The organism is Paraburkholderia sp. MM5496-R1, assembly GCF_050436205.1.
GTDB classification, from domain to species: domain Bacteria; phylum Pseudomonadota; class Gammaproteobacteria; order Burkholderiales; family Burkholderiaceae; genus Paraburkholderia; species Paraburkholderia tuberum.
The window spans coordinates 2744486-2800770 of the sequence record NZ_JBNDLT010000002.1 but is presented as its reverse complement, the minus strand read 5'-3'; the positions used below and the strand labels follow the sequence as shown (position 1 = coordinate 2800770).

Annotated in this window: 51 protein-coding genes, 2 tRNA genes, 1 rRNA gene and 2 pseudogenes (1 of these 56 cut by a window edge); 27 read left to right on the top strand and 29 right to left on the bottom strand. The window is 64.5% G+C overall.

Annotation, left to right across the window (positions count from 1 at the left end):
* Nucleotides 1-124 precede the first annotated feature (124 nt).
* The 5 genes from OKW38_RS19865 to OKW38_RS19845 all read right to left on the bottom strand — a co-directional run bounded on the left by OKW38_RS19865 (nt 125) and on the right by OKW38_RS19845 (nt 5307).
* A tRNA-Ala gene (locus OKW38_RS19865) sits at nt 125-200 on the bottom strand.
* 53 nt (nt 201-253) lie between these two features.
* Nucleotides 254-330, bottom strand: a tRNA-Ile gene (locus tag OKW38_RS19860).
* 75 nt (nt 331-405) lie between these two features.
* Nucleotides 406-1938 (bottom strand): 16S ribosomal RNA (locus tag OKW38_RS19855).
* A 352-nt stretch (nt 1939-2290) separates the two neighbouring features.
* Entirely contained in the window at nt 2291-3571 is a 1281-nt protein-coding gene (locus tag OKW38_RS19850; protein WP_429362803.1) for an SGNH/GDSL hydrolase family protein, read from the bottom strand.
* A 113-nt stretch (nt 3572-3684) separates the two neighbouring features.
* Complete coding sequence (locus tag OKW38_RS19845; protein WP_429362802.1) at nt 3685-5307, bottom strand: NAD(P)/FAD-dependent oxidoreductase; 1623 nt, start codon at nt 5305-5307, stop codon at nt 3685-3687.
* A 247-nt stretch (nt 5308-5554) separates the two neighbouring features.
* Between OKW38_RS19845 and paaA the strand changes: the two genes are divergently transcribed.
* From paaA to OKW38_RS19805, 8 genes are all read left to right on the top strand, one after another.
* Nucleotides 5555-6556: a 1,2-phenylacetyl-CoA epoxidase subunit PaaA gene (paaA, locus tag OKW38_RS19840; RefSeq protein WP_184056337.1), complete on the top strand. Its 1002-nt coding sequence runs from the start codon at nt 5555-5557 to the stop codon at nt 6554-6556.
* A 36-nt stretch (nt 6557-6592) separates the two neighbouring features.
* Entirely contained in the window at nt 6593-6877 is a 285-nt protein-coding gene (gene paaB, locus OKW38_RS19835) for a 1,2-phenylacetyl-CoA epoxidase subunit PaaB (RefSeq protein WP_018418671.1), read from the top strand.
* An 8-nt stretch (nt 6878-6885) separates the two neighbouring features.
* A complete protein-coding gene (paaC, locus tag OKW38_RS19830) occupies nt 6886-7716 on the top strand; it encodes a 1,2-phenylacetyl-CoA epoxidase subunit PaaC (protein WP_429362801.1) in 831 nt (276 codons plus the stop codon).
* A 7-nt stretch (nt 7717-7723) separates the two neighbouring features.
* A complete protein-coding gene (gene paaD, locus OKW38_RS19825) occupies nt 7724-8293 on the top strand; it encodes a 1,2-phenylacetyl-CoA epoxidase subunit PaaD (protein ID WP_429335419.1) in 570 nt (189 codons plus the stop codon).
* Between the two features lies 1 nt (nt 8294).
* Nucleotides 8295-9383, top strand: a complete 1089-nt coding sequence (gene paaE / locus OKW38_RS19820) for a 1,2-phenylacetyl-CoA epoxidase subunit PaaE (protein ID WP_184034674.1) — start codon at nt 8295-8297, stop codon at nt 9381-9383.
* Nucleotides 9384-9558: 175 nt separating this feature from the next.
* Entirely contained in the window at nt 9559-10374 is an 816-nt protein-coding gene (locus OKW38_RS19815) for a DUF1835 domain-containing protein (protein WP_090802187.1), read from the top strand.
* A 17-nt stretch (nt 10375-10391) separates the two neighbouring features.
* A complete protein-coding gene (locus tag OKW38_RS19810) occupies nt 10392-11003 on the top strand; it encodes a TetR/AcrR family transcriptional regulator (RefSeq protein WP_429335420.1) in 612 nt (203 codons plus the stop codon).
* 278 nt (nt 11004-11281) lie between these two features.
* Nucleotides 11282-11950, top strand: a complete 669-nt coding sequence (locus tag OKW38_RS19805; RefSeq protein ID WP_090802188.1) for a GNAT family N-acetyltransferase — start codon at nt 11282-11284, stop codon at nt 11948-11950.
* A 97-nt stretch (nt 11951-12047) separates the two neighbouring features.
* Here OKW38_RS19805 and OKW38_RS19800 read toward each other — a convergent pair whose 3' ends face one another.
* A complete protein-coding gene (locus tag OKW38_RS19800; RefSeq protein ID WP_090802190.1) occupies nt 12048-12545 on the bottom strand; it encodes an Lrp/AsnC family transcriptional regulator in 498 nt (165 codons plus the stop codon).
* A gap of 189 nt (nt 12546-12734) precedes the next feature.
* On the opposite strand from OKW38_RS19800, the gene hppD reads away from it, so the two are divergent.
* A complete protein-coding gene (gene hppD / locus OKW38_RS19795; RefSeq protein WP_429362799.1) occupies nt 12735-13832 on the top strand; it encodes a 4-hydroxyphenylpyruvate dioxygenase in 1098 nt (365 codons plus the stop codon).
* 138 nt (nt 13833-13970) lie between these two features.
* Here hppD and OKW38_RS19790 read toward each other — a convergent pair whose 3' ends face one another.
* The gene (locus OKW38_RS19790) at nt 13971-14156 is read right to left on the bottom strand and encodes a hypothetical protein (RefSeq protein WP_187612701.1); all 186 of its coding nucleotides are present in this window, start codon (nt 14154-14156) and stop codon (nt 13971-13973) included.
* Between the two features lie 386 nt (nt 14157-14542).
* Here OKW38_RS19790 and OKW38_RS19785 point away from each other — a divergent pair, with 386 nt between their 5' ends.
* On the top strand, nt 14543-18133 hold the full coding sequence (locus OKW38_RS19785) for an indolepyruvate ferredoxin oxidoreductase family protein (RefSeq protein ID WP_429362797.1): 3591 nt from the start codon (nt 14543-14545) through the stop codon (nt 18131-18133).
* 71 nt (nt 18134-18204) lie between these two features.
* On the opposite strand, the gene OKW38_RS19780 is transcribed toward OKW38_RS19785, so the two are convergent.
* Together OKW38_RS19780 and OKW38_RS19775 are read right to left on the bottom strand one after the other, a co-directional pair.
* Nucleotides 18205-20487 (bottom strand): NADP-dependent malic enzyme, encoded by a 2283-nt coding sequence (locus OKW38_RS19780; protein WP_090802617.1) that lies wholly within the window; start codon nt 20485-20487, stop codon nt 18205-18207.
* 360 nt (nt 20488-20847) lie between these two features.
* Nucleotides 20848-22092: an MFS transporter gene (locus OKW38_RS19775; protein ID WP_429362796.1), complete on the bottom strand. Its 1245-nt coding sequence runs from the start codon at nt 22090-22092 to the stop codon at nt 20848-20850.
* Between the two features lie 312 nt (nt 22093-22404).
* Between OKW38_RS19775 and OKW38_RS19770 the strand changes: the two genes are divergently transcribed.
* Nucleotides 22405-23091 carry an orotate phosphoribosyltransferase gene (locus OKW38_RS19770; RefSeq protein WP_018418686.1) on the top strand — a complete coding sequence of 229 codons (687 nt, stop codon included), beginning with the start codon at nt 22405-22407 and terminating at the stop codon, nt 23089-23091.
* A gap of 141 nt (nt 23092-23232) precedes the next feature.
* Here OKW38_RS19770 and OKW38_RS19765 read toward each other — a convergent pair whose 3' ends face one another.
* A complete protein-coding gene (locus tag OKW38_RS19765) occupies nt 23233-23922 on the bottom strand; it encodes a response regulator (protein ID WP_429362794.1) in 690 nt (229 codons plus the stop codon).
* A gap of 269 nt (nt 23923-24191) precedes the next feature.
* Here OKW38_RS19765 and OKW38_RS19760 point away from each other — a divergent pair, with 269 nt between their 5' ends.
* The 6 genes and pseudogenes from OKW38_RS19760 to OKW38_RS19735 all read left to right on the top strand — a co-directional run.
* Nucleotides 24192-24788 (top strand): YbhB/YbcL family Raf kinase inhibitor-like protein, encoded by a 597-nt coding sequence (locus OKW38_RS19760; protein WP_429362792.1) that lies wholly within the window; start codon nt 24192-24194, stop codon nt 24786-24788.
* A 91-nt stretch (nt 24789-24879) separates the two neighbouring features.
* Entirely contained in the window at nt 24880-25452 is a 573-nt protein-coding gene (locus OKW38_RS19755) for a flavodoxin family protein (RefSeq protein WP_429362791.1), read from the top strand.
* Between the two features lie 235 nt (nt 25453-25687).
* Complete coding sequence (argC, locus tag OKW38_RS19750; RefSeq protein ID WP_090802609.1) at nt 25688-26635, top strand: N-acetyl-gamma-glutamyl-phosphate reductase; 948 nt, start codon at nt 25688-25690, stop codon at nt 26633-26635.
* 113 nt (nt 26636-26748) lie between these two features.
* A complete protein-coding gene (locus tag OKW38_RS19745) occupies nt 26749-28092 on the top strand; it encodes a DUF2957 domain-containing protein (protein WP_429362789.1) in 1344 nt (447 codons plus the stop codon).
* Between the two features lie 61 nt (nt 28093-28153).
* Nucleotides 28154-28537 (top strand): annotated as a pseudogene (locus tag OKW38_RS19740) (DUF2957 domain-containing protein); the annotation flags it as partial.
* Nucleotides 28497-28715 (top strand): annotated as a pseudogene (locus OKW38_RS19735) (OmpW family outer membrane protein); the annotation flags it as partial. The pseudogenes OKW38_RS19740 and OKW38_RS19735, both read left to right, overlap by 41 nt.
* A 377-nt stretch (nt 28716-29092) precedes the next feature.
* Here OKW38_RS19735 and OKW38_RS19730 read toward each other — a convergent pair.
* Nucleotides 29093-29962 (bottom strand): NAD(P)-dependent oxidoreductase, encoded by an 870-nt coding sequence (locus OKW38_RS19730; protein WP_429362787.1) that lies wholly within the window; start codon nt 29960-29962, stop codon nt 29093-29095.
* A 93-nt stretch (nt 29963-30055) separates the two neighbouring features.
* On the opposite strand from OKW38_RS19730, the gene OKW38_RS19725 reads away from it, so the two are divergent.
* Both OKW38_RS19725 and OKW38_RS19720 read left to right on the top strand, forming a co-directional pair.
* A complete protein-coding gene (locus OKW38_RS19725) occupies nt 30056-30814 on the top strand; it encodes a Mut7-C RNAse domain-containing protein (RefSeq protein WP_184056392.1) in 759 nt (252 codons plus the stop codon).
* Between the two features lie 53 nt (nt 30815-30867).
* Complete coding sequence (locus tag OKW38_RS19720) at nt 30868-31143, top strand: hypothetical protein (protein ID WP_018418694.1); 276 nt, start codon at nt 30868-30870, stop codon at nt 31141-31143.
* A 151-nt stretch (nt 31144-31294) separates the two neighbouring features.
* Here OKW38_RS19720 and OKW38_RS19715 read toward each other — a convergent pair whose 3' ends face one another.
* Both OKW38_RS19715 and OKW38_RS19710 read right to left on the bottom strand, forming a co-directional pair.
* On the bottom strand, nt 31295-31504 hold the full coding sequence (locus OKW38_RS19715) for a hypothetical protein (protein ID WP_429335429.1): 210 nt from the start codon (nt 31502-31504) through the stop codon (nt 31295-31297).
* Nucleotides 31505-31769: 265 nt separating this feature from the next.
* On the bottom strand, nt 31770-32522 hold the full coding sequence (locus OKW38_RS19710) for an IclR family transcriptional regulator domain-containing protein (protein WP_018418696.1): 753 nt from the start codon (nt 32520-32522) through the stop codon (nt 31770-31772).
* A gap of 236 nt (nt 32523-32758) precedes the next feature.
* Here OKW38_RS19710 and OKW38_RS19705 point away from each other — a divergent pair, with 236 nt between their 5' ends.
* Nucleotides 32759-33688 (top strand): DMT family transporter, encoded by a 930-nt coding sequence (locus tag OKW38_RS19705; RefSeq protein WP_429362785.1) that lies wholly within the window; start codon nt 32759-32761, stop codon nt 33686-33688.
* A gap of 81 nt (nt 33689-33769) precedes the next feature.
* Here OKW38_RS19705 and OKW38_RS19700 read toward each other — a convergent pair whose 3' ends face one another.
* From OKW38_RS19700 to OKW38_RS19680, 5 genes are all read right to left on the bottom strand, one after another.
* The gene (locus OKW38_RS19700; protein ID WP_184056386.1) at nt 33770-34021 is read right to left on the bottom strand and encodes a hypothetical protein; all 252 of its coding nucleotides are present in this window, start codon (nt 34019-34021) and stop codon (nt 33770-33772) included.
* Nucleotides 34022-34811: 790 nt separating this feature from the next.
* Nucleotides 34812-35729: a DUF2242 domain-containing protein gene (locus OKW38_RS19695; RefSeq protein WP_429362783.1), complete on the bottom strand. Its 918-nt coding sequence runs from the start codon at nt 35727-35729 to the stop codon at nt 34812-34814.
* A 192-nt stretch (nt 35730-35921) separates the two neighbouring features.
* On the bottom strand, nt 35922-36614 hold the full coding sequence (locus OKW38_RS19690; RefSeq protein WP_429362782.1) for a lytic transglycosylase domain-containing protein: 693 nt from the start codon (nt 36612-36614) through the stop codon (nt 35922-35924).
* A gap of 125 nt (nt 36615-36739) precedes the next feature.
* Nucleotides 36740-38011 (bottom strand): cytochrome-c peroxidase, encoded by a 1272-nt coding sequence (locus OKW38_RS19685; RefSeq protein ID WP_429362780.1) that lies wholly within the window; start codon nt 38009-38011, stop codon nt 36740-36742.
* 23 nt (nt 38012-38034) lie between these two features.
* The gene (locus OKW38_RS19680) at nt 38035-39270 is read right to left on the bottom strand and encodes an alkaline phosphatase family protein (RefSeq protein WP_429362779.1); all 1236 of its coding nucleotides are present in this window, start codon (nt 39268-39270) and stop codon (nt 38035-38037) included.
* Between the two features lie 240 nt (nt 39271-39510).
* On the opposite strand from OKW38_RS19680, the gene OKW38_RS19675 reads away from it, so the two are divergent.
* On the top strand, nt 39511-39771 hold the full coding sequence (locus OKW38_RS19675) for a DUF6723 family protein (RefSeq protein ID WP_090805534.1): 261 nt from the start codon (nt 39511-39513) through the stop codon (nt 39769-39771).
* 51 nt (nt 39772-39822) lie between these two features.
* Here OKW38_RS19675 and OKW38_RS19670 read toward each other — a convergent pair whose 3' ends face one another.
* From OKW38_RS19670 to OKW38_RS19645, 6 genes are all read right to left on the bottom strand, one after another.
* On the bottom strand, nt 39823-40422 hold the full coding sequence (locus OKW38_RS19670; RefSeq protein WP_429362777.1) for a rhomboid family intramembrane serine protease: 600 nt from the start codon (nt 40420-40422) through the stop codon (nt 39823-39825).
* Nucleotides 40423-40583: 161 nt separating this feature from the next.
* Nucleotides 40584-42401, bottom strand: a complete 1818-nt coding sequence (gene glmS, locus OKW38_RS19665; protein ID WP_429362775.1) for a glutamine--fructose-6-phosphate transaminase (isomerizing) — start codon at nt 42399-42401, stop codon at nt 40584-40586.
* Between the two features lie 59 nt (nt 42402-42460).
* Entirely contained in the window at nt 42461-43822 is a 1362-nt protein-coding gene (gene glmU / locus OKW38_RS19660; protein WP_090802592.1) for a bifunctional UDP-N-acetylglucosamine diphosphorylase/glucosamine-1-phosphate N-acetyltransferase GlmU, read from the bottom strand.
* A 141-nt stretch (nt 43823-43963) separates the two neighbouring features.
* The gene (gene ttcA / locus OKW38_RS19655; protein WP_429362773.1) at nt 43964-44965 is read right to left on the bottom strand and encodes a tRNA 2-thiocytidine(32) synthetase TtcA; all 1002 of its coding nucleotides are present in this window, start codon (nt 44963-44965) and stop codon (nt 43964-43966) included.
* A gap of 3 nt (nt 44966-44968) precedes the next feature.
* Complete coding sequence (locus tag OKW38_RS19650; RefSeq protein WP_090802589.1) at nt 44969-45364, bottom strand: dihydroneopterin aldolase; 396 nt, start codon at nt 45362-45364, stop codon at nt 44969-44971.
* A gap of 91 nt (nt 45365-45455) precedes the next feature.
* The gene (locus tag OKW38_RS19645; RefSeq protein WP_429362771.1) at nt 45456-46283 is read right to left on the bottom strand and encodes an SDR family oxidoreductase; all 828 of its coding nucleotides are present in this window, start codon (nt 46281-46283) and stop codon (nt 45456-45458) included.
* Between the two features lie 13 nt (nt 46284-46296).
* Here OKW38_RS19645 and OKW38_RS19640 point away from each other — a divergent pair, with 13 nt between their 5' ends.
* Together OKW38_RS19640 and OKW38_RS19635 are read left to right on the top strand one after the other, a co-directional pair.
* Entirely contained in the window at nt 46297-47499 is a 1203-nt protein-coding gene (locus OKW38_RS19640; protein ID WP_090805533.1) for a class I SAM-dependent methyltransferase, read from the top strand.
* Nucleotides 47500-47530: 31 nt separating this feature from the next.
* Nucleotides 47531-47725 (top strand): DUF2905 domain-containing protein, encoded by a 195-nt coding sequence (locus OKW38_RS19635; RefSeq protein WP_018418711.1) that lies wholly within the window; start codon nt 47531-47533, stop codon nt 47723-47725.
* 32 nt (nt 47726-47757) lie between these two features.
* Here OKW38_RS19635 and OKW38_RS19630 read toward each other — a convergent pair whose 3' ends face one another.
* The 4 genes from OKW38_RS19630 to OKW38_RS19615 all read right to left on the bottom strand — a co-directional run bounded on the left by OKW38_RS19630 (nt 47758) and on the right by OKW38_RS19615 (nt 52671).
* The gene (locus tag OKW38_RS19630) at nt 47758-48990 is read right to left on the bottom strand and encodes a multifunctional CCA addition/repair protein (protein ID WP_429362769.1); all 1233 of its coding nucleotides are present in this window, start codon (nt 48988-48990) and stop codon (nt 47758-47760) included.
* On the bottom strand, nt 48987-49640 hold the full coding sequence (locus OKW38_RS19625) for a glutathione S-transferase family protein (protein WP_429362767.1): 654 nt from the start codon (nt 49638-49640) through the stop codon (nt 48987-48989). Before OKW38_RS19625 ends, OKW38_RS19630 begins: the two co-directional genes overlap by 4 nt.
* A 27-nt stretch (nt 49641-49667) precedes the next feature.
* Entirely contained in the window at nt 49668-50621 is a 954-nt protein-coding gene (locus tag OKW38_RS19620) for a complex I NDUFA9 subunit family protein (protein ID WP_090802583.1), read from the bottom strand.
* Nucleotides 50622-50703: 82 nt separating this feature from the next.
* A complete protein-coding gene (locus OKW38_RS19615; RefSeq protein WP_187612720.1) occupies nt 50704-52671 on the bottom strand; it encodes a lytic transglycosylase domain-containing protein in 1968 nt (655 codons plus the stop codon).
* Between the two features lie 77 nt (nt 52672-52748).
* Here OKW38_RS19615 and OKW38_RS19610 point away from each other — a divergent pair, with 77 nt between their 5' ends.
* Entirely contained in the window at nt 52749-53291 is a 543-nt protein-coding gene (locus OKW38_RS19610; protein WP_429335441.1) for a 5-formyltetrahydrofolate cyclo-ligase, read from the top strand.
* A gap of 51 nt (nt 53292-53342) precedes the next feature.
* On the opposite strand, the gene OKW38_RS19605 is transcribed toward OKW38_RS19610, so the two are convergent.
* Nucleotides 53343-53855, bottom strand: coding sequence for a winged helix DNA-binding protein (locus tag OKW38_RS19605; RefSeq protein ID WP_018418717.1), 513 nt, complete (start codon nt 53853-53855; stop codon nt 53343-53345).
* A gap of 210 nt (nt 53856-54065) precedes the next feature.
* On the opposite strand from OKW38_RS19605, the gene pxpB reads away from it, so the two are divergent.
* The 3 genes in view from pxpB to pxpA are tightly spaced (at most 20 nt apart) and all read left to right on the top strand, a layout consistent with a single transcriptional unit that may run on beyond the window.
* On the top strand, nt 54066-54719 hold the full coding sequence (gene pxpB / locus OKW38_RS19600; protein ID WP_429362765.1) for a 5-oxoprolinase subunit PxpB: 654 nt from the start codon (nt 54066-54068) through the stop codon (nt 54717-54719).
* Nucleotides 54716-55768, top strand: coding sequence for a biotin-dependent carboxyltransferase family protein (locus OKW38_RS19595; RefSeq protein ID WP_090802578.1), 1053 nt, complete (start codon nt 54716-54718; stop codon nt 55766-55768). Before pxpB ends, OKW38_RS19595 begins: the two co-directional genes overlap by 4 nt.
* A gap of 20 nt (nt 55769-55788) precedes the next feature.
* A protein-coding gene (gene pxpA, locus OKW38_RS19590; RefSeq protein WP_090802577.1) for a 5-oxoprolinase subunit PxpA crosses the window boundary here: on the top strand, nt 55789-56285 show its 5' portion. It continues 256 nt past the right edge of the window; only the first 497 of its 753 coding nucleotides appear in the window; it begins with the start codon at nt 55789-55791; its stop codon lies beyond the right edge, outside the window.

Below are 56285 nucleotides of genomic sequence, written 5' to 3'. Positions count from 1 at the left end.
CTACTTCTTCCTGATTGTTAAAGAACGGCAGCCGGTATGAAGCCTGTGCCTCATACCGCTCTGACTGGCTCAATCGCCAATGCGCAACGCTCTGCCTTCATGCAGAACCCTGCGCATTGAGGATTGGTGGAGGATGACGGGATCGAACCGACGACCCCCTGCTTGCAAAGCAGGTGCTCTCCCAGCTGAGCTAATCCCCCAGTCCCACAGATAGTCCAGCGGCCCCAGCCCTTCAGCTCACCAGACAAGACACTGGTGGGTCTGGATGGATTCGAACCATCGACCCCCGCCTTATCAAGACGGTGCTCTAACCGGCTGAGCTACAGACCCCTGAGCCTGTCTGCGTTTCTTCTAACCACAGCCGATAAGCGTGAGCACTTGAGTGCAGGGAATGCACAGCTCTGGAAAGGAGGTGATCCAGCCGCACCTTCCGATACGGCTACCTTGTTACGACTTCACCCCAGTCATGAATCCTACCGTGGTGACCGTCCTCCTTGCGGTTAGACTAGCCACTTCTGGTAAAACCCACTCCCATGGTGTGACGGGCGGTGTGTACAAGACCCGGGAACGTATTCACCGCGGCATGCTGATCCGCGATTACTAGCGATTCCAGCTTCACGCACCCGAGTTGCAGAGTGCGATCCGGACTACGATCGGTTTTCTGGGATTGGCTCCACCTCGCGGCTTGGCAACCCTCTGTTCCGACCATTGTATGACGTGTGAAGCCCTACCCATAAGGGCCATGAGGACTTGACGTCATCCCCACCTTCCTCCGGTTTGTCACCGGCAGTCTCCCTGGAGTGCTCTTGCGTAGCAACTAGGGACAAGGGTTGCGCTCGTTGCGGGACTTAACCCAACATCTCACGACACGAGCTGACGACAGCCATGCAGCACCTGTGTTATGGCTCCCTTTCGGGCACTCCCGCCTCTCGGCAGGATTCCATACATGTCAAGGGTAGGTAAGGTTTTTCGCGTTGCATCGAATTAATCCACATCATCCACCGCTTGTGCGGGTCCCCGTCAATTCCTTTGAGTTTTAATCTTGCGACCGTACTCCCCAGGCGGTCAACTTCACGCGTTAGCTACGTTACCAAGCCAATGAAGGCCCGACAACCAGTTGACATCGTTTAGGGCGTGGACTACCAGGGTATCTAATCCTGTTTGCTCCCCACGCTTTCGTGCATGAGCGTCAGTATTGGCCCAGGGGGCTGCCTTCGCCATCGGTGTTCCTCCACATCTCTACGCATTTCACTGCTACACGTGGAATTCCACCCCCCTCTGCCATACTCCAGCGCTGCAGTCACCAATGCAGTTCCCAGGTTAAGCCCGGGGATTTCACATCGGTCTTACAGCACCGCCTGCGCACGCTTTACGCCCAGTAATTCCGATTAACGCTCGCACCCTACGTATTACCGCGGCTGCTGGCACGTAGTTAGCCGGTGCTTATTCTTCCGGTACCGTCATCCCTCACGGATATTAGCCACAAGGTTTTCTTTCCGGACAAAAGTGCTTTACAACCCGAAGGCCTTCTTCACACACGCGGCATTGCTGGATCAGGCTTGCGCCCATTGTCCAAAATTCCCCACTGCTGCCTCCCGTAGGAGTCTGGGCCGTGTCTCAGTCCCAGTGTGGCTGGTCGTCCTCTCAGACCAGCTACAGATCGTCGGCTTGGTAGGCCTTTACCCCACCAACTACCTAATCTGCCATCGGCCGCCCCTTGAGCGCGAGGTCCCGAAAGATCCCCCGCTTTCCTCTCCCGAGCGTATGCGGTATTAATCCGGCTTTCGCCGGGCTATCCCCCACTCCAGGACACGTTCCGATGTATTACTCACCCGTTCGCCACTCGCCACCAGACCGAAGTCCGTGCTGCCGTTCGACTTGCATGTGTAAGGCATGCCGCCAGCGTTCAATCTGAGCCAGGATCAAACTCTTCAGTTCAAACCTGTTACTGTGTTCGGGCTCTCTCGAACCCGGTCGCTCACTCAACGTACTGACGATGATTGATCCGTCTTTCGACAGACAAACCTTCCTCTAATACTGTGTGAGGCTTCTGATACTTCTGCCTGACAGCAGACTCCGGAGAATCCGCCGCCGCATTCCGCATCAAGCGCCCACACTTATCGACTGTTAGTTTTTAAAGATCGGTCCGCCAAACCCGCCGCGCCTGAACCACCACTACCCGGCACTGCTTCGTTTGCGTCGCTGCGTCTGCAGCAGAGAAACGGGATTATGGAGACTCTTTCGCGTCTCGTCAATACCCGTTTTTGCTTTCGCTTAAAAAAGTTGCCGCTCACTTCCGGGTCGCATCCACCACGACCTCGACAGGAACTGCAGCGGCCATAGCCGCGTAGCCCGCGTCGCTCGGATGGATGTGATCGCCGCTATCGAAAGCGCGCTGCAGACGCTCCGGCTGCGCCCGATCGCGCAACGCCGCGTCGAAGTCGACGACGCCATCGAAAGCCCGACTAGTTCGGATCCACTGATTAACCGCGAGTCGGATGTTTTCCCGCTCCGGTGGCAGCGACGCCGGCGTCAGCGTCGCGCCGAACATCTTGACACCGTTGCGCCGCGCGGCCGCGATCACTCGCTGGTAACCGGCGATCAGATCGGCAGCCGTGACCGACGTATGAGGAAAATCGCAGTCGAGCCCGCCATGAGGCGGCATTGCCGCAAAGTTGATGTCGTTGATGCCAATCAGCAGGATCGCCGCTTTGACGCCTGGACGTCGCAAAACGTCGCGCTCGAAGCGGCTCGCAAGCGCGTCGCCATAGCAAGGCGAGTCGCTCAGGAGCCGGTTGCCGCTGATGCCGAGATTCACGATCGCGGTCGACTGCGTGCCGCTCGCCGCCAGCCGCCGAGCCAGCGCATCCGGCCAGCGACGGTTCTGGTTGAGGGTGGAGCGCATGCCGTCGGTGATCGAGTCGCCGATCGCGGCCACGGCAAGCGACGGTGCCGCCGCCTCCACCGACAAACCCGTGACCCACACATATTGCGTGAAGCGTCCGGGAAACGCCGTGGCGGACGAGTCGGTGGTGTGATTGCCGGGCCCGGACACATAATTCACCTGATTCGACACTCGGTGCCATGCGACGATCCGCTGCTCCGGTCCCACGAACGCACTGATCGCATATGGCGCGCCCTCGACGACATCGATCGCGACCGGATCGCTGTCCACCTCGCCGCCAGGCGGAACGCTGACCGCGCCCTTACCGCCAAACGTCACCCGACTGCCGGCGCCCTCGACTGCTGCCGCGCCACCGGCGGAGCGCGCGATGCGCAGTTCCTCGATGACGAGAGGCGTCTTGCCGTACGCATTACTCAGATGAATTCGCGCCACCCTCCCCGACAACGTCGGATACACGATTTGCCGAACGGTGCGCCCGGCGACTTCCGGCGCGCGATACAGCGGTGGCAACTCGGCCCGCTGTGGAATCGGTTGCAGCGCGGTCGCCCAAACGGCGACCCAATGTTCGGACGCTTCGGCAGCGAACGCACTCGAGGAAACGACAAACGGGGCAAATTGGGCAAGCAGCGCCGCGCCGCATGCGGCAGCCAGGGTGCGAATAGTCATTCGGAGGATCGGTTCGAGGCGAAACGCGCATTGTGCCCGAACGACGCGGCAAGCGCCGGCAATCGCAGGCAGGTCCGCTGACCCCGGCGCCCGGCGGCTGTGCCGGTTCGGTCTCACGCCGTTTGCCGACTCATGATCTTCAGCGCGACCGCTTCGGCGACCTCGATTCCGTCGATTGCCGCGGAGTAGATCCCGCCCGCATACCCCGCACCCTCGCCCGCCGGATACAGCCCGTTGACGTTGACACTCTGGTAGTCGTCGCCGCGACGCACGCGTACCGGCGACGAAGTTCGCGTTTCAACGCCGGTCAGCACCGCATCATGCATCGCGAAACCTGCGATTTTCTTCTCCATCTGTGGCAGCGCTTCGCGAATCGCTTCGATCGCGTAGTCGGGCAGCGCGGTGCTGAGATCGGTTGGCCGCACGCCCGGCTTGTACGACGGAACGACCGAGCCGAGTGAAGTGGACGGCCGCCCCGCGATGAAGTCGCCGACCAACTGCCCTGGAGCCATATAGTTACCGCCACCGAGCTCGAACGCCCGCTCCTCCCACTTGCGCTGGAACGCGATGCCGGCGAGCGGCCCGCCCGGGTAGTCGTCTGGCGTAATGCCGACCACGATGCCCGCGTTCGCGTTGCGCTCCGCGCGCGAGTACTGGCTCATGCCGTTCGTGACGACGCGCCCCAGCTCGGACGTGGCCGCCACCACGGTGCCGCCGGGACACATGCAGAAGCTATAAACCGCTCGCCCGTTGCTGCAGTGGTGCACCACCTTGTAGTCGGCTGCGCCGAGCTGTTTGTGACCGGCAAATTTCCCAAAACGGCTCCGATCAATGATCCCTTGCGGATGCTCGATCCGAAAACCGAGCGAAAACGGCTTCGCCTCGACGTGAACGCCGCGGTCGTACAGCATCTGGAAGGTATCGCGTGCGCTATGGCCGACCGCCAGCACAACGTGGTCGCAGCGCAGCGTCTCGCCGCTCGACAGCTTCAGCCCGCGCACCTGGCCGTTGTCGATGTCGATGTCCTCGACACGCGTTTCGAAGCGCACTTCGCCGCCCAACTCGTGGATGCTCGCGCGCATCTTCTCGACCATGCTGACGAGACGAAACGTGCCGATATGCGGCCGGCTCAGGTACAGGATGTCCTCCGGCGCACCGGCCCGCACGAATTCGTCGAGCACCTTGCGGCCGTAGTGTTTCGGGTCCTTGATCTGGCTGTAGAGCTTGCCGTCCGAAAAGGTGCCCGCGCCGCCTTCGCCGAACTGCACGTTCGACTCGGGATTCAGCACCGATTTGCGCCACAGGCCAAACGTGTCCTTGGTGCGCTCACGTACGGCCTTGCCGCGCTCGAGGATGATCGGCCGGAAGCCCATCTGCGCGAGGATCAGGCCCGCGAACAGTCCGCACGGCCCCATGCCGATGACGACCGGACGCGGCGTGCTCAGTTGGGCGGGCGCTTCGGCGACGAACTTGTAGCTCATGTCGGGCGTCACGCCGCAATGCGGCACGTCGGCGAGCCGTTTCAGCGCGGCCCCTTCATCCTTGACCTCGACATCGACGATGTAGGTGAGCTTGATGTCGGCGCGCTTGCGCGCGTCGTGCGCGCGGCGAAACACGGTGTATCGGATGAGCCCGTCCCGCGCCACGCCGAGTTCCGTGAGGCGCGCACGGATGGCGGCTTCGAGGGCGCTTTCGGGATGATCGAGCGGGAGTTTGATTTCGCTTAGACGTAACATGAGTGCCGGAGATGCAAGTGGGCCGCAAATCGCGGCCAATTCGCAATTTTACCGGTAAGTGTCGGCGCGGGGTGACGGCCGGTCATGAAGCGCCGGCCCTTCGAAACCGGGCAAACCGGCATGCATGCTTCGACGCACTCAATGAGCTATCGGCCCCAACGTCTCTGCACAAAAAATTTATTAACCGACCGGTCGGTTGGTTTATACTACGCCGACACAGACCACTCCTCCAGAGAGAGCGTCCCTCATGTACACCCAATCCCTCGATATCCCCGGCAACGTCGCCCCGCTGGACGCGGACGCGAATTCGCCCGAACAACAGGCTCGCTTCGACGCGGTCATGAGCGCCGACGGCAAGATCGAGCCGCAGGACTGGATGCCCGACGCGTACCGCAAAACGCTGGTGCGGCAGATCTCGCAGCATGCGCACTCGGAGATCGTCGGCATGCTGCCCGAGGGCAACTGGATCACGCGCGCGCCGAGCCTCAAGCGCAAGGCGATCCTGATCGCCAAGGTGCAGGACGAAGCCGGCCACGGCCTCTATCTGTATAGCGCCGCCGAAACGCTCGGTGTCTCGCGCGAGCAGCTGATCGACGCTCTGCACGCGGGCAAGGCCAAGTATTCGAGCATCTTCAACTACCCGACACCCACCTGGGCCGACGTCGGCGTGATCGGCTGGCTCGTCGACGGCGCGGCGATCATGAACCAGATCCCGCTGTGCCGCTGCACGTACGGCCCGTACGCCCGCGCGATGATCCGCATCTGCAAGGAAGAGTCGTTCCATCAGCGCCAGGGCTTCGACGCGCTGCTCGCGATGATGGCCGGCACCGAGGCGCAGCGCGAGCTGGTCCAGCAGGCGGTGAACCGCTGGTGGTGGCCGGTGCTGATGATGTTCGGCCCGAGCGACAAGGATTCGGTCCACAGCAACCAGTCGGCCAGATGGGGCATCAAGCGCATCACCAACGACGACCTGCGCCAGAAATTCGTCGATGCGACCGTCGAGCAGGCGAAGGTGCTCGGCGTCACGCTGCCCGACGCGGACCTCAAATGGAACGAGGCGCGCGGTCACTACGACTACGGCGACATCGACTGGGAAGAGTTCTGGCGCGTCGTCAATGGCGACGGCCCGTGCAACCGCGAGCGCCTCGCGACCCGCGTGAAGGCCCATGAAGACGGCGCCTGGGTACGCGAAGCCGCGCTCGCTCACGCGGAAAAGCAGCGCCAGCGCGCGCAACAGCACGCCGCCTGAGTGGCACCGCACATCAAAGGAATCAGGAGATCAGCAATGAACAAGGAATGGCCGATTTGGGAAGTGTTCGTGCGCAGCAAGCAGGGACTCGACCATAAACACTGCGGCAGTCTGCATGCCGCCGACGCGCCGATGGCGCTGCGCATGGCGCGCGACGTCTACACGCGCCGCCAGGAAGGCGTGAGCATCTGGGTGGTGCCGTCCTCGGCGATCACGGCCTCGGCGCCGCACGAGAAGGCCGAGCTGTTCGAACCGGCGGGCGACAAGATCTATCGCCACCCGACGTTCTACACGCTCCCCGACGAAGTCAACCACATGTAAGCGCGGCCATGACCACTACGTCCACTACGTCCACTACGTCCACTACGCCCGAACATCTCCAGTACGTGCTGCGCCTCGCGGATACCGCGCTGATCCTCGGTCAGCGCAACACCGAGTGGTGCGGCCACGGCCCGATCCTCGAAGAGGACATCGCGCTGTCGAACATGAGCCTCGACCTGATCGGCCAGGCGCGCCTGCTGTACACGCACGCGGCCACGCTCGAAGCGCCGCTCGCCGGCCGTCAGCGCAGCGAAGACGACTACGCGTACTTCCGCGCCGAGCGCGAATTCGCGAACTACACGCTCGCCGAGCTGCCGCATTACGGGCCGCTCGCCAGCACCGCGCAGGCCGGGAAGGATTACGCGGTCACGATCGTGCGCAACTTCCTGTACGCGACGCTGATGATGCATCTGTGGGGTGCGCTGACGGGCTCCACCGACGCGCAGCTCGCCGCGATCGCCGCGAAGTCGATCAAGGAAACGCAGTACCACGTGCATCACGCGAGCGAGTGGCTGATCCGTTTCGGCGACGGCACCGACGAATCGCACCGTCGCGCGCAGGCCGCGCTCGACTATCTGATGCCGTACACGTACGAGTTCTTCAGCGCGGACGCGGTGGAAGACGCGGTCGCCGCGGCCGGCATCGGCCCGCGCACCTCGGCGCTGGAAGCCGCGTGGCTCGACGACGTGCGCGCCACCCTCGACCAGGCCACGCTGACGCTGCCCGCGGCGCTGCGGCACGTGAGCACGGGCAAGCACGGCGAGCATTCGGAGCACATGGGTTTCGTGCTCGCCCAAATGCAGAGCCTCGCGCGCCAGCATCCGGGCGCCAGCTGGTGAGTACGCGATGACGACCTCGACCGCCCCGCAGCCCGCGAACGCCGCCGCTGCCACCACCGATGCCGCGCTCACCCGCGCATGGACCGTGCTCGAAGCGGTACCCGACCCGGAGATCCCGGTGGTGTCGATCCGCGAGCTCGGCATCCTGCGCGACGTGCGACGCGCCGCCGACGGCGCGCTCGAAGTCGCGATCACGCCGACCTACTCGGGCTGCCCGGCGATGTCGCAGATTGCCGAAGACATCGGCCGTGCGCTCGAGGCCGCGCAGCTCACGCCATACCGCGTCGCCACCGTGCTCGCGCCGGCGTGGACCACCGACTGGATCACGGCCGAAGCCCGCGAAAAACTGCGCGTCTACGGCATCGCGCCGCCAACGGGCAACTGCGGTTCAGCCGCGACGTCAGCGCCGCAGGAGAAAGTGCTGCGCTTCGTGCCGCGCGCGCTGCCGGCCCCAGGCTGCCCACGCTGCGGCTCGGCGCACACCGAGCGGCTCGCGCAATTCGGCTCGACCGCCTGCAAGGCCCTGTATCGCTGCCTCGACTGCCGCGAACCCTTCGACTACTTCAAACCGTACTGATATGGCCACCCCGCAATTCCATCCGCTGCGTATCCGCGAAGTGCGCCCCGAAACCGCCGATGCGGTCTCGGTCGCCTTCGAAGTCCCGCCCGAACTGCGCGACCACTATCGCTTCACGCAGGGGCAGTTCGTCACGCTGAAGACGCATATCGACGGTGAGGAAACGCGCCGTTCGTATTCGATCTGCGTGGGCGTCACCGACTACGATCGCGACGGCGAGTTGCGCATCGGCATCAAGCGCGTGCGCGGCGGGCGTTTCTCGAACTTCGCGTTCGACACGCTGCAGCCGGGCCACACGATCGACGTGATGACGCCCGACGGCCGTTTCTTCACGCACCTGAACGCGGAACAGGGGCAGCAGTACCTCGCGTTCTCGGGCGGCTCGGGCATCACGCCGGTGCTCGCGATCATCAAGACGACGCTCGAAGTCGAGCCGCGCAGCACCTTCACGCTCGTCTACGGCAACCGCAGCGTCGACCAGATCATGTTCGCCGAGGAGCTCGAGGATCTGAAGAACCGCTTCATGAACCGCTTCGTGCTGTATCACGTGCTGTCGGACGACCTGCAGGACGTCGAGCTGTTTAACGGCGTGCTCGACCAGGAAAAATGCGCGGCGTTCATCGAGCAGCTGCTGCCGGCCGACGCGATCGACGAAGCGTTCATCTGCGGCCCCGCGCCGATGATGGATGCGGCCGAGGCCGCGCTCAAGGCAGCCGGCGTGCCGCCCGCGAAGGTGCACGTCGAGCGCTTCGGTACGCCGCTGCCGCAGGCGGGCGTGCCGCCCGTCGAGATCACCGCGGACACCCCCGCGGCCGAGCTCGAAATCGTGCTCGACGGCAAGCGCCGCAAGCTGCGCCTGCCGTATCAGGGCACGAGCGTGCTCGACGTCGGGCTGCGCGCCGGTCTCGCGCTGCCGTATGCGTGCAAGGGCGGCGTGTGCTGCACCTGTCGCGCGAAGGTGCTCGAGGGCGAAGTGAAGATGGAAAAGAACTACACGCTCGAAGAACACGAGGTCCGCGACGGGTTCGTGCTGACGTGTCAGTGTCATCCGGTTAGCGACAAGGTCGTCGTCAGTTACGACGAACGTTGAGTCGAGTGCTTTCGTGACCTAGGTACGGACTGCCCTCCCGTGACGTCCGCCACCGCTTTCGGCCGTTTCGCGATCCGCTTAAACTAGGGGCCGCTCATCGATCGGGACATCGGGTTCCAGTCGGCGAGCGGCCTCTTTTTGTTACAGCTGCTGGCGTCACTGCAAGCCCTTGCCCATGAGCACGATTCACCTCACCAACGGCGACGTCGCCGCCGAGTCGCTGCGTACCGCGCTGGACCAGGCGGGCCGCGACGATCGCGTGCAGCCGCTGCGGGACGATCTGGCGGTCGGCCCGTTACGCGGCGTCGACGACGCTCCGCACGTGCGCGCCGACTTCTGGGAACGCGTCAGCGCCGACACGCAACGCGACTTCGTGCGCGAGTTCCGCGAACAGGCCGCGGTGCTCGACGGCCTCGCCAACAGCACCGCGAATCTCGTGGTGTGGCACGCCGAAAGCGCGTCCGATCAACTGATGCTGCGCCGCGTCTGCTACCTGGTGCGCAACAGCCCGCAGCGTTTGAACGAAGTGCGTCTGTCGATCGCCGACCTCACGGATCCGCAAGCGTGGGCGCATACCCGCAAGGATCGCGCGACATCGGTCGGCATGTTTGCGCCGGACGTATTGCAGACACACCTGCCGGACGCCGCGCCGATTTCCGTGCTGCGCATCAGCCGGCTCGCGCTCGAATGGCAGGAGGTCAAACAGGCGAACGGCGAGACGCGGCGCTGGCGTGACAACACCTTCACGAGCGGCAGCGTTGCCGAAATCGACGCGCTGATCCTCGAACGGGCAACCGACGCCTGGCAGCCCGCCGCGCGCGTCGCCGCCTACGTGATGACCGCCGAGTTGTGGTTCCTCGTCAGCGACAGCATCGTGCTGTGGCGCATGCGCGAACTCGCGGCGCTGCGGCGCATCCGCCTGCGCGGCGACGCGAACGAATGGCGCTCGCTCGAACTGCGCGCGGCATCCGCCCCCTGCTCACCCCAATAAGATAAGAACAGACGAATATGGCCCGCACCCGAGCCCCCGACCACGAAACCCAACGCGAGCAGATTCTCGAACTGGCCGCCGCGAAGTTCGCGCAGACCAGCTATCCAAGCACGTCGATGGCCGATCTTGCCGCGGCGAGCGGCACCTCGAAAGCGCGCCTCTATCACTATTACGACAGCAAGGAAGCAATCCTGTTCGATCTGCTCGATCGCTACACGAAGCGCCTGATGCTGATCATCGCCGAGGTGGAAGGATCGAGCCAGCGGCGCGAACTGAGCGAGCGAGAAACCTTCGCGGAGCTGATCCGCGCGTTCCTGTCCGAGTATGAGACGTCGCACAGCCGGCACGTCGCGCTGCTGAACGATGTCAAGTATCTGGTCGATTCGCAGCGCGAGATCATCCTGAACCGTCAGCGCGACGTAGTCGCCGCCTTCGCGCGGCAGCTCGTGCGCGCCTATCCCGAACGCGCGACTCGCGACAACCAGACCGCGCTGACGATGATGGTGTTCGGCATGATCAACTGGACCTTCACGTGGCTCAAGCCGGACGGCCGGATGGGCTATCGCGAGTTCGCCGAGCAGGTGGTCGGCATGGTCGAGCATGGTCTCGGCAGCGCGCCGGCCAGGTAGACGATGGTCTGAACAGATCGCAACCCGCACACCGGATGTTGCAAAGCAACAACATGCAGACCACATAAATCGGCGCAGGGAATCCATGCGGCATCGTGTCACGAACGTGCGATCACTTTTAACTTCTGTTTAAAATCAAATAATTAAATTTAGGGTTCCAGCGCTCCAGGTATTCACCTCGACTTTTGATACGGGTTTTCCCTAGTGAATGGCTTAGGTTTCCGCTAAAATCGGTTTTGCGGTGCACAACGCCGCCTGATTAAAAGGAGAACCCGACCATGAACATGCTGACCCATCGCAACACCGAGCCGATCGCGCCGAACGATCGCGCGTCGCTGCCTGCTGAACGCGCGCACGTTCTGGTCCGTGAACTCACCGCCGCCGATCGCGAACGCCTGCTTGCTCACTTCCTCGCACTCGACGAAGAAGACCGTCTGCTGCGCTTCGGCCAGGTCGTGCCGAACCATGTGATCGAAAACTACGTGCGCGCGATCGACTTTACGCGCGACACCGTATTCGGCGTGTTCAACAGCAAGCTGGAACTGAGCGGCGTCGGCCATCTGGCCTACCTGCCGGCCGAAGGCAACAAGCGCACCGCCGAATTCGGCGTCTCCGTGCTCGAAAGCGCACGCGGCATCGGTATCGGCTCGAGGCTATTCGAGCGCGCCGCGATCCGCAGCCGCAACACGCATGTGACGACGCTGTACATCCACTGCCTGGCGCGCAATTCGACCATGATGCACATCGCCAGGAAGGCCGGCATGAAGATCGAGTACGCGTACGGCGAGGCCGACGCCTATCTGACGCTGTCGCCGGCCGATCAGTCGAGCATCCTCGCGGAAATGCTGCAGGAGCAGGCCGCCGTGTTCGATTACGCGCTCAAGCGCCACGCCCGCCAGGCATCGCGACTGTTCGAGTCGTTCATGCCGGTGGCTGTCGCTGCCTGAATAATCGCTACGGGGAAATGAGATTGGGGCGGCCGCAAGGTCGCCCTTTTTCTATCTGTACCCGATCAACGCCACGCGTAGGACCGTGCGCGGAAGCCTACAAAATGGGCAGCGCTGTCGTTTCCTTGATCTTTTCTAGCGAAAAGCTCGATTTCACATCGATCACCGATGGATGCCGCAGCAATTGATCCTGCACGAAGCGCGAAAAGTGCGCCATGTCCTCCACCTGGACGCGCAGCAGGTAATCCATCTCACCCGTCATCGCGTGACATGCGACAACTTCGGGCCACGTCTGCACGGCCGCGCCGAACAGATCGGCGTGCGTGGCCTCGCCATGCGGACTGAACGCGCGACCGCCACCCTTCTCCAGCCGCACGCTGACATACGCGAGCAGGTCAAGCCCGAGACGTTGGGCGTCGAGCAGCGCGACATAGCCGCGAATCACGCCGCTTTCCTCGAGTCGGCGAATCCGCCGCAGGCACGGACTCGGCGACAGATTGATCCGTTCCGCTATCTCCTGATTCGACAGCCGGCCATTCTCCTGAAGGATCGCCAGAATGCGTCGATCGATCGCGTCTATCTCGTTACTAGCCATGTTCTGCCGCGTATCCGTTGAATAAAGCCATAAACTGGCTCAAGCGTAGCGACGCGCGATTAAGTTCGCAAGTATTTGCCTTCATCGCGGCTCTACACTTGCCCCATCCGGTCGCGCTCAGCCGACCGTCCCGCGCGCTCACCGCCAGCGCGCCTTGGCAACCCTCTTGCATGGGATTGGAGACAGACGATGCAGGTTTCAACTTGGGAAAATCCTGTCGGCACTGACGGCTTCGAATTCATCGAATACACGGCGCCGGACCCGAAAGCGCTCGGCAAGCTGTTCGAACAGATGGGCTTCACGGCCGTCGCGCGGCATCGTCATAAGGACGTGACGCTGTATCGTCAGGGCGACATCAACTTCATCGTCAACGCGGAGAAGCATTCGTTTGCGCAGCGCTTCGCGCGCTTGCATGGCCCGTCGATCTGTGCGATTGCGTTTCGCGTACAGGACGCCGCGAAGGCCTACGCCCAAGCGCTCGAAAAAGGCGCATGGGGTTTCGACAACAAGACCGGCCCGATGGAGCTGAACATCCCGGCGATCAAGGGCATTGGCGATTCGCTGATCTATTTCGTCGACCGCTGGCGCGGCAAGAACGGCGCGACGCCGAACAGCATCGGTGACATCGACATTTACGACGTCGACTTCGAGCCGATTCCGGGCGCGAACCCGAACCCGGTCGGCCACGGCCTGACCTATATCGATCACCTGACGCACAACGTGCATCGCGGCCGCATGCAGGAATGGGCGGAGTTCTACGAGCGCCTGTTCAACTTCCGCGAGGTGCGCTACTTCGACATCGAGGGCAAGGTGACGGGCGTCAAGTCGAAAGCGATGACCTCGCCGTGCGGCAAGATTCGCATTCCGATCAACGAGGAAGGCTCGGACACCGCCGGTCAGATCCAGGAATACCTGGACGCGTACCACGGCGAAGGCATCCAGCACATCGCGCTCGGCACCAGCGACATCTACCGCACCGTCGACGGCCTGCGCGCATCGGAGATTTCACTGCTCGACACGATCGACACGTACTACGAACTCGTCGACCGACGCGTGCCGAATCATGGCGAGCCGCTCGAGGAACTGCGCAAGCGCAAGATCCTGATCGACGGCGCACCGGACGATCTGCTGCTGCAGATCTTCACCGAAAACCAGATCGGCCCGATCTTCTTCGAGATCATTCAGCGCAAGGGCAACCAGGGCTTTGGCGAAGGCAACTTCAAGGCGCTGTTCGAATCGATCGAGCTCGATCAGATTCGCCGCGGCGTCGTGCAGGACAAGACCTGACCACGGAGACTCGCGCCTGATCGGCGCGCACAAGAAAAAAGGGCGAGGATCGCAGGATCCTCGCCCTTTTACGTTGCAACGCCGCCGCTCTCTTCGGAACGGCGGCCGGTCGTCATAAGACGCGCGCGATGCGGTGCGTCATGAATTCTGCCTGTACCGATCGCTGCCGATCGCACTGTCGACCCGCGCCGGCGCCACCTGCGCCGTGCGGATGATCGCGTTCGACAGTGCCCCCGTGCTGCCCGGATTCGAGCGCACCGGCGCGCTCATCGCGAAGAAAGCGGCGGAAACCATCAGGAAGGTCTGGATGTTTCTTGTGTTCATGCGTACTCCTTTTCTAACTGCCCTGCTGTCCAGAAGCTGCACAGAATGCGCGGCGTTCGGCATCGCTCGCAGGTCGGGGTTAGACAGTCGTTTTCACTGCGGTTCCGCAAATTTGTAGGTTTTACAGCTTGTTACACGCGCAGGCGCAATACAACTCCATTCCGGCGGAAATCCGCGACAACTGCTGACAACACGTAGGCAACTCGTCGCGAAACCGGCCGAAATCAGACCGTGCGCGGGCGATTTTTGATCCGCTGCGGCGGGTTTCCACCAGTGCTACCATCGCTTAAAACCCGTCAATATGACGACCCCGGCCCCAGCATTCACGAGATGCCGGGGCCAGAAAAGTTTTGGTGATCCCAAGCTGAAGTGGAGGAGTACACATAATGAATGCCCCGCTAGACGCAGGTCAGCGAGCCTCGCTCGAAGCCGCGTTGTCTTCCGTCACGCTCGACGACAAATACACCCTCGATCGCGGCCGCGCGTACATGAGCGGCATCCAGGCGCTGGTGCGTCTGCCGATGCTGCAGCAGGAACGCGACCGCGCCGCCGGCCTCAACACGGCCGGCTTCATCTCCGGCTACCGCGGATCGCCGCTCGGCGGGCTCGACCAGTCGCTGTGGAAAGCGAAAAAGCATCTGGCCGCGCATCAGGTGGTGTTCCAGCCCGGCGTCAACGAAGACCTCGCGGCCACCGCCGTGTGGGGTTCGCAGCAGGTCAATCTGTACCCGAGCGCCAAATACGACGGCGTGTTTTCGATGTGGTACGGCAAGGGCCCCGGCGTCGACCGGTCCGGTGACGTCTTCAAGCACGGCAACTCGGCCGGCTCGTCGCGGCACGGCGGCGTTCTCGTGCTCGCCGGCGACGATCACGCCGCCAAATCCTCGACACTCGCGCATCAGTCCGAACACATCTTCAAGGCATGCGGGCTTCCGGTGCTGTTTCCGTCGAACGTGCAGGAATATCTGGACTTCGGCCTGCACGGCTGGGCGATGAGCCGCTACTCGGGCCTCTGGGTCGCGATGAAGTGCGTGACCGACGTGGTCGAATCGTCCGCATCGGTCGATATCGATCCGCACCGCACCAACATCATCCTGCCGGAAGACTTCGTGATGCCCGACGGTGGGCTGAACATCCGCTGGCCCGATCCGCCGCTCGTGCAGGAAGCGCGTCTGCTCGACTACAAGTGGTACGCGGGCCTCGCCTACGTGCGAGCGAACAAACTCGACCGCGTCGAAATCGATTCGCCGCATGCGCGCTTCGGCATCATGACCGGCGGCAAAGCTTATCTCGACGTGCGCCAGGCGCTGACCGACCTCGGTCTCGACGACGAAACCTGCTCGCGCATCGGCATCCGGCTGTACAAGGTCGGCTGCGTGTGGCCGCTCGAAGCGCAAGGTGCGCAGGCCTTCGCACGCGGTCTCGACGAAATTCTGGTGGTCGAGGAAAAGCGCCAGATCCTCGAATACGCGATCAAGGAAGAGCTGTACAACTGGCCCGACGCGCAGCGCCCGCGCGTATTCGGCAAGTTCGACGAGAAGGACGGCGCGGGCGGCGAATGGTCGGTGCCGATGGGCAACTGGCTGCTGCCGGCGCACTACGAGCTGTCGCCCGCGATCATCGCGAAGGCGATCGCCACGCGGCTCGACAAGTTCGATCTGCCGTCGGATGTGCGCGCCCGCATCGCCGCGCGCATCGCGGTGATCGAGGCGAAGGAAAAGGCGCTCGCGCGGCCGCGCGTCGAAGTCGAGCGCAAGCCGTGGTTCTGCTCGGGCTGCCCGCACAACACGTCGACCAACGTGCCGGAAGGCTCGCGCGCGATGGCCGGCATCGGCTGTCATTACATGACGGTCTGGATGGATCGCAGCACCAGCACGTTCAGCCAGATGGGCGGCGAAGGTGTCGCGTGGATCGGCCAGGCGCCGTTCACGAACGACAAGCACGTGTTCGCCAATCTCGGCGACGGCACCTACTTCCACTCGGGGCTGCTCGCGATTCGCGCGGCGATCGCGTCGAAGGCGAACATCACCTACAAGCTGCTGTACAACGACGCGGTCGCGATGACGGGCGGCCAGCCGGTCGACGGCGTGCTGAGCGTGCCGCAGATCACGCATCAGCTCGCCGCCGAAGGCGCGGCGAAGATCGTCATCGTCACCGATGAGCCGGAGAAGTACGCGGCAAACGTCGGCCTTGCGCCCGGCGTCGACATTCACCACCGCGACCAGCTCGACGACGTGCAGCGTCAGCTACGCGAGGTTCCGGGCACCACGATCCTGATCTACGACCAGACCTGCGCGACCGAAAAGCGCCGTCGCAGGAAACGCGGCGCGTATCCAGATCCGGCACGACGCGTCGTGATCAACGAAGCGGTGTGCGAAGGCTGCGGCGACTGCTCGGTGAAGTCGAACTGCCTGTCGGTCGAACCGCTCGACACTGAGTACGGCACGAAGCGCCAGATCAACCAGTCGACCTGCAACAAGGACTTCTCGTGCGTGAACGGCTTCTGCCCGAGCTTCGTCTCCGTTGAAGGCGGCCAGTTGCGCAAGCCGAAGGCGGCGTCGGGCGCCGAAATGCCGCCGGTGCCGGATCCCGAGTTGCCGTCCATCGACCGTCCGTACGGCGTTCTGGTGACGGGCGTGGGCGGCACGGGCGTCGTCACGATCGGCGCGCTGCTCGGCATGGCCGCGCATCTCGAGAACAAGGGCGTCACGGTGCTCGACGTCACCGGCCTCGCGCAGAAAGGCGGCGCCGTGATGAGCCACGTGCAGATCGCGAAGCAGCCCGCCGACATCCACGCGACCCGCATCGCAATGGGCGAAGCGAGCCTCGTGATCGGCTGCGACGCGATCGTCACTGCCAGCGACGAATGCGTGTCGCGGATGCACGCGGATTGCACGCGCGTCGTGCTGAACAGCGCGCACACGCCGACGGCCGAGCTGATCAAGAACCCGAACTGGCGCTTCCCCGGCAGCAGCACCGAAGCCGACGTGCGCGCAGCGGCCGGCGATGACAACGTTTCGACCGTCGACGCGAATCACTTCGCCGTCGCGCTGCTCGGCGACGCGATCTACACGAACCCGTTCGTGCTCGGCTATGCGTGGCAGCGCGGCTGGGTGCCGCTCACGCACGAGTCGCTGATTCGCGCGATCGAGCTGAACAACGTGCAGGTGGACAAGAACCGCGCGGCGTTCGAATGGGGCCGGCGCGCCGCGCACGACCTGGCTGCGGTACGCAAGCTCGCGCAAACGCAGGGACGCGGCGACCCGGCCGACAGCGCGGGCGGCAAGATCATCGCGCTGCATACGCCGAAGGCGCTCGACACGCTGATCGACAAGCGCGCCGACTATCTGACCGCCTGGCAGAACCGTGCGTACGCGGAGCGCTATCGCGCGCTGGTGTCGCAGGTGCGGGCCGCGGAAGAAGCGCTCGATTCCGCCGACGGCCAAATGCCGCTGACCGAGGCGGTCGCGAAGAACCTGCACAAGCTGATGGCGTACAAGGACGAATACGAAGTCGCGCGTCTGTACAGCAACCCGGCGTTCATCGAAAAACTGAACGCGACGTTCGAAGGCGACTGGAAGCTGCACCTGCATCTCGCGCCGCCGACGCTATCGAAGAAGGACGCGCACGGCCATCTGGTGAAGAAGAAGTACGGCCCGTGGATGTTCCGCGCGATGCACGTGCTCGCGAAGCTCAAGTTCCTGCGCGGCACCGCGTTCGACGTGTTCGGCAACACCGGGGAGCGTCGCACCGAGCGCGCGCTGATCGGCGAATACGAGGCATTGGTGCGTGAGCTGATCGGCGGGCTGACTTCTCAGAAACGCGATCTCGCGGTCGAGCTCGCGAATCTGCCCGACGGCATCCGCGGCTATGGGCATGTGAAGGAAAACAACCTGAAAGGCGTGCGCATCAAGTGGAACGAGCTGCTCGCGCGTTGGCGTTCGCCGGATGCGGGCAAGACGCAGCACGCGGCTTGATCGACTCTCCCAATGAACCGAAAAGCGGCGGTCTGCACGGACCGCCGCTTTTTTTTCAGGCGTGATGCACGTTACTTCGCGTTCACCGACTTGCGCGCGTTCGCCGAAGCGACCGCCGTCATGTTGATGATACGGCGCACGGTCGCGGCCGGCGTCAGGATATGCACCGGCTTTTCCGCACCCAGCAGGAACGGCCCGACCGTCACGCCCTCGCCGCCCACGACCTTCAGCAGGTTGTACGCGATGTTCGCCGCTTCGACGTTCGGCATGATCAGCAGATTCGCTTCGCCGGCGAGCGTCGTGCCCGGGAACGCGGCCTTGCGGACCGTCTCCGACAGCGCCGCGTCGCCGTGCATTTCACCGTCGATTTCGAGCGACGGCGCGCGTTGCGTGATCAGCTTGCGCGCCGCGGCCATGCGCTGCGACGACGACGACGGCGCGCTGCCGAAGTTCGAGTTCGACAGCAGCGCGACCTTCGGCGTGATGCCGAACTTCTCGATTTCGCGCGTGGCGAGCATCGTCATGTCGGCAAGCTGCTCGGCGGTCGGCACTTCGTTGACGTACGTGTCGCAGATGAACATGTTGCGGCCCGGCAGCATCAGCAGATTCATCGCGGCGAAGTTCTCGACGTCGTCGGCCTTGCCGAGCACCTGCTCGATGAAGTTCAGATGCATGTGGAACTGGCCGATCATGCCGCAGATCATGCCGTCCGCTTCGCCAAGGCGCACGAGGATCGCGCCGATCAGCGTGTTGAACTTGCGCATCGCGGCCTTCGCGACGTCCGGCGTCACGCCTTCGCGCGCGCCGAGTTCGTGATACGCCTGCCAGCACTTGTGATAGCGCGGATCGTCTTCCGGATCGACGATCTCGACGTCTTCGCCGCACTTGAGCTTCGAGCCCATCTTCTTCAGACGCATCTCGATCACCGACGGACGGCCGACCAGGATCGGCTTGGCGATCTTTTCGAGCAGCACGAACTGCGCGGCGCGCAGCACGCGCTCGTCTTCGCCCTCCGCGAACACGATGCGCGCCGGTGCCGACTTCGCCGCCGCGAACACCGGCCGCATCACCATGCCCGAGCGATAGACGGTCGCGCCGAGCTGTTCGCGGTACGCATCCATGTCCTGGATCGGGCGCGTCGCGACGCCCGAATCCATTGCGGCCTGCGCGACGGCCGGCGCGATCTTGATGATCAGGCGCGGATCGAACGGCTTCGGAATCAGGTATTCGGGACCGAATTCGAGCGAGTGGCCTTCGTAGGCCTTCGCGACTTCATCGCCCTGGTCGGTTTCCTCGGCCAGTTCGGCAATCGCGCGCACGCACGCGAGCTTCATTTCTTCGGTGATCGTCGTCGCGCCGACGTCGAGCGCGCCGCGGAAGATGAACGGGAAACACAGCACGTTGTTGACCTGGTTCGGATAGTCCGACCGGCCGGTCGCGATGATGCAGTCCGGGCGCACCTTGCGCGCTTCTTCCGGACGGATTTCCGGCTCGGGGTTCGCGAGCGCGAGAATCAGCGGCTGCGAACCCATTTCGGCGACCATCTCCGGCTTTAGCACGCCGGCGCTCGAGCAGCCGAGGAACACGTCCGCGCCGCGGATTGCATCGGCGAGCGAGCGCGCTTCGGTGTGCGCCGAATAGCGCTCCTTCGACGGATCGAGGTTGCCGCGCCCTTCGTAGATCACGCCCTTCGAGTCGGCGACGAGAATGTTCTGCTTCGACAGACCGAGATTGACGAGCAGATCCAGACACGCAATGGCCGCCGCGCCCGCGCCCGAACAGACCAGCTTCACTTCGTCGAGCCTCTTGCCGACCACCTTGAGGCCGTTCAGGATCGCCGCCGACGCGATGATCGCGGTGCCGTGCTGATCGTCGTGGAAGACCGGAATCTTCATACGTTCGCGCAGCTTCTTCTCGATGTAGAAGCACTCGGGCGCCTTGATGTCCTCGAGGTTGATGCCGCCTAGCGTGGGCTCGAGCATCGCGATCGCCTCGACGAGCTTGTCCGGATCGGATTCGCTCAGCTCGATGTCGAACACGTCGATGTCCGCGAACTTCTTGAACAGACACCCCTTGCCTTCCATCACCGGCTTCGCGGCAAGCGGGCCGATATTGCCGAGGCCGAGCACCGCGGTGCCGTTCGTGATCACGCCGACGAGGTTGCCGCGCGACGTGTACTTCTGCGCGTCGAGCGGTTCCTCGTGAATTGCCATACAGGCTGCCGCCACACCCGGCGAATACGCGAGCGACAAATCCAGCTGGTTCGACAGCGCCTTGGTAGGCGTCACCGAAATCTTGCCAGGTTTCGGATTCTGGTGATATGCGAGAGCGCTTTGCTTGAGTTGTTCGTCCATTTCTAGGCCTGCGAGACGTAAGTGATTGGGCCCGGCGACACACATCGTTGCAGCGCTTTCATCTGTCGGACCGATAGCCGACCGAGGCGGTTTTCGCGCGCGCCCGGTCAGGCGCGACGGCTTACCTCGACGAACACGGGACGATGTGGAGTGCTTCGCGGGTCGATTAGTGTACACCCCGGACGTGTCGATGCACTGCGTGGTTAACAGGACTCGCCATTAGCGAAACAGGCGCTCAGGACGCTGCGTCGCCACGACCCGGCCGTGCTTTTCCGCCACGCGGCGGGGCGCCATGCGGGCCGCACGGTCCACGCATTCGCAGTATTCGAAGCGATTGAAGGACGCGCTTCGTCGACGCGGTCAGTCGAGTTCGGCGCCGCGTCGCTCAGGAATCAGAAACAGGGTCGCGAGGATGTCCAGCAGGTAAATCGACGCCAGTAGCGCGAGCGCCGCGCCGAACGAGTAGCGCGCCGCCAGCGCGCCCACGACGACCGGCCCAAAGCCGCCCACCGCGCGACCCGCGTTGAACAGCACGTTTTGCGCGGTGGCGCGCGCATCGGTTGGATAGAGCTCCGAAATCAGCGCGCCGTAGCCGCCGATCATGCCGTTGACGAACACTCCCATCGCCGCGCCGCCGATCAGCAACGCCATCGGCGTCGTCAGTTGCGCATAGACGAACACCATGACGACGGCGCCCGCCTGGTAGAACAGGAACGTCGGCTTGCGGCCGAAGCGGTCGGCGGCGATGCCGAATAGCCAGATGCCGGCCGCCATGCCGAGAATCGTCGCGGCGGTCCACAGCCCCGATTTGGTCAGCGAGTAGCCGAAGGTCTTCGACAGATAGCTAGGTAGCCAGAGCATCAGCCCGTAATAGCCGAAGTTCTGCACCGAGCACAGGATCGTGACGCCGAGGCTCGCGCGCGTCGTGCGTCCATCGACGAACAGCAGTTTCAGCGGCAGCTTGCGCATGCCGCGCGCGACGCGTTGGTCGAAAAGCGCCGGCTCCTCGACGCGGCGCCGCACGAAGAACGACACGACCGCCGGCAGCAGCCCGAGCGCGAACATGCCGCGCCAGCCGATCACCGGCAGCAGCAGCGGCGTCAGCAACGCGGCCGCCAGCACGCCAAGCTGCCAGCCGAGCCCGACATACGACGACACCCGCGCCCGCTGCGACGCCGGCCACGCTTCGGCGACCAGCGTCATACCGATGCCGAATTCGCCGCCCAGCCCGATCCCGGCGACGGTCCGATAGATCAGCAGGTCCGTGTAGCCTTGCGCGAGCGCGCACAGGCCGGTGAACACAGCGAAGATCAGGATCGTCCACGTCAGCATGCGCACGCGGCCGAAATAATCGCTGAGCACGCCGAAGAGCACGCCGCCCGCCACCGCACCGATGAGCGTCCATGTGATCAGCGCACCGGCCTGCGAGGAACTCAGATGCAGGTCGGCGGCGATCACCGGCAGCATGAAGCCGAGAATCAGCAGATCGAAGCCGTCCATCGCATAGCCCAGCACCGACGCAAGCAGCGCGCGGCCCGCATAGCCCGGTTGGACGGCGGAGCGGGTTTCGGTGGTGGAGGCGGAGGCGGGTGGAGCGGCGTTCATTGAAAGCATTCCGTAGGTCTGAAGGCGGCTGCGTGGGAAGCGTCCCGGGAAAGTCGCGTGAGTGTAAAGGCGGCCTCACCCGGTCACAAGACGATGCGCGCGCCAAAGCGCCCGCCGGCTGCGCCGCCGCGCACGACGGCCTCCTCGGTGCGACCCATTTCAGGTAAAATAGCGGCCCACGCGCGCAGCAAAAGCCGGTCTGTGCTCTTCCCCCGGCCGCGTATCCCGCCCAGCATGGCGCGGCATACCCCGCTTGCTGCGCCACCGGGCCCAGCGCCCGCTTCTCCCCCGCTCACTCCGAAGGATCCGCCCATGACAGGCTTCGATCGCCAGACGATCTCCGACACCACCGCCAAGATGCTGCTCGAAGTGCAAGCAGTGCATTTCAACGCGGAGAAACCGTATATTTTCACGTCCGGCTGGGCGAGCCCGGTGTATATCGACTGCCGCAAGCTGATCTCGTATCCGCGTGTGCGCCGCGGCCTGATGGAAATGGCCGAAGCGACGATCCTGCGCGACGTCGGCTATGAGCAGATCGACGCGGTCGCCGGCGGCGAAACCGCGGGCATCCCGTTCGCGGCATGGCTGTCCGACCGCCTGATGGTGCCGATGCAGTACGTGCGCAAGAAGCCGAAGGGTTTCGGCCGCAACGCGCAGATCGAAGGTCTGCTGACCGAAGGCCAGCGCGTGTTGCTCGTCGAAGACCTGACGACCGACAGCCGCAGCAAGATCAACTTCATCAACGCGCTGCGCACCGCCGGCGCGACGGTGAACCACTGCTTCGTGCTGTTCCACTACAACATCTTCAAGGAAAGCGTGTCGGTGCTGAAAGACATCGACGTCGATCTGCACGCGCTCGCCACGTGGTGGGACGTGCTGCGCGTCGCGAAGCAGAACAACTACTTCGACACGAAGACGATCGACGAAGTGGAAAAATTCCTGCACGCGCCGGCCGAGTGGTCCGCTGCACATGGCGGTGCGACGTCTACGCCGCAATAAAGCCATCGCGGTAAGGCTGTGACAATAAAACCTAGCCGCTTTATGCTGATTGAATGAAAAAGCCGCCTGTTTCGCAACAGGCGGCTTTTTTTATCGCGATTGTTTATCGCCGATTACCCGGCGGACGAAACGAGGCCGATGTCAGGACTGGTTCGCGATGTTCTTACTCGAGTTCGAGGAAAGATTCAGCAAACCATTGCTCTGCGCATACTGGAATAGTTGGGAGTCGCGATCGATTCCGAGCTTGCGCATGGCCGCGTTTTTTTGTGTGCTGATCGTCTTGATGCTGCGATTCAAACGCTCCGATATTTCCTTGATCGTCATACCCGATACGAACAGGCGCACGACTTCGAGTTCGCGCCGCGACAGCTTCGAGTCGTCGCGCTTGCCGGCTGAATTGACCCGCAACCCATCGAGCACCGCCTTCACCGACGGACTCATATAGGCCATGCGACGGCCCACGTGTTGTACCGCAAGCGCAATATGGCTGAGATCGTCCGATTTGTTCACGACCGACGTCACGCCAAGTTCCTTGAGCCGTTTGAGCAATGCGGCGTTCTCGAGCATGGTGAGCACGACGATCGGCAGATTCGGGAAATTGCGGCGCAAATAGTCGATGAGTTGCAAGCCGTCGCCGTACTGACCGCCCGGCATGGCCAGGTCGGTGACGAGCACGTCGCATTCGGTGGATTGCAACATTTTGATAAGTTCAGTCGACTGCCTTGCGCGCCCAACGACTTGCATACCGGGAAATTTGAGCAGCGCATTTTCAGCGCCAAACAGAATAACCGGATGATCGTCTGCCACCACGACCCTGAGTGAAACTTGCATCGTCCTCCTCTGGACGGATAAACCGGTCTCCACAACTTCTAACACTGCTTTTGACGCTCGCTATTTAAACGAGTCAAATGCAGTAAGGGTCGCGCGACAACCCCCTTACTATAGCTGATTTCCTGTCTGCGAATTCCGCGGCACGCGAACATATTGCGTCGCAGAGCTAATCAGCGCTGATGTTAGACTTGATTCGACCTTGGGGCGCAATTCAGGACAACGACAGTCGCGAGGACCCGCGCCTCGCGCCCTTACAGGAGAACCGGCATATGCGCATGCGTTGCCTGGTCGTTTCGCTGGCTTCATCTTGGCGGCATCGATCGCTCGCCGTCGGCGCGATGCTCGCGCTATTCGCAGCGCATAGTGCCGGTGCGCGGGCCGACGAGCCGTTCACGCTGACGAGCGCGAGCGTGCGCGCGGGCGGCACCGTGCAGAATGCGCAGGTGTTCGACCGGAACGACTGCAAGGGCGGCAACCGTTCACCGCAGCTCTCATGGCGCGACGCGCCGGCCGGTACGCGCAGCTTCGCGATCACGATGTTCGACGAGGACGCGCCGGGGCCCGGCTGGTGGCACTGGGCGGTCGCGGGCATCCCCGCCACGGTCGACAGCCTGCCCGAGAATGCGAGCTCGTCCGGTTTCCTGCGCAAGCTCGGCGCGGTCGAAGCGCGCAACGACTTCGATACCGACGGCTATGGCGGCCCGTGCCCGCCGCCCGGCAAACCGCATCGCTATATCATCACTGTGTACGCGCTGAACTCGGCCGATCTGCGTCTCGCGCAAGGACGTCCCGCGTTGATGTTCGATCACGAGATCCGCACGGCCGCGATCGGCAGCGCGCGGCTCGAGGTCAATTACGGGCGCTAGTGGCGGCCATCGCGGTCGTGATGGGGCGCCGCCGCGCCGCATCGCCTGGCTTGCGCCGCTCGCCTTCCCGATCGCTTTGCTGGAGCACTTCATGTCGAAGATCGTCATCGTTTATCACAGCGGCTACGGCCACACGAAGAAGGTCGCCGAAGCCGTCCTCGCGGGCGCGCTGGAAGCCGGTGCGCAAGCAAAGATGATGCCGGTCGGCGACCTCGACGACGCCTCGTGGGACGAACTCGCCGCCGCCGACGCGCTGATCTTCGGCGCGCCGACCTACATGGGCGGTCCGTCGGCCGACTTCAAGAAGTTCGCCGACGCCAGTTCGAAACCGTGGTTCGCGCAGGCGTGGAAAGACAAGATCGCAGCCGGCTTCACGAACTCGGCGACGATGAACGGCGACAAGTTCTCGACCATTCAGTACTTCGTCACGCTGGCGATGCAGCACAGCATGATCTGGGCCGGCACCGGCATGATGCCGTCGAACACGAAGGCCGCGACGCGCAACGATCTGAACTTCGTCGGCGGCTTTACCGGACTGCTTACGCAATCGGCGGCCGATGCGTCGCCCGACGAAGCGCCGCCGCCGGGCGATCTCGAAACCGCGCGCCTCTTCGGCGCGCGCATTGCGGGCGTCACCGCGCGCTGGATCGCGCCGCACGGGTAGCGGCGCGCGGGTAGCGGCGCGCGGCTAATGGCTGAACGGCGCCGAAACGACGTCGCGGCTCATCTGCGGTTCATCTTCGGTCATCAGCCCCATTCGCCGCGCAACGGGTCACGCCGACGTCACGTTGTGCGCGCATCGTCGTTTTTTCGCGCTGCACCGCACGGTCGCGGCGATGACGTCTTAAAATAACGTTCCGGCGCGGCGTCGCGCCCCGTTTCCAGCGAGTGAGATCGAGATGAGCACGAAAGTTTTTGTCGACGGACAGGAAGGCACGACCGGCCTGAAAATTTTTGAATACCTGTCGCAGCGCGCCGACGTCGAAATCCTGCGTATCGAAGAAGCGAAGCGCAAGGACCTGGACGAGCGCCGTCGTCTCATCAACGCGTCGGACGTCACGTTCCTGTGTCTGCCCGATGTCGCCTCGCGCGAGTCGGCCTCGCTCGTCGAAAACGACCGCACGGTGCTAATCGACGCGAGCACCGCGTTCCGCACCTCGCCCGACTGGGCCTACGGCCTGCCCGAGCTGGCTCGCTCGCAGCGCGAACGCCTGCGCACCGCCAAACGCATCGCCGTGCCGGGCTGCCACGCCTCGGCGTTCGTGCTTGCGATGCGCCCGCTCGTCGAAGGCGGCGTCGTCGCGCCCGAGTTCGCCGCGCACGCCTATTCGATCACTGGCTACAGCGGCGGCGGCAAGAAGATGATTGCCGACTACGAAGCCGGCGGCAACGACAGACTCAAGAGCCCGCGCCCGTACGCGCTCGGCCTCACGCACAAGCACCTGCCGGAAATGGCCGCGCATACGGGCCTGAAGTCGGCGCCGATCTTCACGCCGATCGTCGGCGACTTCTACAAGGGCCTCGCGGTCACCACGTACTTCTCGCCGGGCCAGCTCGCGAAGAAGACGACGCCGCAGGACGTGCAGGCTCAGTTCGCCGAATACTACGCGGGCGAAGCGTTCGTGCACGTCGCGCCGTTCAACGCCGACGCGAGTCTCGACAACGGCTTCTTCGACGTGCAGGCGAACAACGACACCAACCGCGTCGACCTGTTCGTGTTCGGCAACGAAGAGCGCTTCGTCACCGTCGCGCGGCTGGACAATCTCGGTAAGGGCGCGTCGGGTGCGGCGATCCAGTGCATGAATCTCGCGATCGGCGCGGCCGAAGACACCGGTTTGAAACGCTAGGCGGGGTCGACCCGCATCCGCGGTGCCACGAAAAAAGCCGGTCTTTGCAGACCGGCTTTTTTCGTTTTAAAGCCCGCTCATTGCATTGCACTGCATTGTTTTCCGCCAGCAGCATGTCGCACGGCATAACTCGCGATCTGGCCATGGCTATTGCCACAGCACCTTTTCTTATTGCTTGCGGCGGCGGCAAAGCCGACAATCCGGGCCCCGTCACACCGGCGCAATGCGCGGGCGCGAGTTGCGGTACGCAAGGCGCACCGACGCCCAGCGCTAGCACCGCGACGCTGTGCGCCGGCAGCGGCGAAATCGTTCAGTTGAATATCGACGCGACCGCGATGACCTACACGCTGAAGGGGCTCGAGTCGCCGATTCCGCTCACCAGCGCGAGCGTCGCCGTCACACGCAGGGGCACGCAGATCACGGGCGCGGTGATTCACCCGCCCGCCGGCATGCTGCCGACCGCCGAGCAGACGCGCTGCGCGTTCATCCTCGGCGCGGGCACCGGCACCGCGTCGGACGGCACGACCTACACGACGCCCGACTTCGTCGACAACCCCAACCCGCCGATGATCCTGATCGGCAAGTGCGTCGCGGGCGGCGGGATTCCGGGCGCGACGATCCAGTATGCAGGCATCACGCTGCTGCCCGGCGTTCCCGCCATCGGCGCGGTCAACAAGCGGCACTTCGACTTCTATCCGTTCCTCGGCTTCGCGAGCACGACGACCGACATCACGAAGCTTGCCGGCACCTACAACGCGCTGCTGTACTACCTGTCGCCGACCGCGAACTACGAAACCGTCGCCACGAATGCCGTCGAAACCTTCGACGCGAGCGGCAACTGCACGTCATCGAGCGTGGCCGGGTGTCTGAGCACCGGCAACCCGTTGACGCTGAACAGCAACGGCTATTTCGACAGCGCCAACCCGCCGCAGATCGTGCCGGGCACCGGCGCCACCAGCAATCCGCTGCGCACCGGCAAGTACGGCACCGCGCACATGATCCTCGGCCAGCTCAACGGCGCGACGGTCCCGCTCGTGGTCCGCACCGGCCTCGTCGACACGAGCAACCTGATCTCCCCGCAGGTCGACGACGAATCCGGCATCGCAATGCTCGCCGCGGCGACGCCGCTCGCCTCGGGCGGCTTCGACGGCGGTTACGTCGGCGCGGATTCGAACTTCAAGTACACGGCGACGCTGGTCCAGGGCGCGGCCGCGACATTCATCAATCCGTCGACGTCGGCCGCGGAAAGCTCGGTCGGTCTGAGCTATGGCGCGTCGAGCCCCGGTCTCGTCAACGTGCGGGACGGCACCGGCAACACCGGTCTCGCGATCGCGTCGGGCGGACTGTACGCGACCGTGATTCAGGGCGAAGAAAACGGCGGGATCACGTCGACGTCGGCGAATGCGGATACGCCGAGCGCGCCGTACTTCGGCATCGGCGCGCAGTTCAGCAAATAAAAGCAACAGGCACCCGCTGCGCGCAACGCGCAGTCGACCCGCGCGGCTCAGTGCAGGACACATGAAGCAGACGGTGGCCGGAATGGGAGCCGGCGACGGACCAATGACCGAAACGCGGCTGTGCCCTGCGTCGCTCGACTACGGCACGGTCTTCACCGGTGGCGGCGGAGACGGTGAACTCGTCAAACTGCAGCTCGATACGACGAAGATGACGTGGCAGATCAGCTACATCCAGTCGCCGATTCCCGCCACCACCGGCACCGTCGCCCCGACGCGCGCGGGCCAGTTCGCGAGCGGCTCCCTGACCCCGGAAACGCGGCTACCGACCAACAAGCTGAACCGGTGCGCGTTCCGTCTGAACGGCGCGAGCCTCGATGCGAGCCGGCCGGCGCGGATTTTCGTGGGCGAAGGCGTCGTCGTCGTGGGCGCCGGTGTTCAACGCGGGCCTTGCGTACAACATCACCGAGCACTGGGGGCTCGTTGCGTCGGTCACGTATATCCCGCTGAAGACGACGTCGTCGGTCATCATCAAGGCGGCCGATGGGACGGAGCTTGGCGTGTCGAAGGCGGATCTGCGCGCAAACCCGATCATTTCCTTCCTGGCCGTGTCGTATAAGTTCTGAATTTGATTTTCCGCGGTCGCGGCGCCGCTTTGGGCGCGCGGCGAATTCCGGGCAAAAAAAAGCCCACCTAGGTTGGCGGGCTGAATCCATATCAGAGGAGACATGGAGGAGACAAGACGAACTATAGCAGACCGCTTGGTGCGTTGCAACATGCAAATTAGGGTTGACCCTCAATGTTGCAGACATACAACGGTCACATGGGTACGGCTCAGTTTTCCCTTGTCTGCCGACACGCGCGGTGCTTAGTGCCTCACCAGCGCCATCATCGCGCCGAAACCGACGAACACAGGATCGGGCGGCTATTATGCCTTGCCGCCCAGCGCGACTCATGCGGCCACGCTGCGTCGATCGCTCGCGTCCGGGGATCGACAGCGCCGTCAGCGGCCGGCCCGGCGCGTCGCGACCTGACCCAGCACCGCGAAATCCTTCTCGCCGCCGCCGTGCGCAATCGCCTCGATCAGGCTGTCGCGAACCACGCTCGCGACCGGCATCGGCGTCGTCACCGCATCGGCGGCGGCGAGCGCGAGGCGCACGTCCTTCAGTCCCAGACGCGCCTTGAACAGCGCCGGCTCGAAGCGCTGCTCGGCGATCAGCTTGCCGTAGCCCGAGTACACCGGTCCCGGAAACAGGCCGCTCGTGATCACGTCGAGAAAGTCCTGCATCGCGAGGCCGTGGCCCGTCACGAGCGCGGCCGCTTCGCCGAGCGTCTCGATCGCCGCGCCGAGCATGAAGTTCGCGGCCAGCTTCATCACGTTCGCCTGCTGCGGCAGCGAGCCGATGCGCCAGGTCTTCTGGCCGAGTGCGTCGAAAATCGGCTGGATCCGGTCGATCGATTCGGCCGGGCCCCCCGCGACGATCGTCAGCTTGCCCGCGGCCGCGACATCGGGCCGCCCGAGCACCGGTGCGGCGACGTAATGCACGCCGCGCGACGCGTGCGCGGTCGCCAGTTCCTCGGCGAGCGCCACGGAAATCGTCGCCATATTCGCGTGGATCAGCCCGCGCGGCGCATGTTCGAGCAACGACGCGGTGATGACTTCGCGCAGCGCGGCATCGTCGGCGAGCATCGAGAACACGGCGTCGCCCGCAAACGCTTCAGCCGGCGTCGCGACGACTTGCGCGCCCAGCCCGGCCAGCGGCTGGGCCTTTTCCGGTGAGCGGTTCCACACGCGCACCTGGTGCCCGGCTTTCAGAATGTTTGCAACCATCGCGGCGCCCATCTCGCCGAGACCGATAAAACCGATGTCCATCTATCGCTCCGTCTTCTAAAGAACCCGAAGTAGAGCACACTCATGCGACAAGCGCAGGACAACGCGCAACCCGAGCGGTGCGATACTGCAGGCATGGTCACCGCGACATTCCGCTTCTACGAGGAGCTGAACGACTTCATCGCCCGGCCGCTGCGCCGGCGCGCGTTCACCTGCGTCTGCGCGCGCGGCGCAACGACCAAGCACATGATCGAAGTGCTCGGTGTGCCGCATACCGAGGTCGAGCTGATACTGGTGAACGGCGACTCGGTCGGTTTTGATCATCCGCTCGCCGACGGCGACCGCGTCGCGGTCTATCCGAAATTCGAGGCGCTCGACATCCAGCCGCTGCTGCGCGTGCGCGAGCGTCCGTTGCGCGTGATGCGCTTCATCGCCGATGCGCATCTCGGCGGCCTCGCGCCGCTTCTGCGGCTTGCGGGCTTCGATACGCTGTACGACAACCACTTTCCCGACGCCGATATCGAGGCGCTTGCCGCCGCGCAGCAGCGCATCGTGCTGACGCGCGACCGCGAGCTGCTCAAACGCCGCAACATCACGCATGGCTGCTACGTGCGCGCGCTGCGGCCGCGCGAGCAGTTGCGCGAAGTGTTCGAGCGGCTCGACCTCGCGCGCAGCGCGCAACCGTTTCGGCTATGCCTCGTATGCAACGCGCCGCTGCGACGCATCGCACGCGAGGAAGCCGGCCCGCGCGTGCCGCGCGGCGTGCTGCAGCGGCACAGCCGCTTCGTGACCTGCGATGTATGCGGACGCGTGTTCTGGGAAGGCACGCATTGGCAGAGGATGCGCGCGTTGATGGACAGCGTCTCCGCCGGCGCACCGGACCGTGTCGGCTGACGCCCCGCGCTTGCGTACAATGCGGGTTGATCTATTTGGCAGAGGCCTTTCCGATGATGAAAAAAACCGACCTTGAAAAGAACAAGGCGCTGAAACTGGGCAACGCGATGAAACAGGCGACCGCGAACCGCGGTGGCAAGAACGCGGCGACCGAGCCGAAGATCGACCGGCGCGAGCAGCGCAAGCTCGATCAGGCGCAAGGCCTCGTCCCGTTTGCGTGCAAGCTCAACGGCGAGCTGGTGGAGGAGCTGAAAACGCGCGCTGCCAGTCATCCGGACGGCCTGAACGGGCTGCTGGATGAAGTGATCCGGCGCGGGCTCGCGGGCTGATCTTCCCGCGCGCAAAATGCGCCGCAACAGCAAAAAGGCCAGAGCGCGAGCTCTGGCCTTTTTGCTGGCAACGCATCTGCCGCCACCGGCTGCACCGACCGGCAACCGGTGCGGCGCAGCGCTATGTCGCGCCCAACGAGCGCGCGTTGGCTTAGTTCTGCACGCCCTTGTCGTTCGTGCCCGCTGCCGAAGCTGCGGCGGAAACGTGTGCCTTCTTGCCGTGGGTCTTCAACTGCTTGACGTGGTGCTTCTTCGGTGCGCTTGCTGCTTCCATAGCAGCGGCACCCGATGCCTGCGCGAAAGCCTGAACGGAAACGAGTGCGATCGAAGCGGCTGCGAGCGAGACGATAACTTTTTTCATGTGTTGATCCCCAAACCAGACGACTGAGTCAATGTGAATGAATACAGCTGCACGGTAGAGCGGCTGGACTTCGAGGTGCCTTGTGCTCCCCGCGGGAGAGTATTACCCAGGCGTAGGCGGTTTGTCATGCGCAAAACTCGATATGTATTTTCCGGGAGACAGCCTGCTTTCAGCGTGCTTTCATCTACCTGCAAGGCGCACCAAGGACCCTACCAGGTCCCCGTGAAGCCGCCGCCCGCGCGCCTCGCCGACCGCTTCGCGGCGCTCAAACCAGGTTCCGCAGCAGGCTCGCGGTCTCCTGCAGCGCCGGCAAAACGCGGTGCAGCGCGGCGTTCGCCGACTCCTCGCCGATCGGCATGCTGACGCTGATCGCCGCGACCACCGTACCGTGCCGGTCGCGCAGCGGGACCGCGACGCCGCGCACACCGATCTCGAGCTGCTGGTCGGTGACCACGTAGCCGTTGCGGCGGATTTCGCCAAGCACTTCTCTGAGCCGTTCGACGGTCGAATAGGTGTACGGCGTGAAAACCTTGATCGGATACGATGCGAGCCACGGGTCGATGCTGTCGGGCGGCTGGAACGCGAGCAGCACGAGCCCCGCCGACGACAACGGCGCTGGCGCGCGCGAGCCGGTCACGAAGCCGACCGCCATCGCCCGATTCACGCCGTTGCGCGCGACGTAGACGACGTCGTGTTCGTCGAGGATCGCGACCAGCGCGGTTTCCTGCACGGTCGCGGTGATCCGCTGCAGGAACGGTTGCACCGTGCGCGGCAGCCGCGCCGAATCGAGGTAAGACTGGCCGAGCCGCAGCACGCGCGGCGCGAGCCAGAACAGCTTGCCGTCTGTGTCGACGTAGCCGAGCTCGCGCAGCGTCAGCAAATAGCGGCGCGCAGCCGTGCGCGACAGGCCGGCGCGCGCGGCGACCATCGTTGGCGTCATGCGCGCGTGCTCTTCGTCGAATGCTTCGATGATCGCGAGCGCCTTCGCGGCGCCCGCGATCCAGTCCTTGTCGTCCATGTCGTTTGCTCGTGGAAGGAGCGGGGGATCGCGGTCCGGTCCGCAAGTCGCTTGATCACCGCGATCCGCAGGCCGGCGACCGCACGGCCGTTGCGCGATTATCGCGCGACTCGCGGGCTTTGCCTGCCCGACGCGCGACGCCCGCGTATCATGTGAGCGATTCCTTACCGGCTGAGCACCGCGCGGCGCGCCTGCGCGGCTTTCCAGCGCGATCCCAAGACAAATCAGAAGAAATCTTGCATCCCGATACCCGCCAACACCTGCGCGCGAACGTGCTGATGCTGATCGCGGCGATGATCTGGGGCTCCGCGTTCGTCGCACAGCGACTGAGCCTCGATACGATCGGCCCGTTCCTGTTTACCGGCTTGCGCTTTCTGCTCGGCGCGCTCGTCGTGCTGACGATGATCGTCTGCGAGCGCCGCGCGGCGCTCGGCGAGCGGACGAAGCGCGCGCCCGGCGGAGCCCGCGAACTGCTTGGCGCGGGCGGGCTGCTCGGCGTCGTGCTGGCCGTGTCGATCTCGCTGCAGCAGATCGGCCTGCAGTACACGAAGATCGCGAACGCGGGCTTCATCAGTTCGCTGTATGTGGTGATCGTGCCGCTGCTCGGCGTGCTGTTTCGCCACCGGACTGGCCTCGGTACGTGGCTTGGCGCGCTACTGGCGGCCGTTGGCATGTACTTCCTGAGCGTCGACGAGCACTTTTCGATACTGTACGGCGACTGGTATCAGCTCGCCGGGGCGCTGGTGATTTCCGCGCAGATGATGCTGGTCGGCCGCTTCGCGGCGCGCCACGACACGCTGATGCTCGCACTCGCGCAGTTCGTGACCTGTGGGCTCGTGTGCCTGTCGATCGGCCTTGCCATTGAACCCGTTAGCGCCGCGGTAATTGCGCGGGCCGCGCCGACGATCGCGTACGGCGGTGCGTTATCGGTGGGCGTCGCGTATACGATCCAGGTGGTCGCGCAGCGCCACGCGGCGCCCTCGCATGCGGCGGTGATTTTCAGCATGGAAGGCGTGTTCGCTGCGTTTGCGGGCTGGCTCGTCCTCGGCGAAACGCTGACGACTCGCGCGTTGTTCGGCTCTGCGCTGATGCTCGCGGGATTGATCGTGTGTCAGATACTGCCGGGCTGGAAACGCGCCCGGCAGCGTGCGCCGCAGGGGACGTGATTTAACAGCGTCATAAAACGATTCGACGCCAACGCTCGGTGCGCGGATGCGCGCCGACAGGCGTCTTGCCCCTTCGCCCAACTATGCCGCGCGCGGATGAGCGAATAGGCTCGGCGTATCGGCGGTTGGCGGAAACACGCACCAGCAGCCGTCGTCGTGGCGAAAGAAGAACAAACCCCGCCCGCCCTGTTCCGACGACGTCTCCACCCGCACATAGCGCCGCCCGCCCGCGCGCGTGCGGCTGAACTCCGTCACGTGAACCGGCTCGGCCGGCGATGGCGAAAGCCACTTCTCGACCAGAAACCGCAACGACTGTTCGCTCGCGGCTCTCATGATCTGCCCCGGAACAGCCTGCCGCGCTGCGCATCGCGCGTGGACTCGGGACTGTCGTCGTCGCGAGCGGCGTCGCCGTTCTCGGCGGCCTCTGCGGCCTCTGCGGCTGCCAGCGCCATCATCCGACTGGTCGCGACCGCGCGCAACGAGCTGCAATGGGCCGCATGTCGAAGGTCGGACAGAAGACGGACTAGCTGTCGTGCTGATCTGCGTTTCATACATCCCCCGCACTGCACCAGAAACCTCACAAAGCACTTTAACTCTATGCCGGATTGTTCGTTGGGCAAATGATTTTGACCAAATAGCAACAGTCGCGCTTGCAATAAGAAGGCGCGCAATCTTCGTACCGCGTTATCAATGTGCGCGTTCGGTGGGCGGAAATCTGTGCGTTGGCGAGCCCTTCGCGTCGCGCGAAGCGTCGATGCGGGAGCAACGGGAAGTGTCGATCGGAGGCGTGGTTATCCACAGCGACCTCTGAATAACTTCGGGATAGCGCGACGAACAGCCTGTGCGCGAAATCTTGATAAAGATCAGGGTCGGCTAACGGTGTTCGAACTTATCCCAGTTCTGTAGTTTTTCTACCGACGTGTTCCGCAGGGTTATAGGTTTCGCATGATGTTGAAGCGGCGCGACATTTGCGACTTATCCACAGAATCGGTTAACCCTTGTTAACTACTACTACGTATGTATACGTATCAAGTAAACACCATAAGGTGAATATCGCTGCGCGCCTGAATCAGAGGCTGATCGGACCTTGATCAGCCTCGATGCGAAAGCCGCTGCGCCGCTGTCACGGCACCAGAGGCGCCGTGCCGCTCGCGGGTTCGATCGCTGCAGCCTGGCCAATCGGGTCGGCGGGTTGGACCGGCGAGGATGTCGACGGTGTCGTCAACGGAACCGGTGCGGGTGCGGTTAACTGCACTGGCGCGGGCGCTGACTCGACCGCCTGAGCCGCAGCTGGTGGTGTCACGGCGACAGGCTTGTCGGTCGTCGGTTGAGCGAGCGCTGGTGAGGTCGTCTGAACCGGCACGGTCGGCGTCGCTCGAACTGCAGCGGAGGTGGTCGCCGCTACCGGCTCGGGCACCGGCTCAGGGATCGTCAGTTGAAGCGGCGCTGCTACCGGCATCGGCAGCGTCCGCGTCTCGATCGGGCTGCTCGTCACCGGCTGCGTGCGCACGACCGTCTGCAAGTAATGATCGACGAGACCGAAAAAGCGGTCATAGAACTTGCCCGACGGAATCGTCTCGCTCGAGATCTTCACCATCGCGTCGCTATTCGAGCGAATCGGCAGCGACAGCGAACCGAGCACGCTGAGCCCGACGCTCGCCGACGTATCGCTCTTCTTCAATGCGAAGCCGTTCTGCACCGCGTTCACGTACACGATGCTGGTATCGGCCGCCTCTTCGCCGGGCGTGCACACGACGTGAAATTCGACGACCACGTGCGAATCGCCGGTCGGCTGAAAATTCTTCGTGCCGTCGACGGTATCGGGACGCGACATCGTCGTCAGATAGCCTTGGCTCAGCAATGCGCGGCGCGCGGCTTCGCAGCTATCGCCCGTACTCGAATTGAAATTGCGCGCGTACGGGCTTGCGCCGGTTTCGAATAGTTCCTGAGTGAATTCGGGTTGCGGCGTGCTGCTGCATGCCGTGAGCGCGACCAGCCCGAACAGGGCCGCGGCGGTGGTGCGGGAAAAGGGGTTCTGCATGATCAGTTGCGAGAAGCGCCTCGTGAGCGCGAATGGAAATGCATTGTAGAGCGGGCAGCGTCACGTGCGTAAAAAGCGTGCAAGGTGCAGCCCGGACCCTATTACAGCGGGAAACAGGGCGTCAACTTGAAGCACGCCGCCGCGCCCTCGCAGTGCATGCGGGCGAAAATGCGAAAGAAATCGCGCGCGTGCCTAGTTCGACGTCGTGCGCGTCGAGCCAATCGTCGCGGCCGAAGTCGACCCAGAGGTCGCGGCCGACGATGCCCCGGCTGCCCCGCTCGCGGCGGGTGCCGCGGATGCAATGAGCGCCGCCGGCACGCTGAACGCGTCGGCCCACGGCTTCGCGCTGGCGCAACGATCCGCCTCGCACGACGCGGCCCGCCCAGCGGCCCCGGAAGCGCCGTCAGCGGGTGTCGCAACCGCCGCGAAATCCTCCACGCGCAGATTCACCTTCTGCGCATAGGCCTTCGAGCCGCCATAGCTCTTGAGCGCGGTATTCAGATCGCCGTTCGCCGAGCGCATGTAGCCGTACAGAATCGCCGAGCCCGCTTCGATGTTCGCACCCGGCTCGGTCAGATCCTTCACGTTGCGCAGCAGGCCGCGGTGCGCCTGCGGCACGACCTGCATCAGCCCCGTCGCGCCATTGGCGCCGCGGGCTTTTTCCTTGAAGCGGGATTCGATCGAGATGATGGCGAGCAGCAGCGCCGGAGGAAGGGAGTATTTGTTGGCGGCGGATTGCACCGCGTCGGAGATCTTTTGAGCCTTTTCTTTGCCCACACCGAACTTCTGCGTCAGGTACGCCGATATTCGGTCGGTGTTTTCGTCGGCCGCCGCGGTTTGCGCGAGGCCGAGCGAAAGCACGATCAGGCAAAGTAACCGGCTCATAGTGGACGTCGGAGGAAGCAAAGATCCGCGCATTATAGCGCCGCGGCGTCGGGCGGCGCCTTTCCTCGGCAATTTTTGTCTTTTAAATCAAGGGTGAGCGGAACTCGCCCCGCTTTCCGATGCGTTCATTTGACCGCTTTTGACTTCAGGTCATAGCCGTCGCTCAGCGTCGCGAGGAACGCGGCGACGTCGTCGATATCACGCTCGGACCAGACCGGACGCTCGCCCGTTTTGCGCGTCAGCGGCTCGTCGGTCGTATCGACGTTCACGCGCAGTGCGATCGGCAGATCGTTGAATTTGTCGACTTTGCCGTGCGCATCCCTTGGATACCACTTGTCCGGGTTCGTATCGCGTTGCACGTAGAAACGCAACGCCTCTTTCAGCGTGTGGAAGCGACCGTTGTGAAAAAACACGTGGCGCGTCGCGGTATTGCGCAGCGATACCGACTTGAACAGTCCGCAGTTCAGCTTATCGCTCTGATCCGTACGCAATGGTCCGCACAGGCCCATGTCGAAATACTTCGGATCGGCGTTGACCTTCAGTTCAGCGTTGCGCGGCACGCCAAGCGCCTGAAAGTTAAAGTCGGTGAAAAGCGGATGAGCGCCGTTCACGCCCGACTGGTCGATATGACAGGATGCGCAATTGCCGCCGGCGGGGTCGTCGAACAGTTTTTTGCCGCGCAACTCTTGTGCAGTTAGTTGCACTTTCCCGTCCAGGTAGTAGTCGAACTTGCTCGTGTACGGATGAAAACTCGGGTCTTCGAGCTCGAAGCGCTCGATCGCGTACGTCGCCTGGGTGAACGCCTTGGTCGGATCGGCAAAAATGTTCTGGCCGAATACTTCCTTGAAGCGCGCAGCGTATGGCGCGCGCTGCAGCTTCGCGAGCAATGCGGCCGGATCCTTATTGGCCATCTCGTTCGGATTGAACAGCGGGAAGTTCGCCTGATCGTGCAGATAGTTGAAGCGCCCGTCCCAGCCGAAGCCGCCGACCGGCGCGTTGTCCGTTTCGCTGAGCCGCTCGGACAGGCTCGCCGCCTGCGCATGCGTCCAGATCGGCGTACGGTTCAGCACGTAGCGCAGGCTCGGCACCGCGCGTGTGCCCTGCTGATGCAAGTCCGTGCCGCCCAGTTGCGCGGCGAGACCGTTGGGCGGCCCGTACGCGTGCTCGGGACTGTGGCAGCTCGCGCACGACATCTTGCCCGAGGCCGACAGCACCGGATCGAAGAACATCAGTTTGCCGAGCGCGGCGGCGTCGCTATAGACGGGCTTCGCATCGGCGGATGTCGGTGTCGCATTCGACGCAACAGCGGGCGCCGCACCGGCGCCCCCCAGTAACGCGCCGCCCATCAGGGCGGCGAGCGCTATCCGACGCGCGCTCGCGCGCGCCGTGAATCGCATGACAGAAGACAGCATCGAGTCTTTTACAGGTTCGTGAAGATGTCGCTGCCGAACCCCACCAGACCGGCCTGTCCCGCATAACCAAGGTGGTCGAGCTGGAAGATGTCCTCGATGCTCTTCAGCATCGAATAGTGGTTGTACGGCACCGTGGACACCGTACCCGGCTTGATGAACTTCGAGATCATCACAGCGCCGGTCTGGTCGCCGCCGTAGCTCGACTTGGTCAGGTTGATCGTGATGCCGTTATAGGCGAGCGACGAAGTCTCCGGGAACGACGGCAGGTTCGGCCCGGGTTGCTGGCTACAGCAGGTCGTGCCGGCAAATATCAGATCCTCGCCAGACGCGGACTGCGTGACCGTCGCGTAGCTGCTTTCGTCGAAGTTGATGATCAGCAGGCCATCCTTCTGGAACGCCGGCGATGCGGTGATGATCGGCACCCACTTCTGCAGGAACGTGTTCGCGCTCGTCAGGCCGCCCGGCTGGCCGTTCACGCAAGGTGCGTCGTGGCCGTCGTCGCACAGGTTCGGCGTGATCAGGTTGAAGTTCGCCGTGGTCGAGACCGATTGCAGATCGTTCTGCAGGTTATTCAGATTGACGACGTGCTGTCCGCAGTCCGGCGAATCGATGATCGAGTGGAAGTACATGAACGGATTGTGGCGCGTCGCATACTGGTCGCCGAGCGGCACGGCCGCGCTCGGCGCTTCGGCCGACTGCGTGAGGTCCGTCGTGTTCGGCGTCGGATGGCCGCAGGTGGCGGCTTCGCGCGACGGATCGTTGCCCATGTCGCCTTCATAGCCCTTCCACGTATAGCCCGCTGCCTTCAGTTGGTCCGGCAACGTCTTCACGCTCGCCGGATACACGCAGCCCGAGCCGATCGCCTGGCCATCGGACGTCATGCCGGTCAGCTTGAAGTCCTGATAGGTCATGCAGTCGTTGTCGGTCTCGTTGGTCGGCGACTGGCCGCTGATCATCGAGATGTAGTTGTCGAGACTCACGTGGCCCGTGCCGTAGTACTGCTGCACGAGCGCGCCTTGCGATGCCAGTGTTTGCGCGAGATACGGCGCTTTGGTGTTGGCGCCGAATGTGGTCGCGTAGTTTTCGTTTTCGAGCGTGATCACGAAGACGTGGCGAATCTGCTGCTGTCCGGTCAGTTGCAGCCCGCCGGACGAAGAAGACGAGCCGCACGCGGCCACGATCAAAGCGATTAAAGCCGCGCAAGCGGCCATGATGAGTGCGCGTAGCCCAATGCGGTGTGACATGTTCGTGGCCCTCTGTTGCTGTCTTTTTGTTGCCCTGTCGGGAATGCGGTTTTATTTGCGGGCAGACTTTATGGAGCGCCTATGACATTGCCGTGAAAGTTGACGTTAGTTCACCGATAAAACCATTGGCGAACCAGCGGGTTGCCGACTCGATTCACGCTTCGCGCCGATTTGAGACAATGCGCGTCGGCCGCGCGCATCGTTGCATGCCGCCTCAACGAACAACCGATGTTTTCAGCTATGAGCAAGACCGCGTTTATTCCCAGCGTCCCCGGCACGTCGGAGGACGACTTCGAGATTTCGGCGAGCGCGAAAATGGCCGGCTACCGGCGCTTCTTCGGCGTATTGAAGGTGGTGCGCACGACCGACGGCCGCGTGCTGTTTCCATTCGATGGCGCGCCCGAACTGGGCCCACACGCGAGCCGACTCGAAGCGCTCGCGGCCGCGCAGGTGTATGGCGAACACATCGTCGCGAGCGATCTGGCGCGGCCGGAGTTGTAGGATTCGTCGATCACCCGGCGATATGCCGATAGGCGAAAAAATACGGGTGGGTCAGCGCACGCGTACCCGGTTTGCCGCGCCGGCCCCCGCACGCGCGGCGAGCACCCCACCGAGCACGCCGCCGACATGGCTCTGCCACGACACATCCGGATAGATCGGCAGTACGCCGAACAGCAGGCTCAGACCGTAGCTGCTGACGACGACCAGGGCCACGAGGATCGACACGAGATTGCGCGTGTAGTAACCACGCGCAATCAGGTGACCGGCATAGCCGAACACCAGCCCGCTCGCGCCGATATGCACCGAATACGGCGCGCCGAATAGCCACGCGCAAAGACCGGCGCCGAGCATCGCGCCGATGGTCGCGCGCCAGAAGCCGGCGATATCCGGCCACGTACACAGCCAGCCGAGTACGACGAGCCCGCTCGTGTTGGCGGCGATGTGTCCGACGCTCGCATGCAGCCACGGCGCGAACAGGATGCCCTGCAAGCCGTCGAGCGAACGCGGCACGACGCCGTGTTCGTTCAGATGCAGGAACGGCAACGCAACCGACAGAAAGAACACCGCCCACATCGAACCGACGAACAGCCCGATTAGCACGACGCGTGACTTCAGCTTTTCGGTGAGCGTGTTGGGAGATGAGGTCTTCATGATGACGAGGCCACATGGATGTCGACAGAGGGTAGTCGATGTGGCGTCGTCACGTCGAGGCATCGTTGCACGACAGATGCCGATGGTGTTTCGTCCGCCGGACCGCATGGCGGCGCGGCTGATTGCGTGAGCTTGCGGCCCGGTTTGCCGCTACGTCTTCGTCACTCCACCGTCACCGACTTCGCCAGGTTCCGCGGCTTATCCACATCCGTGCCACGCGCACAAGCGGTGTGATACGCGAGCAACTGCAGCGGCACGACGTGCAGGATCGGCGACAGCAAGCCATAGTGCTCTGGCATCCGGATCACATGCAGCCCTTCGCCGTTGACGATCTTCGTATCGGCATCGGCGAACACATAAAGCTCGCCGCCGCGCGCGCGCACTTCCTGGATGTTCGACTTCAGCTTTTCGAGCAGCGCGTCGTTCGGCGCGACCGTCACCACCGGCATCGCTTCGGTCACGAGCGCCAGCGGCCCGTGCTTCAGCTCGCCAGCCGGATACGCCTCGGCGTGGATATACGAAATCTCCTTGAGCTTCAGCGCGCCTTCGAGCGCGATCGGATAGTGCATGCCGCGGCCGAGGAACAACGCATGTTCCTTGCGCGAAAACTCCTCCGACCACGCGATGATCTGCGGCTCCAGCGCGAGCACGCTGTTGAGCGCCGCCGGCAGGTGGCGCAACTGCTTCAGATAACTCGCTTCCTGCTCGTCGTTCAAACGTCCGCGCAGCTTCGCGAGCGTTGCCGCCAGCGTGAACAGCGCAACCAGCTGCGTCGTGAATGCCTTGGTCGACGCGACGCCGATCTCGCGGCCCGCGTGCGTGAGGAACGACAACTCGGTCTGCCGCACCATCGCGCTCGTGCCGACGTTGCAGATCGCGAGCGTGTGCTTGTGGCCGAGCTCCTGCGCGTGCTTGAGCGCCGCGAGCGTGTCGGCGGTTTCGCCCGACTGCGAAATCACCACCACCAGCGACTTCGGATTCGGCACCGACTCGCGATAGCGATACTCGCTCGCGATCTCGACCTGAGTCGGAATCTTCGCGAGCGATTCGAGCCAGTACTTGGCGGTGAGCCCCGAGTAGTAGCTGGTGCCGCACGCGAGAATCAGCAGGCTGTCGATGTCCGCGAACACCTGGCGCGCGCCTTCGCCGAAGATCGACGCATCGAACGCGTCGGCCTGCGGAATCGTGTCGGTGATCGCGCGCGGCTGCTCGAAGATTTCCTTCTGCATGAAGTGGCGATACGGGCCGAGTTCGACCGCGCCGCCATAGGCGGCCACCTGGCGCACCTCGCGTTGCGCGGCCTCGCCCTGGCGATCGGCGATGCGCACGCCATCGAGCGACAGTTCGCAGACGTCGCCTTCCTCGAGGAAGATGAAGCGCTCGGTGCTGCCTGCGAGCGCGAGCGCGTCCGATGCGAGGAAGTTTTCGCCGTCCCCGAGCCCGACCACGAGCGGCGAGCCCTGGCGCGCGCCGACCACCGTATGCGGCTGATCCTCGTGCAGCACCGCGATCGCATACGCGCCGTGCAGTTGCGCGATCGCCTCGCGCACCGCGGCGAACAGGTCGCCGCGATACAGGCTATGGACCAGGTGCGCGATAACCTCGGTGTCGGTCTGCGAGACGAACTCGTAACCCTTGCCGCGCAGCATTTCGCGCAAGGTCTCGTAGTTTTCGATGATGCCGTTGTGTACCAACGCCAGCGCATCGCGCGAGAAGATCGGGTGCGCGTTGTCGGTGACCGGTGCGCCATGCGTGGCCCAGCGTGTATGCGCGATGCCCGTCACGCCTTCGAGGCGACCGTCGCGCACCTGGCCTTCGAGGTCGGCCACGCGCGCGACGCTGCGCGCGCGGCTCGGCCCGCGAGCGCCGAGCACGGCGACGCCGCACGAATCGTAGCCGCGATATTCGAGGCGTCGCAGTCCTTCGATCAGGACCGGAACGATATTACGTTGCGCAACCGCGCCGACAATGCCGCACATGGTGTATTCCTTTTCAGTGCCGGATTCAGTGAGCGCGCCTCGTGGGCACGCCGTATCGATCAGCTTTTCTTTTTGACAGGGCGCACGTAGCCCGTCTTGCTCGTCTGGGTTTTATCGTTCAACACCAGCGCGTCGGCGGCGACGTCCTTCCACACCGTGGTGCCGGCCGCGATCGTCGCGCCGCGCTGCACGCGCACCGGTGCGACCAGTTGCGTGTCCGAGCCGACGAACACGTCGTCCTCGATCACGGTGCGGAATTTGTTGGCGCCGTCGTAGTTGCAGGTGATCGTGCCCGCGCCGATATTCACGCGCGCGCCGACATCCGCATCGCCGAGGTAGGTGAGGTGGTTGGCCTTCGAGCCATGACCGAGCACCGCGTTCTTGATCTCGACGAAGTTCCCTACATGAGACTCGTCTTGCAGCGCCGCGCCTGTGCGCAAGCGCGCATATGGACCGACAACGGCCTTCGCGCCGACTTGCGCGCCTTCGATGTGCGTGAACGCATCGACGCGCGTACCGGCGCCGATACTCGCGTTGCGAATCACGCAGTTCGGCCCGATGCTGACGTTGTCGGCCAGCGTCACACGGCCTTCGAACACGCAGTTGACGTCGATCGACACGTCGCGGCCGCATTCGAGCGTGCCGCGCACGTCGACGCGCGCCGGGTCGGCGAGCGTCACGCCCGCGACGAGTAGTGCGTCGGCGACATTGCGCTGATGAATCCGCTCGAGCTCGGCGAGCTGCTGCTTGCTGTTGACGCCGAGCGTTTCCCACTCGTCGTCGGGCTGCGTGGTGACGACTTCGAGGCCGGCTTCGATCGCCATTTCGACCGCGTCGGTCAGATAGAACTCGCCTTGCGCGTTGTCGTTTTTGAGCGCCGCGAGCCAGCCGGCAAGGCGCGCGGTCGGCGCGACGATGATGCCGGTGTTGATTTCGGCGATCTTCAGCTGCTCGGGACTCGCGTCCTTCTGCTCGACGATGCGTTGCACGTTGCCGTGCTGATCGCGCACGATGCGGCCGTAACCGGTCGGGTCGTCGAGCGTGACGGTGAGCACGCCGTAACCGTCCTGGCCGGCACGCCCGGTCAGTGCGCGCAGCGTTTGCGCACGCGTGAGCGGCACGTCGCCATAAAGCACCAGCGTGGGCAACGATGGATCGAGCAGCGGCAGCGCCTGCTGCACCGCGTGGCCGGTGCCGAGCTGTTGCTCCTGCACCGCGAACTGGATATCGGGCGCCGCGACGGCTTCGCGCACGGCTTCGGCGCCGTGGCCGATCACGACGATCAGGCGGGCGGGCTTCAGCGCGCGGGCGGTGTCGATGACATGAGCGAGGAGCGGCCGGCCGGCCAGAGGATGGAGCACCTTGGGAAGCGCGGACCGCATGCGCTTGCCGGTACCTGCCGCCAAAATGACGATGTTCATGGCGTCGGCAAATAGACGAGTTTGGAGCGGACGATTCTATCATGCTGCACCTGCAAAAAAGGCCGCAGACGCGGCCTCGGCAGGGCTTGCAAGCCAGCGGAAAAGCGCCGGAATGCCGCGGGAACAGGCACTTTTCGCTCGTTACACGTCGTCGAACTGGACCAGCGAAATGGTCTTCGCATTGGTGAGCGGCGCGCCTTCGTCGCCGCTCGAGCATGGTTCTTCGTCGAACGCGATGTCACCTTGCGGGTCGGCTTCGCCGCTCGCGCGCAGCCCCGCGAACGCAAACAGCTGGTGATCCATCAGATGCGACGGCACCACGTTCGACAACGCATTGAACATGTTCTCGATGCGGCCCGGGAAACGCTTTTCCCAGTCGCGGACCAGCGCCTTCATTTCCGCGCGCTTAAGGTTTGGTTGGCTACCGCACAGATTGCACGGAATGATCGGGAATTCACGCAGCTCGGCGTACTTCTCCAGATCGGTTTCCTTCACGTAGGCGAGCGGCCGGATCACGATGTTCTTGCCGTCGTCCGATTGCAGCTTGGGCGGCATGCCCTTCAACTTGCCGCCGTAGAACAGGTTCAGCAGCAGCGTTTGCAGGATGTCGTCGCGATGATGGCCGAGCGCGATCTTGGTCGCGCCGAGCTCGCCGGCGACGCGATACAGGATGCCGCGCCGCAGCCGCGAGCACAGCGAACAGGTGGTCTTGCCCTCCGGCACGAGCCGCTTGACGATGCTGTAGGTGTCCTGATTCTCGATGTGAAACGGGATGTCGAGCTGGGTCAGATACTCGGGCAGCACGTGCTCGGGGAAGCCCGGCTGCTTCTGGTCGAGGTTTACCGCGACGATGTCGAAATTGATCGGCGCGCGCTCGCGCAGCCGCATCAGGATCTCGAGCATCGCGTAACTGTCCTTGCCGCCCGACAGGCACACCATCACCTTGTCGCCGTCCTCGATCATGTTGTAGTCGCCGATCGCCTGGCCGACCTGGCGCGCGAGACGCTTGAAGAGCTTGTTGTTCTCGTACGCTTCCTTCTGCTCGCGGCGCGTGAGCGGCGATTTCGGGGCGCGGGCGGCGCTCGGTGCCGCGATGGCGTCAGCGGCTTCGTTGTCTGCGGTCAGGATTTCCGGTGCGTTCATCGCTCAGTCCTCCTTGATGCGGAAGACTTCGACGCCGACCGCATCGCAGTCCGGATACACGTCCGGCTTTTCGGTCGACACGCGCGCGCCGCGCACCTGCGGATGTTCGAGCATCGCGCGCACGAGGTCGTCGCACAGCGTTTCCTGCAGATGAATATGGCCTTGCGAGACGCGCCTCGCGATCGTCGAGCGCATGAAGTCGTAGTCGACGACTTCGGTGAGCTTGTCGTGCACCGGCGTGGACATCGCGAGCGGCACGAACAGTTCGACGTTGATCACGACGCGCTGCTCGCCGCGCTTTTCGAAGTCGTGCACGCCAATGTTGATGTGCACTTCGTAATTGCGCAGAAAAAGCCGGCGGCAATCGGCGAGCCGGGGGTGCGAAAGAGCGGCAAACATGTTCGTTCCAGTCCAAAAAAGCGTGCGGGGCACGCAAAGGGGCGCTTCGCCACACGCGATGACCGCCTCGAAGGCCGGCCACGCGCGCGTGTCAGGCGCCCGTCAAAAACATCACGTCGCGCGGCAGCGGCACGAGATGCTGCCCGCCGTCGACCACCAGCGTCGTTCCGGTCACGCCGGCTGCATCCGCGAGATACAGCGCGGCGGCGACGATATCCTCGGGCCGCGACGCACGGCCAAGAGGCGTCATACGGTGAGCGGCCTCGAACCCGTGCTGGGTCTGGTCGCCCGATTGCATGGTCAGCCCGGGCGCGAGCCCGACCACCCGGAGCTTCGGCGCAAGCGCCTGAGCGAGCGCGACCGTCGCGGTCTGCAGCGCCGCCTTCGACAGCGTGTACGACAGATAGTCCGGGTTCATGTTGTACAGCTTCTGATCCAGCACATTGATGACGACGCCGCGCTGGCTTTCGTCGCGCAATGCCGCATCGGGCGTCGCGTCGTAAAGCATGCGCGCGAGCACGAGCGGCGCGCCGACGTTCATCGCGGTCAGCTTCAGCAGCAGCTCGTAGCCGACGTCGCGCGCCGTGTCTTCCTCGAAGCGCGACGCGTTATTGACGATGCACGACGGCCGCCCGAGCGCAGCGGCACAGTCGGGCAGCAGCCGGGCGACCTGCGCCTCGTCGCCGAGCTCGGCGTGCAGCGCGACCGCGCGGCGGCCCAGCGCGACGATCTGCGCGACCACTTCGTCGGCGTCCTCACGCGAGGCACCGTAGTGCACGGCCACGTCCCAGCCGCGCGCGGCGAAGCCGAGGGCGAGCGCGCGCCCGATGCGGCGCGCGGCGCCCGTAATCAGCACGACGCGGGGCGTTTCGGGCGGCAGTTCAGCCGCGCGGGTAGCGATGTCCGGAGAAACGGTCATTTACAATGCGGGGATGAATCCCAAAGCTCACCAACCCGATAGTTTACCTGCTCCCGGCCCGAGCGCGCTCGCGCAGTCCGACGCGCTCGTCGCCGAGATCCGCGCGCAGCTCGACGCGGCCGGCGGCTGGCTGCCGTTCGATCGCTACATGGAGCGCGCGTTGTACGCGCCGGGTCTCGGCTACTACAGCGGCGGTGCGCGTAAATTCGGCCTGCGCGCGGACGACGGCAGCGACTTCGTCACCGCGCCGGAATTGTCGCCGCTGTTCGCCGCGACGCTCGCGCGCCCGCTCGCCGAAGCGTTGGAGGCGAGCGGCACGCGCGATGTGATGGAGTTCGGCGCCGGCACCGGCAAGCTCGCCGCGGGCTTGCTCAATGCGCTCGACACGCTCGGCGCCGGGTTCGACAGCTATTCGATCATCGATCTATCGGGTGAGCTGCGCGAGCGGCAGCGCGAAACGATCGCGGCGGCCGCGCCCGCGCTGCTCGCGAAAGTGCGCTGGCTCGACGCGTTGCCGCAGCGCTTCGAAGGCGTGGTGATCGGCAACGAGGTGCTCGATGCGATGCCGGTGCGGCTCTTCGCGCAAAACGGCGGTGTCTGGCGCGAGCGCGGCGTGGTGTGGCGCGACGGCGCCTTCGCGTTCGACGACCGCCCCGTCGCGGCCGCCGCGGACCTCGCGCTGCTGACCGAAATCGATGCGACCCGCGAACCGGCCGGCGACGACTACGTGACAGAAACGCACGAAGCCGCGCGCGCCTTCACGCGCACCATCTGCACGATGCTCGCGCGCGGCGCGATCTTGCTGATCGACTACGGTTTTCCGCGCCACGAGTACTACCACGACCAGCGCGCGCAGGGCACGCTGATGTGCCACTACCGGCACCGCGCGCACGGCGACCCGTTCCTGTACCCCGGTCTGCAGGACATCACCGCGCACGTCGAATTCACCGGCATCGCCGAGGCGGGCGTCGAGACCGGCGCGGACCTGCTCGGCTTCACATCGCAAGCACGCTTCCTGCTGAACGCGGGCGTCACCGAGGTGCTCGGCGAAATCGATCCCGCCGACGCCGCGCGCTTTCTTCCCGCCGCCAACGCGGTACAGAAGCTGCTGTCCGAGGCGGAGATGGGCGAGCTCTTCAAGGTGATCGCGTTTTCGCGTGGACTCGACGATACGCTGCGCGCCTTCTCGAGCGGCGATCGTTCGCATACGCTGTGATTGTGAATCCGCTCTGGCTCGAGGACTCGCGATGATCCGCTGGCTTTTGACTACCTTCGTTGCCGTCGCGGTGCTGTCGTCGTGCTGGCCGTGGCTGAGGAAGCTCGGCATCGGCCGGATGCCCGGCGACGTGACCTTGCGGCTGTTCGGCCGCGAGTATCCGTTTCCGTTCATGTCGACGCTGGTGCTGTCGATGCTGTTGTCGCTGTTGGCGCGGGTGTTATAGGCGCCGTCGCGCTACTTTACGCCCGCGCGACTTCAAGCCAGCGCAGCCTCTACCGCACGCACGCGCTCCTCATGCACGGCGTCCTTGATGCCGGCCGGCGCATCGGCGAGCCGCTGCGCCACTGCCCCTGCATCCACGCCTCGCGCGGCCACCAGTGCAAGCCTCAGCCGCTCGGCCTGCGGGTACTCGCTCATCTCGAGGCCGAGCCGCCCGCGTGCATCCGACTCGCAGGCCTGCAGCGCCTCGGCGAAGCGCGCCGGCTTCCTGATCGCGTCGCTGCGCTCGAGCAGGCGCACCACAGCCGCCGCCCCCATCTCCATCACGCGATGAATATTGCCGTGCTCGCGCGCGACCAGCACCGCCAGATCGCGGCACTCGTTCGGCACGCGCAGCCGCTCGCACAGCGGCTTCAGCAGATCGACGCTGCGGCCCTCGTGGCCGATGTGCCGCGGCAGCAGGTCCTCCGGCGTGGTCGCCTTGCCGAGGTCGTGCGTCAGCGCCGCGAAGCGCACCGGCAGCGCGTAGCCCTGCTGCGCGGCATGGTCCAGCACCATCATCACGTGGACACCGGTATCGACCTCGGGGTGATAGTCGGCGCGCTGCGGCACGCCGAACAGCGCGTCGATCTCCGGCAGAATCCGCGCGAGCGCGCCACAGTCGCGCAGCACGCCGAACATCCGCGACGGCTTCTTCTCCATCAACCCGCGCGACACCTCCTGCCACACGCGCTCGGCCACCAGCGCATCGGCTTCGCCGTCGGCGACCATCTCGCGCATCAGCGCCAGCGTTTCCGGCGCGACCGTGAAATCGACGAAACGCGCCGCGAAACGCGCGATGCGCAGAATCCGCACCGGATCTTCGAGGAACGCGGCGCTGGCATGGCGAAAAAGCCGCGCCTGCAAGTCAGCCTGGCCGTTGAACGGATCGATGACGGGGCCGGTCAGCTCGCCGTCCGGGCGCACCTCGCGCGCCATCGCGTTGATCGTCAGATCGCGGCGCGCGAGGTCTTCTTCGAGCGTCACGTCGGGCGCATAGAAAAACTGGAAGCCGCGATAGCCGGCCGCCGTCTTGCGCTCGGTGCGCGCGAGCGCGTACTCCTCCTGCGTCTGCGGATGCAGGAATACCGGAAAGTCCTTGCCCACCGGCCGATAGCCCTGCGCGACCATCTGCTCGGGTGTTGCTCCCACCACCACGTAGTCGCGGTCCTGCACCGGCACGCCGAGCAGCTCGTCGCGGACCGCGCCACCTACTGCATAGATATTCATGGGCTTTCGTCTTGATAGGCGATCGCGTGCGTTTCGCGGCGCGAGGCGTCGACCCATGCATTGACCGCGGGCAGCTCGGTGAGCCGCTCGACATAGGCGGCCGCGGTCTCCGACAACGCCGGCTTCCACGTGTTGAAGCGCATCGCGACCGGCGCGAACATCGCGTCGGCAATGCCGAATTCGCCGAACAGGAACGGACCGCCGTAGGTCTCGAGGCAGTCGCGCCAGATCATCTCGATCCGCGCGATATCGGCGAGCGCGCCCGGCGTCGCGTTCTTGCCCGGGAACGACGCACGGATGTTCATCCACATCTTCGAGCGCAACTCGCCGAACCCCGCATGCATCTCGGCGCTGACGCTGCGCGCATGCGCGCGCGCCGCCGCGTCTCGCGGCCACAGCGCGTGTTGCGGGAAGCGCTCGGCGAGCGTTTCGGCGATCGCCAGCGAATCCCACACGGCCTGCCCGGCGTCGTCGATCAGGCACGGCACCTTGCCCGGTCCGCGCGGCGCCTGAGCGCGGATCTTCGCATTCGTGTCCGCTTCGTACAGCAGGATCAGTTCCTCGTCGAACGGAATGCCGAAGTGCGTGAGCAGCAGCCACGGACGCATCGACCACGACGAATAGTTCTTGTCACCAATCAGCAGTTTCATACTTGTTATCAGGTAGAGGGAAAGGCTTCAGCGCCCGGCGTTGGCGCGGAATGTGTCGAGTCGCGAACCCGAGGCAGCACCGGTCAGGTACGTCGGCACGATCGCTTCGATGCTGACCGGTTCGAGTCCGAGCTCGGGCGCGAGCGGCCCGCTCAGAATGTTGGCGACCTTCATCGAATCGAGATTGTCGCGCGAAATCACCGGTTCGCCCGGCGCCATTTCGAAGCTCAATGCCTGCAGGCGCGCGAGCGGCTCGGGCAGACGGATGATGCGCGCATGCTTGCCGATCACGTCGCCGCAGTACGAAACCAGGTCTTCGAGCGTGTAGACGGTCGGACCGCCGAGCTCGTAGGTGCGGCCGCTCGCGCCATCGAGATCGAGCACGTTGACGATCGCCTTCGCGACGTCGCCGACATAGACCGGTTGGAACTGCGCGTCCGGCATCGCGAGCGGAATGGCCGGAAACACGCGCTGCAGGAACGCGAACTTGTTCAGAAACGCGTCCTCGGGTCCGAACACGACGGACGGCCGGAAGATCGTCCACGCGACGTTGGCCGCATGCACGGCCTTCTCGCCGTCGGCCTTCGAGCGCGAATACATGCTCGGGCCGTTCGGATTGGCGCCTAGCGCGCTCAGATGAATCAGCCGATGCACGCCCTTGCCTTCGCAGGCGGCGACGATGCGCGTCGGCAGCTCGACGTGCGCATGCGCGAACTCCCGCCCATAGGGCTTGCCGCGTTTGCCGTTCAGGATACCGACCAGATTGATTACGCAATCCGCGCCCTCGACGAAGCGCGCGAGTTGCACCGGATCGAACACGTCGGTTTCGAGCACGTCGATCGGCAGCATGGTCAGATGGCGCGCGTTGTAGCGTCGCCGTGTGGCGACGCGCACGTCCTTGCCCGTCTCAACGAGCGCGTTGACGAGGTAGCTGCCGATAAACCCTGAACCGCCGATGACCGCGATGGCTTGATGTCGCATTTTTCGACTCCCTGATGGAAGCCGCGGCAACGGCTGGTGAAGCGCGCCGCAACCTCGAAGCGAGATTGCGGCGCCAAGGCGCTTACGGTGCGATGTAACCCAGGCGCGCCTTCAGCGATTGCGGACGGCCTTCGAACAATGCCGCGTAGTAGACCGTGTTGGACAACACATTTTTCACGTAGTCGCGAGTTTCCTGAAACGGAATCGTCTCGGCGAAGACCGCGCCTTCGACCGGGCGCTGCAGCGACTGCCGCCAGTTGCGCGGACGGCCCGGACCTGCGTTGTAGCCAGCGGTGGCCAGCACGGCGGACCCGTCGAACTGATTGTAGATCATCGCCAGGTAGTTCGTGCCGAGCAGGATGTTGGTGTTGATGTCGTTCATCTGCTCGCGCGACACCGGTCCCAGACCGATCTTCTTCGCGACCAGTTGCGCGGTGGCGGGCATCAGCTGCATCAGTCCGCCCGCGCCGACCTCAGAGCGGGCATTGATGATGAAGCGCGACTCCTGGCGAATCAGCCCGTACGCCCACTCGACGTCGAGCCCGCTCGACTGCGCGTCCTGCTCGACGATGTTGCGGAACGGCGATAGATAGCGTAGCGAAAAATCGTGCTCGCTCTTCGTGCGGTCCGCGGTGTTGACGGTGCGGTCGTACAGCTCGATGCGGCGCGCGTACTCGGCGGCGGCGAGCAGTTGCCGGTCGGACATGTTGCGCAACGGCCAGTTCCATTCGCGATTGCCTTCGAGCCGCAGATTCAGCCCATAGAAGCGCTGCGCGAGACCGAAGCCCGGCGTGGTGCCGGCTTGCTGCACTTCGGCGTCGGTCACGGTGGTTTTCGGCGGCACGGTGATTTTCTGGCCGAGCTCTTCGAGCGCGAGCTGGCCGTAGAAGTTGAAGTTCGACGCGATCGACTGGAATTCCTGACTGGCCGTGGCCGTGTCGCCGGCCTGCTTCAGCGCGCGCGCGTGCCAGTACACCCACGACGGTTGCTTGCGCAGCGACTCGGGCATCTGCTCGATCGACCAGCGCACCATGTTCCAGTCGCCTGCGAGCAGCGCGCTGCGTGTGCGCCATTCATACGCGGGATTCGACAGCGGCGCGTTGGCCGACAGCCGGAACCAGTCGACCGCGCCAGGCATCTGCTTGAGCGCGCCCTGATAGCCGATCGTGCCCCAGCCGATCGCGCGCTCCGGCGAATTCAGCGACGGCGCGACCGACGCGAACGTGGCCGCGGCCATGGCCGGATCGTTGCGCGCCATGCGCGTGATGGCGAGCAGCGCCAGTTGATGCGATTGCGCATCCGGTCCGACGCCGCGCGCGAGCAATAGCGGCGGCGCATTGGTCGCCTGGCTGAACAGCACCGGGTCGGGCGGCTGGTCGCCGAGCGCGTCGACGAGCTTGCTGCCGGTGCTCGTGTAGTTCTGCTCGTACGCGAGACGAATTTGCGCCCAGATGTCGTCGGCGCTGAACTGGTGGTTCACGCCGAGCACCGTGATCAGATCGACGCAGCCGTCGCCGTACCACTTCGGCTCGACGAGCAGCGCGCGCGCCGCGTCCGCGACGTTCTCGCCGCGCGACGCGCGCGATTCGAGCGCGTAGCACTTGACCTGAGTGTCGTCGTCGAGCACGAACTTCGCGTACTGCTGGTCGAAGTTGCGCCAGTCGTGACGCGTGCCGAGCACCGTCAGGTAGTCGTTGCGCATGCGATCGGCGATCGCCTGGCCGTCGTACTTCTGCAGGAACGCGAGCACGGGCGCGTCCGGCGCGTCGATGCGCGCATGGCCGGTCGAATCGAACAGCTGCGGCTTGATCTGGAAGTACTCCAGATACGAGGGCGCCGGATAATTCGGGATCATGCTCGCGAGCTGGGCTGCGCGCGCCGCGTCGTTAGTACGCGAGGCTTCGCGAAGCTGGACGAAAATCTGGTCGTCGTTCGTGAGTTGCGAGATCGGAAGGGGCTTGACGGCCGAGGCAGTGCTGCAGGCCACGAGTGCCGCTGCGGCAAGCGCGATACTGGCCGCGCGATATACTCGAAAAAGGCGTTTTGACATCGTTGTTTCTGGAGCGCGAATTGGACCCAAGCATAGCATGCAACCCTGTCCCGGCAACGAAAAAGGCGCTGCGCCGGATGTTGCTGGAAAGCCGTCTGCAAGCGGCTTCCGAGCCGGCGAAGAATGCCGTGCTCGGGCGTCGGATGCTCGACGCGCTGAAGCACTACGCGGTACGCAGCGCGGGATTCTACTGGCCGCTTGCCGGCGAGTTCGACGCGCGCGGGGCGATTGCGCTCTGGCTTGCCGCGGACTCGCATCACGAAGCCAGTCTGCCAATCGTTAAAGAACGTGGCATGGCGCTCGAATTCCATGCCTGGACGCCCGCGACGCCGATGAAAATCGGCCATCACAAGATTGCCGAGCCCACCTCGGGGCGCGTGGTGCTGCCCGAGCTGCTGTTCGTGCCCTGCGTGGGTTTCGACTCGGACGGCTACCGCCTCGGCTACGGCGGCGGCTATTACGACCGCACACTGGCCGGCTGGCCGGCGGCGCACAAGCCGATCACGGTCGGCATCGCCTACGAAGCGTGCCGCACCGACACGCTGGAACGCGAGGCGCATGACATTGCGCTCGATCTGATCGTCACAGAGGCGGGGTTTCATCCGGCGCTGCCGGGCTGAACGCGCGATGCGCGGCGTGTGACGCGCCGGCGCTTGCGCGGCGTTTCGTCGTTACAGCGAAGCCGCCGCGCGCGCCGCCGTGTCGTACAGGCCCGACGCATTGCGCATCAACTGCGCGGCCTCGCCGATCTGCTGGTTGGTCAGGCCGCTTTCCTTGAGCGTCGAGATCAGGCAGTTTTCGCGCACCTCGCGATACTTCAGGCATAGTTCGCGGCCCGCGTCGGTTGCGGAAAAGAACACTTCCTTGCCGGTCTTTTCGCTTTTTACGTACCCTCTAGCTACGAGCTTTTTCAACGCGTACGTCGCGACGTGCGTGTCCTCGATGTTCAGCACGAAGCAGATGTCCGCGAGCTTCTTGCGGCGTTCGCGATGGCTCACGTGGTGCAGCAGCGACACCTCGATCGCGGTCATGTCCTTGTCGCCCGCCGCCGACATGCAGCGCACCATCCAGCGGTTGAACGCATTGCCCGCCATGATCAGCGCGTATTCGAGTTCCGAGAGTTCCGCGCTGCTCTCGGAGACGAGATGTTCCGACGAAACGATCTTGGTGGGATGACGCGTCATACGAGGGTCCCGTGACGAAAATGGGCTGGAAAAGTGTCGCAAGTGTACGACGTTGCCCGCCGCCGACGAGCCTGGCAAAAACGCTTATTGGTAAATCGTCAATATTTTATTGATAATGTACGCTCCAAACGTCGCCGCCTCCGTGCCGGGCATGCGCCAACGCACCGCGCTGTCCGCCTCATCCTCCGACTCGATCCGGGCCGCCCAGTCATGAGCCAACCACGAATTTTTCCCCTCGGCGATGCCGCGCTCGTCTGCGAAGCGCCGCCGCCCGCCACGCTGGAGTGCCAGCAGCGCGTGTGGGCTGCGGCCGAAGCCGCGCGCGACTGGCCGCAGGTGCTCGAAGTCGTGCCCGGCATGAACAATCTGACGCTCGTGTTCGACCCGCTCTCGACCGACGCCGACGCGCTCGGCGAGCAGTTGCTGACGGCCTGGAACGCAGCGGCCAAAGCCGTGGCGCCCGGGCGCGACGTCGAGATTGCAGTGCAGTACGGCGGCGCATTCGGCCCCGATCTGCAGGCGGTCGCCGAACATACGGGCTTGAGCGCGCGCGAGGTCGTCGAACGTCATGCGGGCGGCGTCTACGTGGTGTTCTTTCTCGGCTTCCAGCCCGGCTTCGCCTATATGGGTGGGCTCGTCACCGCGCTGCACACGCCGCGCCGCGCGTCGCCGCGGCTCGAGGTGCCAGCGGGCTCGGTCGGCATCGGCGGGGAGCAGACTGGCATCTATCCGGCGGTGTCGCCGGGCGGCTGGCAGTTGATCGGCCGCACCGAGGTGCCGCTGTTCGATCCGGCGCGCCGTCCGCCCACGCTGCTGCAGCCCGGCGACCGGGTGCGCTTCACGATCGCGGGGATGCACGCATGATCGACGTGATCCGCGCGGGTCTCCAGACCACGATTCAGGACCTCGGCCGCCACGGCTATCGGCATCTCGGCGTCGCGATGGGGGGGGCGCTCGACCGGCTGTCGCTCGAAGTCGGCAACCGGCTGGTCGGCAACCGCCCCGACGCGGCCGGCCTCGAAATCACCTTCGGCCCGACCGCGCTGCGCTTTTTGCGCGCGACGCGCGTCGCGATCACCGGCACCGAGTTCGGCGCGACGCTCGACGGCAAACCCGTCTATTCGTTTTGGAGTCTGCCCGTGCAGGCCGGCCAGGAGCTCGTGCTGCACGCGGCGAAGCGCGGCATGCGCGGCTATGTCTGCGTGGCGGGCGGCATCGACGTGCTGCCGATGCTCGGCTCGCGCAGCACCGACCTTGCCGGCCATTTCGGCGGACTCGGCGGCCGCGCGCTCAACGACGGCGACCGTCTGCCGGTCGGCGCGCCGCAGCAGCGCGGCCACCTCGGCTTCACGCCCGAGGCGCCCGAGTTCGGCGTGAAGGCGCCCGCCTGGTGCAAGTTCGTGCTGGTCAACGAGCCGCTGCGGCGCGGTCGTCATCCGTCGGGCGTGCCGTGGGCCATACCGATCCGCGTGCTGCGCGGCCCCGAATACGACAGCTTCACCGCGGATGCACAGCAGTCGTTCTGGTCCGACGAGTGGCTCGTGACGCCGAACAGCAACCGCATGGGCTATCGCCTTGCCGGCACCGAGCTGAAGCGCACGCACAAGACTGACCTGCTGTCCCACGCGGTACTGCCCGGCACGATCCAGGTGCCCCCGAACGGTCAGCCGATCGTGCTGATGAGCGACGCGCAGACCACCGGCGGCTATCCGAAGATCGGCGCGGTGATTCAGGCCGATCTGTGGAAGCTCGCGCAGGTGCGCCTGAACGGTGCTGTCCGTTTCATCCCGACGACGCCCTACGAAGCGCGCCAGGCTTTGCTGGAAGAACGCACGTATCTGCGGCAGATCGATGCCGCGATCGCGATGCATGAAGAGCGTTGCGCGCGCCGGGTGGCGCTCGCGGCGCTGTGACACTAAGTAAAGGAATCCCCATGGAAATCGATCTGAACGCCGATCTCGGCGAAGGCTGCGGCTCCGACGAGGCGCTGCTCGACCTCGTGAGCTCGGCCAACATCGCATGCGGCTGGCATGCGGGCAGCCCCAACGCGATGCGCGACTGCGTGCGCTGGGCCGTGCAGAAAGGCGTGTCGATCGGCGCGCATCCGAGCTTCAACGATCCCGAGAATTTCGGCCGCAAGGAAATGGATCTGCCGGCGGGCGAGATCTATGCGGGCGTGCTGTATCAGCTCGGCGCGCTGTCGGCGATCGCGCAGGCCGAGGGCGGGCGCATCGCGCACGTAAAGCCGCACGGCGCACTGTACAACCAGGCCGCGCGCGAGGCGAAGATCGCTGACGCGATCGTCTCCGCCGTGCACGATTTCGATCCGTCCGTGGCGGTGTTCGCGCTCGCCAACAGCGGGCTCGTGAGCGCCGCGCGCAACGCGGGCCTGACCGCGATCGAGGAAGTGTTCGCCGACCGCGGCTATCG

What these genes read in the sequence shown, in the direction of transcription:
- OKW38_RS19670 (WP_429362777.1), bottom strand. Translation starts at nt 40,422, where the DNA reads ATGAAGACCTCATCTCCCAACACGCTCACCGAAAAGCTGAAGTCACGC.
- paaE (WP_184034674.1), top strand. Translation starts at nt 8,295, where the DNA reads ATGGCCACCCCGCAATTCCATCCGCTGCGTATCCGCGAAGTGCGCCCC.
- OKW38_RS19755 (WP_429362791.1), top strand. Translation starts at nt 24,880, where the DNA reads ATGTCGAAGATCGTCATCGTTTATCACAGCGGCTACGGCCACACGAAG.
- OKW38_RS19625 (WP_429362767.1), bottom strand. Translation starts at nt 49,640, where the DNA reads ATGAAACTGCTGATTGGTGACAAGAACTATTCGTCGTGGTCGATGCGT.
- OKW38_RS19650 (WP_090802589.1), bottom strand. Translation starts at nt 45,364, where the DNA reads ATGTTTGCCGCTCTTTCGCACCCCCGGCTCGCCGATTGCCGCCGGCTT.
- paaC (WP_429362801.1), top strand. Translation starts at nt 6,886, where the DNA reads ATGACCACTACGTCCACTACGTCCACTACGTCCACTACGCCCGAACAT.
- paaD (WP_429335419.1), top strand. Translation starts at nt 7,724, where the DNA reads ATGACGACCTCGACCGCCCCGCAGCCCGCGAACGCCGCCGCTGCCACC.
- OKW38_RS19695 (WP_429362783.1), bottom strand. Translation starts at nt 35,729, where the DNA reads ATGCAGAACCCCTTTTCCCGCACCACCGCCGCGGCCCTGTTCGGGCTG.
- OKW38_RS19610 (WP_429335441.1), top strand. Translation starts at nt 52,749, where the DNA reads ATGTTGCTGGAAAGCCGTCTGCAAGCGGCTTCCGAGCCGGCGAAGAAT.
- OKW38_RS19745 (WP_429362789.1), top strand. Translation starts at nt 26,749, where the DNA reads ATGTCGCACGGCATAACTCGCGATCTGGCCATGGCTATTGCCACAGCA.
- OKW38_RS19635 (WP_018418711.1), top strand. Translation starts at nt 47,531, where the DNA reads ATGATCCGCTGGCTTTTGACTACCTTCGTTGCCGTCGCGGTGCTGTCG.
- OKW38_RS19620 (WP_090802583.1), bottom strand. Translation starts at nt 50,621, where the DNA reads ATGCGACATCAAGCCATCGCGGTCATCGGCGGTTCAGGGTTTATCGGC.
- paaA (WP_184056337.1), top strand. Translation starts at nt 5,555, where the DNA reads ATGTACACCCAATCCCTCGATATCCCCGGCAACGTCGCCCCGCTGGAC.
- OKW38_RS19605 (WP_018418717.1), bottom strand. Translation starts at nt 53,855, where the DNA reads ATGACGCGTCATCCCACCAAGATCGTTTCGTCGGAACATCTCGTCTCC.
- OKW38_RS19785 (WP_429362797.1), top strand. Translation starts at nt 14,543, where the DNA reads ATGAATGCCCCGCTAGACGCAGGTCAGCGAGCCTCGCTCGAAGCCGCG.
- OKW38_RS19615 (WP_187612720.1), bottom strand. Translation starts at nt 52,671, where the DNA reads ATGTCAAAACGCCTTTTTCGAGTATATCGCGCGGCCAGTATCGCGCTT.
- OKW38_RS19640 (WP_090805533.1), top strand. Translation starts at nt 46,297, where the DNA reads ATGAATCCCAAAGCTCACCAACCCGATAGTTTACCTGCTCCCGGCCCG.
- OKW38_RS19760 (WP_429362792.1), top strand. Translation starts at nt 24,192, where the DNA reads ATGCGCATGCGTTGCCTGGTCGTTTCGCTGGCTTCATCTTGGCGGCAT.
- OKW38_RS19715 (WP_429335429.1), bottom strand. Translation starts at nt 31,504, where the DNA reads ATGAAAAAAGTTATCGTCTCGCTCGCAGCCGCTTCGATCGCACTCGTT.
- OKW38_RS19765 (WP_429362794.1), bottom strand. Translation starts at nt 23,922, where the DNA reads ATGCAAGTTTCACTCAGGGTCGTGGTGGCAGACGATCATCCGGTTATT.
- OKW38_RS19675 (WP_090805534.1), top strand. Translation starts at nt 39,511, where the DNA reads ATGAGCAAGACCGCGTTTATTCCCAGCGTCCCCGGCACGTCGGAGGAC.
- OKW38_RS19725 (WP_184056392.1), top strand. Translation starts at nt 30,056, where the DNA reads ATGGTCACCGCGACATTCCGCTTCTACGAGGAGCTGAACGACTTCATC.
- argC (WP_090802609.1), top strand. Translation starts at nt 25,688, where the DNA reads ATGAGCACGAAAGTTTTTGTCGACGGACAGGAAGGCACGACCGGCCTG.
- pxpB (WP_429362765.1), top strand. Translation starts at nt 54,066, where the DNA reads ATGAGCCAACCACGAATTTTTCCCCTCGGCGATGCCGCGCTCGTCTGC.
- OKW38_RS19680 (WP_429362779.1), bottom strand. Translation starts at nt 39,270, where the DNA reads ATGTCACACCGCATTGGGCTACGCGCACTCATCATGGCCGCTTGCGCG.
- OKW38_RS19800 (WP_090802190.1), bottom strand. Translation starts at nt 12,545, where the DNA reads ATGGCTAGTAACGAGATAGACGCGATCGATCGACGCATTCTGGCGATC.
- paaB (WP_018418671.1), top strand. Translation starts at nt 6,593, where the DNA reads ATGAACAAGGAATGGCCGATTTGGGAAGTGTTCGTGCGCAGCAAGCAG.
- OKW38_RS19730 (WP_429362787.1), bottom strand. Translation starts at nt 29,962, where the DNA reads ATGGACATCGGTTTTATCGGTCTCGGCGAGATGGGCGCCGCGATGGTT.
- OKW38_RS19845 (WP_429362802.1), bottom strand. Translation starts at nt 5,307, where the DNA reads ATGTTACGTCTAAGCGAAATCAAACTCCCGCTCGATCATCCCGAAAGC.
- hppD (WP_429362799.1), top strand. Translation starts at nt 12,735, where the DNA reads ATGCAGGTTTCAACTTGGGAAAATCCTGTCGGCACTGACGGCTTCGAA.
- OKW38_RS19720 (WP_018418694.1), top strand. Translation starts at nt 30,868, where the DNA reads ATGATGAAAAAAACCGACCTTGAAAAGAACAAGGCGCTGAAACTGGGC.
- OKW38_RS19850 (WP_429362803.1), bottom strand. Translation starts at nt 3,571, where the DNA reads ATGACTATTCGCACCCTGGCTGCCGCATGCGGCGCGGCGCTGCTTGCC.
- OKW38_RS19815 (WP_090802187.1), top strand. Translation starts at nt 9,559, where the DNA reads ATGAGCACGATTCACCTCACCAACGGCGACGTCGCCGCCGAGTCGCTG.
- glmU (WP_090802592.1), bottom strand. Translation starts at nt 43,822, where the DNA reads ATGAACATCGTCATTTTGGCGGCAGGTACCGGCAAGCGCATGCGGTCC.
- glmS (WP_429362775.1), bottom strand. Translation starts at nt 42,401, where the DNA reads ATGTGCGGCATTGTCGGCGCGGTTGCGCAACGTAATATCGTTCCGGTC.
- OKW38_RS19710 (WP_018418696.1), bottom strand. Translation starts at nt 32,522, where the DNA reads ATGGACGACAAGGACTGGATCGCGGGCGCCGCGAAGGCGCTCGCGATC.
- OKW38_RS19780 (WP_090802617.1), bottom strand. Translation starts at nt 20,487, where the DNA reads ATGGACGAACAACTCAAGCAAAGCGCTCTCGCATATCACCAGAATCCG.
- OKW38_RS19810 (WP_429335420.1), top strand. Translation starts at nt 10,392, where the DNA reads ATGGCCCGCACCCGAGCCCCCGACCACGAAACCCAACGCGAGCAGATT.
- ttcA (WP_429362773.1), bottom strand. Translation starts at nt 44,965, where the DNA reads ATGAACGCACCGGAAATCCTGACCGCAGACAACGAAGCCGCTGACGCC.
- OKW38_RS19775 (WP_429362796.1), bottom strand. Translation starts at nt 22,092, where the DNA reads ATGAACGCCGCTCCACCCGCCTCCGCCTCCACCACCGAAACCCGCTCC.
- OKW38_RS19805 (WP_090802188.1), top strand. Translation starts at nt 11,282, where the DNA reads ATGAACATGCTGACCCATCGCAACACCGAGCCGATCGCGCCGAACGAT.
- OKW38_RS19690 (WP_429362782.1), bottom strand. Translation starts at nt 36,614, where the DNA reads ATGAGCCGGTTACTTTGCCTGATCGTGCTTTCGCTCGGCCTCGCGCAA.
- OKW38_RS19595 (WP_090802578.1), top strand. Translation starts at nt 54,716, where the DNA reads ATGATCGACGTGATCCGCGCGGGTCTCCAGACCACGATTCAGGACCTC.
- OKW38_RS19770 (WP_018418686.1), top strand. Translation starts at nt 22,405, where the DNA reads ATGACAGGCTTCGATCGCCAGACGATCTCCGACACCACCGCCAAGATG.
- OKW38_RS19700 (WP_184056386.1), bottom strand. Translation starts at nt 34,021, where the DNA reads ATGAGAGCCGCGAGCGAACAGTCGTTGCGGTTTCTGGTCGAGAAGTGG.
- OKW38_RS19790 (WP_187612701.1), bottom strand. Translation starts at nt 14,156, where the DNA reads ATGAACACAAGAAACATCCAGACCTTCCTGATGGTTTCCGCCGCTTTC.
- OKW38_RS19630 (WP_429362769.1), bottom strand. Translation starts at nt 48,990, where the DNA reads ATGAATATCTATGCAGTAGGTGGCGCGGTCCGCGACGAGCTGCTCGGC.
- OKW38_RS19685 (WP_429362780.1), bottom strand. Translation starts at nt 38,011, where the DNA reads ATGCGATTCACGGCGCGCGCGAGCGCGCGTCGGATAGCGCTCGCCGCC.
- OKW38_RS19645 (WP_429362771.1), bottom strand. Translation starts at nt 46,283, where the DNA reads ATGACCGTTTCTCCGGACATCGCTACCCGCGCGGCTGAACTGCCGCCC.